Annotated in this window: 45 protein-coding genes and 1 pseudogene; 35 read left to right on the top strand and 11 right to left on the bottom strand. The window is 69.8% G+C overall.

Annotated features, from left to right (window positions below):
* Positions 1–300 precede the first annotated feature (300 nt).
* Positions 301–1785 (top strand): GGDEF domain-containing protein, encoded by a 1485-nt coding sequence (locus K7W41_RS17225; protein WP_224611187.1) that lies wholly within the window; start codon positions 301–303, stop codon positions 1783–1785.
* 449 nt (positions 1786–2234) lie between these two features.
* Positions 2235–2996 carry a M90 family metallopeptidase gene (locus K7W41_RS17220; RefSeq protein ID WP_224611177.1) on the top strand — a complete coding sequence of 254 codons (762 nt, stop codon included), beginning with the start codon at positions 2235–2237 and terminating at the stop codon, positions 2994–2996.
* Positions 2997–3105: 109 nt separating this feature from the next.
* Here K7W41_RS17220 and K7W41_RS23855 read toward each other — a convergent pair whose 3' ends face one another.
* Positions 3106–3234, bottom strand: a complete 129-nt coding sequence (locus K7W41_RS23855) for a hypothetical protein (protein WP_449508527.1) — start codon at positions 3232–3234, stop codon at positions 3106–3108.
* Entirely contained in the window at positions 3179–4021 is an 843-nt protein-coding gene (locus K7W41_RS17215) for an EamA family transporter (protein ID WP_380059132.1), read from the bottom strand. The genes K7W41_RS23855 and K7W41_RS17215 overlap by 56 nt, the downstream gene beginning before the upstream one ends.
* An 817-nt stretch (positions 4022–4838) precedes the next feature.
* On the opposite strand from K7W41_RS17215, the gene K7W41_RS17210 reads away from it, so the two are divergent.
* The 4 genes from K7W41_RS17210 (at position 4839) to K7W41_RS17195 (ending at position 11303) form a co-directional block, all read left to right on the top strand.
* Complete coding sequence (locus K7W41_RS17210; protein ID WP_224611175.1) at positions 4839–5735, top strand: hypothetical protein; 897 nt, start codon at positions 4839–4841, stop codon at positions 5733–5735.
* A 154-nt stretch (positions 5736–5889) separates the two neighbouring features.
* Positions 5890–6798 (top strand): MBL fold metallo-hydrolase, encoded by a 909-nt coding sequence (locus K7W41_RS17205; RefSeq protein WP_224611173.1) that lies wholly within the window; start codon positions 5890–5892, stop codon positions 6796–6798.
* 481 nt (positions 6799–7279) lie between these two features.
* Positions 7280–9097 carry an ABC transporter ATP-binding protein gene (locus tag K7W41_RS17200; protein WP_224611164.1) on the top strand — a complete coding sequence of 606 codons (1818 nt, stop codon included), beginning with the start codon at positions 7280–7282 and terminating at the stop codon, positions 9095–9097.
* 511 nt (positions 9098–9608) lie between these two features.
* Positions 9609–11303: an ABC transporter substrate-binding protein gene (locus K7W41_RS17195; RefSeq protein ID WP_224611161.1), complete on the top strand. Its 1695-nt coding sequence runs from the start codon at positions 9609–9611 to the stop codon at positions 11301–11303.
* Here K7W41_RS17195 and K7W41_RS17190 read toward each other — a convergent pair whose 3' ends face one another.
* On the bottom strand, positions 11304–11966 hold the full coding sequence (locus K7W41_RS17190; protein ID WP_224611151.1) for a hypothetical protein: 663 nt from the start codon (positions 11964–11966) through the stop codon (positions 11304–11306).
* A 493-nt stretch (positions 11967–12459) separates the two neighbouring features.
* Here K7W41_RS17190 and K7W41_RS17185 point away from each other — a divergent pair, with 493 nt between their 5' ends.
* Entirely contained in the window at positions 12460–12714 is a 255-nt protein-coding gene (locus K7W41_RS17185; RefSeq protein WP_224611149.1) for a hypothetical protein, read from the top strand.
* A 302-nt stretch (positions 12715–13016) separates the two neighbouring features.
* Positions 13017–15470 (top strand): hypothetical protein, encoded by a 2454-nt coding sequence (locus K7W41_RS17180; protein WP_224611147.1) that lies wholly within the window; start codon positions 13017–13019, stop codon positions 15468–15470.
* A gap of 273 nt (positions 15471–15743) precedes the next feature.
* Here K7W41_RS17180 and K7W41_RS17175 read toward each other — a convergent pair whose 3' ends face one another.
* The 3 genes from K7W41_RS17175 to K7W41_RS17165 are packed head-to-tail and all read right to left on the bottom strand — an operon-like array spanning position 15744 to position 18174.
* On the bottom strand, positions 15744–15896 hold the full coding sequence (locus K7W41_RS17175; RefSeq protein WP_224611145.1) for a hypothetical protein: 153 nt from the start codon (positions 15894–15896) through the stop codon (positions 15744–15746).
* Positions 15893–17218, bottom strand: coding sequence for a radical SAM/SPASM domain-containing protein (locus K7W41_RS17170; RefSeq protein ID WP_224611143.1), 1326 nt, complete (start codon positions 17216–17218; stop codon positions 15893–15895). Before K7W41_RS17170 ends, K7W41_RS17175 begins: the two co-directional genes overlap by 4 nt.
* Positions 17215–18174 (bottom strand): MsnO8 family LLM class oxidoreductase, encoded by a 960-nt coding sequence (locus tag K7W41_RS17165; protein WP_224611140.1) that lies wholly within the window; start codon positions 18172–18174, stop codon positions 17215–17217. The genes K7W41_RS17170 and K7W41_RS17165 overlap by 4 nt, the downstream gene beginning before the upstream one ends.
* A 119-nt stretch (positions 18175–18293) precedes the next feature.
* Here K7W41_RS17165 and K7W41_RS17160 point away from each other — a divergent pair, with 119 nt between their 5' ends.
* The 14 genes from K7W41_RS17160 to K7W41_RS17095 all read left to right on the top strand — a co-directional run bounded on the left by K7W41_RS17160 (position 18294) and on the right by K7W41_RS17095 (position 32797).
* Complete coding sequence (locus tag K7W41_RS17160) at positions 18294–18467, top strand: hypothetical protein (protein WP_224611138.1); 174 nt, start codon at positions 18294–18296, stop codon at positions 18465–18467.
* A gap of 50 nt (positions 18468–18517) precedes the next feature.
* Entirely contained in the window at positions 18518–18703 is a 186-nt protein-coding gene (locus K7W41_RS17155) for a hypothetical protein (protein ID WP_224611128.1), read from the top strand.
* A 250-nt stretch (positions 18704–18953) separates the two neighbouring features.
* Positions 18954–20201 carry a M16 family metallopeptidase gene (locus K7W41_RS17150; RefSeq protein ID WP_224611126.1) on the top strand — a complete coding sequence of 416 codons (1248 nt, stop codon included), beginning with the start codon at positions 18954–18956 and terminating at the stop codon, positions 20199–20201.
* A 5-nt stretch (positions 20202–20206) separates the two neighbouring features.
* A complete protein-coding gene (locus K7W41_RS17145; protein WP_224611124.1) occupies positions 20207–20674 on the top strand; it encodes a helix-turn-helix domain-containing protein in 468 nt (155 codons plus the stop codon).
* Between the two features lies 1 nt (position 20675).
* Complete coding sequence (locus tag K7W41_RS17140; RefSeq protein ID WP_224611122.1) at positions 20676–21920, top strand: MFS transporter; 1245 nt, start codon at positions 20676–20678, stop codon at positions 21918–21920.
* Positions 21921–22650: 730 nt separating this feature from the next.
* On the top strand, positions 22651–23082 hold the full coding sequence (locus K7W41_RS17135) for a hypothetical protein (protein ID WP_224611120.1): 432 nt from the start codon (positions 22651–22653) through the stop codon (positions 23080–23082).
* A 166-nt stretch (positions 23083–23248) separates the two neighbouring features.
* Positions 23249–24811: a malate synthase A gene (gene aceB, locus K7W41_RS17130; RefSeq protein ID WP_224611118.1), complete on the top strand. Its 1563-nt coding sequence runs from the start codon at positions 23249–23251 to the stop codon at positions 24809–24811.
* Positions 24812–24867: 56 nt separating this feature from the next.
* A complete protein-coding gene (locus K7W41_RS17125) occupies positions 24868–25629 on the top strand; it encodes an IclR family transcriptional regulator (protein WP_224611116.1) in 762 nt (253 codons plus the stop codon).
* Positions 25630–25665: 36 nt separating this feature from the next.
* The gene (locus K7W41_RS17120; RefSeq protein ID WP_224611114.1) at positions 25666–27075 is read left to right on the top strand and encodes an aldolase/citrate lyase/malate synthase family protein; all 1410 of its coding nucleotides are present in this window, start codon (positions 25666–25668) and stop codon (positions 27073–27075) included.
* Positions 27056–28336, top strand: a complete 1281-nt coding sequence (locus K7W41_RS17115) for an allantoate amidohydrolase (RefSeq protein ID WP_224611112.1) — start codon at positions 27056–27058, stop codon at positions 28334–28336. Before K7W41_RS17120 ends, K7W41_RS17115 begins: the two co-directional genes overlap by 20 nt.
* A complete protein-coding gene (locus tag K7W41_RS17110; RefSeq protein WP_224611103.1) occupies positions 28333–29724 on the top strand; it encodes an allantoinase in 1392 nt (463 codons plus the stop codon). Before K7W41_RS17115 ends, K7W41_RS17110 begins: the two co-directional genes overlap by 4 nt.
* Positions 29721–30482 (top strand): (S)-ureidoglycine aminohydrolase, encoded by a 762-nt coding sequence (gene allE, locus K7W41_RS17105; protein ID WP_224611101.1) that lies wholly within the window; start codon positions 29721–29723, stop codon positions 30480–30482. Before K7W41_RS17110 ends, allE begins: the two co-directional genes overlap by 4 nt.
* Complete coding sequence (locus tag K7W41_RS17100) at positions 30479–32224, top strand: NAD-dependent malic enzyme (protein WP_224611099.1); 1746 nt, start codon at positions 30479–30481, stop codon at positions 32222–32224. The genes allE and K7W41_RS17100 overlap by 4 nt, the downstream gene beginning before the upstream one ends.
* Positions 32225–32590: 366 nt before the next feature.
* The gene (locus K7W41_RS17095; RefSeq protein ID WP_224611098.1) at positions 32591–32797 is read left to right on the top strand and encodes a hypothetical protein; all 207 of its coding nucleotides are present in this window, start codon (positions 32591–32593) and stop codon (positions 32795–32797) included.
* Between the two features lie 255 nt (positions 32798–33052).
* Here K7W41_RS17095 and K7W41_RS17090 read toward each other — a convergent pair whose 3' ends face one another.
* Positions 33053–36124, bottom strand: a complete 3072-nt coding sequence (locus K7W41_RS17090) for an Ig-like domain-containing protein (RefSeq protein ID WP_224611096.1) — start codon at positions 36122–36124, stop codon at positions 33053–33055.
* 199 nt (positions 36125–36323) lie between these two features.
* Here K7W41_RS17090 and K7W41_RS17085 point away from each other — a divergent pair, with 199 nt between their 5' ends.
* A complete protein-coding gene (locus tag K7W41_RS17085; protein ID WP_224611094.1) occupies positions 36324–36569 on the top strand; it encodes a hypothetical protein in 246 nt (81 codons plus the stop codon).
* Between the two features lie 455 nt (positions 36570–37024).
* Here K7W41_RS17085 and K7W41_RS17080 read toward each other — a convergent pair whose 3' ends face one another.
* The 3 genes from K7W41_RS17080 to K7W41_RS17070 form a co-directional block, all read right to left on the bottom strand.
* Positions 37025–37786: a carboxypeptidase-like regulatory domain-containing protein gene (locus K7W41_RS17080; protein WP_224611092.1), complete on the bottom strand. Its 762-nt coding sequence runs from the start codon at positions 37784–37786 to the stop codon at positions 37025–37027.
* Positions 37787–37887: 101 nt separating this feature from the next.
* A complete protein-coding gene (locus tag K7W41_RS17075; protein WP_224611090.1) occupies positions 37888–38676 on the bottom strand; it encodes a carboxypeptidase-like regulatory domain-containing protein in 789 nt (262 codons plus the stop codon).
* A 49-nt stretch (positions 38677–38725) separates the two neighbouring features.
* Positions 38726–39520: a carboxypeptidase-like regulatory domain-containing protein gene (locus K7W41_RS17070; protein WP_224611088.1), complete on the bottom strand. Its 795-nt coding sequence runs from the start codon at positions 39518–39520 to the stop codon at positions 38726–38728.
* Positions 39521–40469: 949 nt separating this feature from the next.
* Here K7W41_RS17070 and K7W41_RS17065 point away from each other — a divergent pair.
* A complete protein-coding gene (locus tag K7W41_RS17065) occupies positions 40470–43538 on the top strand; it encodes a BTAD domain-containing putative transcriptional regulator (protein WP_224611086.1) in 3069 nt (1022 codons plus the stop codon).
* Between the two features lie 297 nt (positions 43539–43835).
* On the opposite strand, the gene nagA is transcribed toward K7W41_RS17065, so the two are convergent.
* A complete protein-coding gene (gene nagA / locus K7W41_RS17060) occupies positions 43836–44954 on the bottom strand; it encodes an N-acetylglucosamine-6-phosphate deacetylase (RefSeq protein ID WP_224611084.1) in 1119 nt (372 codons plus the stop codon).
* A gap of 444 nt (positions 44955–45398) precedes the next feature.
* On the opposite strand from nagA, the gene K7W41_RS17055 reads away from it, so the two are divergent.
* The 11 genes and pseudogenes from K7W41_RS17055 to K7W41_RS17005 all read left to right on the top strand — a co-directional run bounded on the left by K7W41_RS17055 (position 45399) and on the right by K7W41_RS17005 (position 57534).
* Positions 45399–46262 (top strand): DNA repair protein, encoded by an 864-nt coding sequence (locus K7W41_RS17055; RefSeq protein ID WP_224611073.1) that lies wholly within the window; start codon positions 45399–45401, stop codon positions 46260–46262.
* 255 nt (positions 46263–46517) lie between these two features.
* Entirely contained in the window at positions 46518–47288 is a 771-nt protein-coding gene (locus tag K7W41_RS17050) for a hypothetical protein (RefSeq protein WP_224611062.1), read from the top strand.
* A 460-nt stretch (positions 47289–47748) separates the two neighbouring features.
* Complete coding sequence (locus tag K7W41_RS17045; RefSeq protein WP_224611053.1) at positions 47749–48840, top strand: GGDEF domain-containing protein; 1092 nt, start codon at positions 47749–47751, stop codon at positions 48838–48840.
* A 44-nt stretch (positions 48841–48884) separates the two neighbouring features.
* A pseudogene (locus K7W41_RS17040) lies at positions 48885–49158 on the top strand (IS6 family transposase); the annotation flags it as partial.
* 334 nt (positions 49159–49492) lie between these two features.
* Complete coding sequence (locus K7W41_RS17035; RefSeq protein WP_224611052.1) at positions 49493–50581, top strand: C2 family cysteine protease; 1089 nt, start codon at positions 49493–49495, stop codon at positions 50579–50581.
* A 23-nt stretch (positions 50582–50604) separates the two neighbouring features.
* Complete coding sequence (locus K7W41_RS17030; protein ID WP_224611050.1) at positions 50605–50979, top strand: hypothetical protein; 375 nt, start codon at positions 50605–50607, stop codon at positions 50977–50979.
* Between the two features lie 940 nt (positions 50980–51919).
* On the top strand, positions 51920–52399 hold the full coding sequence (locus K7W41_RS17025) for a peroxiredoxin (protein ID WP_224611048.1): 480 nt from the start codon (positions 51920–51922) through the stop codon (positions 52397–52399).
* Between the two features lie 145 nt (positions 52400–52544).
* A complete protein-coding gene (locus K7W41_RS17020; RefSeq protein WP_224611046.1) occupies positions 52545–52838 on the top strand; it encodes a hypothetical protein in 294 nt (97 codons plus the stop codon).
* A gap of 52 nt (positions 52839–52890) precedes the next feature.
* Complete coding sequence (locus K7W41_RS17015) at positions 52891–54177, top strand: deoxyguanosinetriphosphate triphosphohydrolase family protein (RefSeq protein ID WP_224611044.1); 1287 nt, start codon at positions 52891–52893, stop codon at positions 54175–54177.
* A gap of 463 nt (positions 54178–54640) precedes the next feature.
* Positions 54641–56914 (top strand): heavy metal translocating P-type ATPase, encoded by a 2274-nt coding sequence (locus tag K7W41_RS17010; protein WP_224611042.1) that lies wholly within the window; start codon positions 54641–54643, stop codon positions 56912–56914.
* 206 nt (positions 56915–57120) lie between these two features.
* The gene (locus tag K7W41_RS17005; protein ID WP_224611040.1) at positions 57121–57534 is read left to right on the top strand and encodes a response regulator; all 414 of its coding nucleotides are present in this window, start codon (positions 57121–57123) and stop codon (positions 57532–57534) included.
* Positions 57535–57671 lie beyond the last annotated feature (137 nt).

Genomic DNA, 57671 nt, shown 5'->3' with positions numbered 1-57671 from the left:
TGGGCCTCGGCGCGGGGCCGGCGCCTGGGCACCGTGGCCCCGTTGATCCGGCGTGGGGCATCCGGACAAGGGCCACGGGGCAAACCATGGGCCGCACCCCTGGCGCCATGCCATGCTTGTTGCACCGCGCCGCCCTCCGTGTGGATCCACAGGCGCGGGGATGAACGCCGCGCCGCTGCCCATGGCCGGGGGGGGGCCGTCATTCTGGCAGGCGGGGCGGGCCCTGGACGGCGTCAGGGTTTTGTAGCAGCCCCTGCGGCAAGATGAGCGCCGTTATCTCAGCCCGTTCTCAGGAGAGCGATGCCCCGACCCAACGCCAGTTTGACCCGCATCTTCCTGCTGCTGCTCGTGGGCCTGCTGGCCCCGCTGCTGTGGCCCGGCGTCCTGCCCAACCTCTGGAGCACCCAGGGCTTTTCGGCCGATCACCACCACGACTGGGCGCCCTCGCTGGTTCTCCTGCACGTGGGCAGCGATCTGCTGATTGGTCTGGCGTATACCGTGATTGCCGGCCTGCTGGCCCTGATGGTCTCCCGCAACCGCGAACACCTGCCCTTTGACTGGGTGGTGCTGGCCTTTGGGCTGTTTATTGTGGCCTGCGGCCTGACGCATGTGATGCACGTGCTGGTGCGCATTTATCCGGCCTACTGGCTGGACGGGTACCTCCGGGCCATGACGGCTATCGTGAGCGTGGCCACCGCCGCTGCCCTGCCGCCCCTGATGCCGAAAGTCCGGGCGGCGCTGCAGGCCACGGCCGCCCTGCAGCGCAAGGAGCAGGAATTGCAGCAGGCCCTGACCCGCAACGTGGCCCTGCTGGAAATGGTGCAGCTGTCGGGGCAGCCAGGGGACGTGCTGGCCACCGCCGAGCAGGTGCTGCTGAAGTTCCGCGACGCCCTGGCCGCAGACTGGCTGGGCATTGCGGTGCAGGAGGGCGATCAGGCGCGGCTCACCCGTGTCTGGCATTCAGGGCGCGCCACCGGCGCCCTGACCCAGACGGAGCTGCCGCCCGTTCCCCGGGGGACAGGCCTGGCGTGGCTGGCCATTGAGGCGCAGGCCCCGGTGTACATCGCGGACTACGCCGCGCATCCGCGCGCCCACCCGATGTATGTCCAAGAAGGGTTATCGGCGGTGGCCCTTTTGCCGCTCTTTGACGCCACGACGGGCCAGACCACCGTTCTGATCGTCAGCAGGGTGCACGCGGTAGGCCCCTGGACGGCGGAGGAGCAGCAGCTGTTCGAGGCGGCGCGGGTGGCGCTGCTCGTGGCCATGGAACGCCAGCACCACCTGTACCGCCTGGAAACGGCGGCCCTGCAAGACGCGCTGACTGGACTGGGCAACCGCCGGGCCTTTGAACTGGACCTGAAAGCCGAGGTGGCCAGCGCCCGGCGCCACGGCTACGCCTTTGGCCTGATGATGATGGACCTCGACGGCCTGAAGACCGTCAACGACGAGTTGGGCCACGACGCGGGGGACCAGTTGCTGCGGCTGTTCGGGCAGGGCCTGCGCCAGCAGCAACGGGCCGAGGACCGCTGCTACCGCCTGGGGGGCGACGAGTTTGCCGTTCTGCTGCCCCACAGCCCGCCCAGCGCCGCCGCGCCCCTGCTGCGCCGCACGGAGCAGCTGATGGCCCACGTGCAGGCGCAGGGCTTCGCCGCCGCTGGCGTGAGCGTAGGCATTGCGTTTTTTCCAGACGAGCGCCTGGGCCCCGAGGACCTGATGCGCCTGGCCGATGAGCGGCTGTACGCCATGAAAGCCCAGCACCGCCGCGCCCGCACCGGGCAGGGGTAACACGGCTTTCGAAAACTTCCGTCACGCGTAACGGAAGTTTTCCGACCCGAGGAACTCGCAGAGCGGCAGTCTGCATGCGGGGCGCTCTGGTCGCACGACACCGCCAGCCGAGCAGGTGAGCCCACCAGGCCGGGCGGGCCCAGCGGATGGTCACGGCCGCCAGCAACAGGGCCGTGACAAGTCCTGCCCCTACGTGCCAGCGGCCGGCGCCAGGGGCAGGTGAAGGGTGGGGTGGTTCCGCCCAGGGGAGGAAAGCACCCCCTGGGCGTCACGCCAACCGCCCGCTGTGGCGGTCACTCGCGGCGCTCGCCACAGATGAGCTGAAGCGTTCACCTTCAGGTCATGGTGCGGGGGCCGCCCGGGGCTGGGCCCCCACCTGCCACACCCTTCCATGCTATGTTTTTTAAAGCAGTTTGCGAATTGGCACGCCTGTGCCTTGTGGAGGCCCTATGTTGACGTTCCTGCGCCGTCATGCGCTGCTCAAACACCCTTTTCCGGCCGCTTGGCTGGCGGTGCTGCGCCGCCTGCCCTGGTACGCCCGCCTGGACCCAGACCTGCAGCGGCGGCTGCAGGGCCGCATTCAGATTTTCCTGGCCGAAAAGACCTTCGAGGGCTGCGGCGGCCTGGACGTCACCGACGCCATGCGGGTCACGGTGGCGGCGCAGGCCTGCCGCCTGGAACTGCACCACGACCCCAGCCACTTTCCGCACTGCAGCACGGTTTATCTGTACCCGGATGCCTTTGTGTCCCCTGTGACCCAGGTGCTGCCCGGCGGCGTGATGGCGCAGGTGCCCACCGCGCGCATTGGGGAGTCGTGGCACCGGGGCGGCGTGGTGCTGGCCTGGAGCGCTGTGGAGGCCAGCACCTGGGCCGAATGGACTGGGCGCAACGTCGTGCTGCACGAATTTGCCCACCAGCTCGACAGTGGCAGCGGCGCGGTGGACGGCGCGCCGCTGCTGCGCAACCGTGCGGCCTACGCCCGCTGGGCGCAGGTGGTCAGCGGCGCCCTGACCCGGCTGCGTGCCCACCTCGCCTGGGGCGAAGCCCCCATTGATCCGTACGCGGCGCAGAGTCCGGCCGAGTTTTTTGCTGTGACCACAGAACTGTACTTTGAAGCCCCGCAGCTCCTGCATGCCTTCGACCCGGCGCTGCACCAGCTGCTGGAAGATTACTACGGCGCTTTTCCCGAAGCCGGGGCCCAGGCCGCCTGACCGAGCCCCAGCCGCTCCACCCGGCCCCGCAGCGGCTTCGCACGGGGCTGCGCGGCGTCCAGGCTTGATGGGGGCCGGCGCCCCAGGGATCACCGCACCGGGGCCCTGCCTAACGGCGCCACCACCGCCCGCCAAACACATGCAGCGCCAGCCCCGCAAAGACCAGGGCGGCGCCCAGGACCTTACCCGGCGGAAACGTTTCCTGGTAGGCCAGGGCGCTGGCCAGCAACCCAAACACGGGCACCAGCAGTGACAGAGGCGCCACGCGGGCCGCGCCGTGCCGCTGGATCAGCGCGGGCCGCGCCGTGCCGCTGGATCAGCGCGGCCCACACCCCGAAACCCAGCACAGTATTGCCCAGGCCCATGAACACCACCGCCGCCCAGAATCCGGCGCTGCTGTGGACCAAGGTGCGCGCCACCGCGTCCCAGCCGCTGGTGAGCCCAGCGAGCAGTGCCAGCGGCACCGGCGGAATCAGGGCGCTCCAGATCACCAGCGAGAACATGTTGACCCCGCCCGACGCCCGGACCAGCAGGTTGCTGACCGCCCAGCCCAGCGCGGCCAGCAGCGTCAGAAGCAGGCTGGGCACGGTGAGGTCCCCGCCGGACAGGGCCCCGATCACGCCCATACCGCTGAACGCCAGCAGGATGCCCAGCACCTGCCAGGGCTGCACCCGTTCGCCCAGCACCCAGGCCGCCAGCAGCGCCGTGAAGAATGCCTGCATCTGCATCAGCAGTGAGCCCAGGCCTGCACTCATGCCCAGCTGAATGGCGAGGTACAGCAGCCCAAATTGCACCACGCCCACCGCCAGGCCATAGCCCCACAGCAGGCGGGCGGGCAGGCGCGGGCGCGGCACGAACCACACCGCCGGCAGGGCGGCCACCAGAAAGCGCAGGGCGGCCACCAGCAGGGGCGGGGCGCCTGCGACACTCCACTTGATCACCACAAAATTCACGCCCCAGATGCCGGTGATCAGCAGGGCCAGCAGCAGCGCGCGGGTGTTCAGGGGAGCCGTCACACCCGTCATGCGCGGGAGTATAAGGTCCGCCGCTGGCGCGGCCCAGTGGTTGGGTAGAACAGGACCTGCGGCACGAAGGGCAACCGGCCCAGCAGCGCCGCTTCCGTGGCCCTGCCATGGCTCGCTCCAGTGCCACAGCAGACACATGGCGACGCCCCACCAACGCCCGGTGTGCAGGGGGTCCCACAGGCTGTGCAGCACGTCCCCCAGGGCCAGCGGCCACGGCCGCCACCACCGCGAGGCTGACCGCCAGCCATTCCACCGCCACGCGGCTGGGGAGCAGGGTAGCCGGGCAGCCGCTGCAGCCAGGGAATGACCGGTTGGGTGAGCGGCGCGCGGCTGCGGGGCAGATTGGGAATGACGATCACAGCAGCGGCCCACTCCACCCTGGGTCCGGACGGCCGCCCCTTCATGCCGGCCACAGAACGTGGGGTGGGCGGCACACCCTTCATTTGCCTTATAGCGGTCACCACATGATCTGAAGGTGAACCCTTCAGGTCATCTAGGGCGAGCAGAGCGAGTGACCGCGACAGACAGCGGTTGGCATGGCGTTGAGGACATCGTCAGCAGCGTGGACAGCAGGCCCACCAGCGCGCGCAGCGGCCAAATGCCCGGCACCTGCAGCGGCCCGCTGGGTGTGAGCACGTCGGCCAGGGCGGCCACGGGCCAGGGGATTTGAAGCGCAGGGGCTTGGCAGAAGTCACGCTGTACAGCTGTCCGCTTTTGCGTCTGGCGTGGACGGTGTGGGCCGGGGCCGCCCGTCTGGTCTGGCCCTTGAGCGGCCCCACAGGGCCAGCGGCAACACCGGGGGCCCTAGTATTGGCCCATGACCGGCCACCTCAGCCCCGATCATGACCAGACGCGGCGCCTGCTGCGCGCGCTGCGGGACTATGACCTGGACACGCTGCTGGGGGCGCTGGGGCCGCCTTCAGGCCACCCGCGCGCCGCCGCGCTGCGCTACGTGCGGCTGCTGCCTTTTTTTCAGCAGGCCCGGCGCGAGGGCCTGGACCTGCAGCGGCCTCCCGCGCAGTTTCACGACTGGGCCACTCGGGTGTCGTTCAGTCAGGATGGCCCGCCGGTCAAGCCCAACACGGCCCGCGCCCGCCTGAGCGCGCTGCACGGGCTGTATGAAGCCCTGCTGGACCACGGGGTTCTCAGCAGCAACCCGCTGCGCGGCCTGCGCCGCCCGCCCCAGGAGCGGCGTGATACCCCGCCCCCACCGCGCCAGACCATTGAGGCCCTGATTCGCGCCAGCCGCTCGAACGCGGCGCTGCACGCGGCGCTGACCCTGCTGTACCACCATGCCTTTCGCCTGGAGGAACTGCTGGCCTTAAAGTGGCAGGCGGTGCGCCTGAACCCCGGTGAGGTGCTGCGGGCCCACAGCATCACCCGGCTGGACGACGCCAGTGTGGCCAGCCTGCTGCGCTGGCAGGGCCAGCAGGGCGGAATATTCCACACCCCCCAGGCGCGGGTTTTTCCTTACCACACCCCCTACGAGCTGCGGCAGGCGGCGTATCTGGCCAGCCTGGATGCGGGTGTGCGGCTGATGCCGCTGCGCGAGCTGCGCCGGGCCTCGCTGCGCGACTTCGAGCACACCTCTGAATCGGCCGGGTATGCCGATGACCAGACTGGCTTTCAGAACGCGCTGGCCCTCGCGCGCGGGCTGGCCGACACCCTGCAGGGCCCCGGGTCAGACCCCGATGGGACCCAGGACGGCGCTTGATCTGTTCTTGAGGCTCATGAAGGCTGGGCGCCAGAATGGCTCAGGACAGCCTAGGCCCCGTCTCATCCCTCCACCCGTTACATCCCGACAGACTTGCCGGCAAGGAACGGGGTGCGCCCTGGTGCGCGCCGCTTCCGGCTTTAGGGAGGTGGCTATGAGCTCCATTCCGTCGGCGGTGGGCCAGCCCAGCTGGCTGCGGCCCGATGTGGCGCAGGTTCGCCTGCCCCTGGTGAACGTGTTTTTTCTGGGCCGCCCCGGCGAGGACTGGGTGCTGGTGGACGCCGGGCTCCCCGGCACGGCGGGGCTGATTCGGAAAGCGGCGCAGGCCGCCCACGGCGGGCGCCCGCCACGGGCCATTGTGCTGACGCACGGGCACCTGGACCATGTGGGGGCCCTGCGGGCCCTGCTGCGGCAATGGCCTGCGCCGGTCTACGTGCATGCCCTGGAGCGGCCCTTTGTGACGGGAGAAGCGCGCTATCCCTGGCCAGACCCGCTGGTGGGGGGCGGCATGAGCCTGCTGTCCCCTGCCTTCGTGCCGGGGCCCTTTGATTTTGGCCCGGCGGTGCAGACCCTGCCCGCAGGCGGCGACATTCCCGGGCTGGACGGCTGGCGCTGGCTGCACACCCCCGGCCACAGTGACGGCCACATCTCGCTGTGGCGCGCGGCCGACCACACGCTGATCGCGGGCGACGCGGTGGTCACCACCCACCAGGCCACGGTGCGCGGCGCGCTGACGCTGCGCCCGGTGTCCGTGCAGGGACCGCCCACGTACTACACACCCAACTGGGAGGCTGCCCACGCCTCGGTGCAGACCCTGGCGGACCTGGGCGCGGACCTGCTGGCCACTGGCCACGGCCACCCGGTCCAGGGGCCCCATGTGAGCGCTGACCTGACCCGGCTGGCCCGCACTTTTGAGGAACGCAGCCGCCCCTCGCACGGCTGGTACGCGCGCCGACCGGTGGCGGTGGGGGGCCCGGTGCCCCCAGGCCTGGGGCCCCTGGGCCGTCCCGTGGCCGCCCTGGGGGCCCTGGCCGCCGCGTGGTGGGTCACGGGCCGCCGCTAAGACAACACAAAGATGATGGTGGTGCTCGACCCTCACCCCTGGAGGGATTCGCAGCGCTGCTGAGCGGAGAGGGGCTTGCGCGGCGAGGGGTGAGGGGGTGCTTTGGTCAACGGCTCTAAGCACCCTGCCAGGGCTTGTGAACTCAAACAGGTTCCGGATCATCCTTTCCTCTGCCTGGGTGCCTCTCCGCCTCTCCATCACCAATCTGCCTTCTTTGCTGCGCAGGGCTGCGGGCCCCTCCCGTCGGGTTCACCGGTTCTTCCACAACGGATGAACTGGAATCCTTCTGATACGGATTCCGAAAAATTCCGTAACGGGTTATGGAATTTTTCCGACCGGAGGGAGAGGGAAAGGGTACGGATTTCCGGGAATTGGAGGAACATCCAGCTCTTTTCTGGATGTTACGGAAATGGACGGAATCCGTATGAGGGCGCGGCGCGTCACTGCGGGGCCAGTGCCAGTGCGGCATGCTGGGCCTCTGATGACCGCGCCGCGCCCCGCCTCACCCCTGCCCGCCGAAACCCTCACGCTGCGCGAGCGCCTGCACGACCTGCGCGCCACGCTGGGGCTGGTGTGGGCGGCCAGTCCACTGCACAGCCTGATCTACGCGGGCAGCAGCCTGGGCGGCAGCGCCCTGCCAGCCGCCAACCTGTACGTGAGCAAGCTGCTGCTGGACGAGGTGGCGCGCGCGGCCCAGGGCGGCGTGACCTACCGCGCCCTGCTGACCCTGCTGGCCACCCAGGTGGGCCTGGTGGTGCTGGGCAGCCTGCTGTCCACCCTGCAGAACACGGCCCAGCAACTGCTGGGCGACAGCCTGCAACACGCGGTCAGCCGCCGGATTCTTAGCAAGGCGGCGGGCCTCAGTGTGGAACGGTTTGAGCACGCCGAAACCTATGACCGCCTGCAGCAGGCCTACCGCGAGGTAGGGTCGCGCCCGCTGGGGGTGGCCACGCAACTGGTGTCGCTGGCGGCTGGGCTGGTCACGCTGGGTTCGGTGGGCGCCCTGATGACCACCCTGGGGCCCTGGGTGTTGCCGCTGGTGATTCTGGCCACCATCCCCGGCGTGATTGTGAACAACCGCTTTGGCGTGGAGGGCTACCGCATGCTGCGCCGCCAGACCCACGACGCGCGGGTGCAGAACTACCTGGGCAGCCTGCTGACCTCTGACGCCCACGTCAAGGAGGTGCGTCTCTTTGGCTTCGAGAACGAGCTGCTGTCGCGCTGGCGTGAGTATTACCTGGGTTTTCGCCGCCAGCTGGTGGCCCTGGTGCGGCGCCGCGCGGGGTGGGGCTTTGCGGCGGCGCTGCTGGGCGCGCTGCTGATCGGGCTGGCCAGCGCCCTGATTCTGCGCCGCGCGGCGGCCGGGCAGGTCAGCGCGGGGGAATTCAGTGTGTTCGTGCTGGGGATCGCCCAGGTACAGAGCACCGTCAGCGGCCTGTTGGGCGGCGGCAGCGCGGTGTACCAGAACCTGCTGTACATGCGGAACCTCTTTGCCTTTCTGGAGTTGCCCAGCCGCGACCTGGACGCGGGCGAGACCTGGGAAGGGCCCAATGACACCATTGAGTTCCGCAACGTGGGGTTCCGCTACCCCCTGACCGACCGCGACGTGCTGCAGAACGTGAGTTTCACGGTGCGCCGGGGGCAGGCGCTGGCCCTCGTGGGCGAGAACGGGGCGGGCAAGACCACTGTGGTCAAGCTGCTGACGCTGCTGTTCTCGCCCACCAGCGGCCAAATTCTGCTGAACGGCCAGGATGCGGCGCGCTTCAGCCCGCGCAGCGTGCAGCGGGAAATGAGCGTGATTTTTCAGGATTTCGGCCAGTACCAGCTGACCGCGCGGGCCAACGTGGCGCTGGCCACCACGCCGGCCGCCGGCCCCGACCACGCCGTGGCGCGGGCGGTGGAGCGGGCGGGCGCCGAGTTCGTGCAAACGCTGCCCGACGGCCTGGACACGCCGCTGGGCCGACTGTTTCAGGGGGGGCGCCAGCTCTCGGGCGGGCAGTGGCAGCGGCTGGCCCTGGCCCGGCTGTATTTCCGCGACGCCTCGGTGCTGGTGTTTGACGAGCCCACCGCGGCCCTGGACGCCCGCGCCGAGTTCGAGACCATTGAGGCGCTGCGCGAGGAAACCCGCGAGCGGATTACCCTGCTGATTTCACACCGCTTCTCCACGGTGCGCCTGGCCGATGTGATTCTGGTGCTTGCCGGCGGTGAGGTGGCAGAAACGGGCAGCCACCGCGAGCTGATGGCGCGCGGCGGGCGGTACGCGGCCCTGTACGACTTGCAGGCGCGCGGCTACGCCTGAGACGGAGTCCGGTTGGCCGGTGCCAAAAACGGTTCGATCCGGGCCGCGAGAGGAGAAAAATGGTGGCCTGGAAAGGCGTGACCCACTCGGCGGTGTCCCGATGCGATCACGGATTGAACGGAAACCGTATGAGCGATGGTGCGGACAGTTGCGAAAGTCTGTACGTCAGTGCTCCACAAACACGCTTTTTCGACCCCTCCCCCTTGTAAAGAGAAAGGCGGTCAGTGGGTGAAGCCTTTCAGACGACGTTTTCGCTCTTTCTGCCTCGTCGTGCCTGAACACTGTCCGCACCCTTGATGACGTGTCTTCATCAGTGGACCTCGCTCGGCAGCGTACGGCCGGGGGCGAGCCTGCGTCTCTTCTCTATCTCGCCCCGTTTTCGGGGGCAGGCCAGGACCACGCTGACGCCTACTTTCGGGGGACCCTGGTTCTGTCAGTAGCTTGCCGGGCACCATCGCAGGGTCTGCGTCCTGACTCTACCCTCAGCCGACGGGGACAGGAGACCAACCCTATGAAAAAACTTGTCGTCCTTGGTGCCTTTCTTGCTTCTGTGGCCAGCGCTTCCGTTCCCAAGGACACCCTGGTGTTCATGTCTGCTGGCGACATTTCGACCCTGGACCCTGGCGCGACCTATGACGTGTTCTCTTCGGGGCTGGTCGACCAGATGTACGAAACCCTGGTGACTTACCGCGGAACCAGCATCAGAGACCTGGAGCCCCTGCTGGCGACCAGGTGGACCATCAGCAACGGCGGCACGACCTACACCTTCGACCTGCGCAGGAACGTCAAGTTTCACAGCGGCGCCACCATGACCTGCGCCGACGCCGAGTACACCTTCGAGCGCAATCTGGTGACCAACAGCGGCGCCTCAGGGAACTGGTTTCTGTCGGAGGCGCTGCTGGGGAGCGGCGCCAATGCCAATGACGACAAAAGCGTGACCTGGGCCAGGATTGACCACTCGGTTGAGTGCAATGCCGCAGGGCAACTGGTCTTTACGCTGCCCAGGGTTGACCCCGCCTTTCTGGCGAAACTGGCCTATTCGGGCCAGGCCATCATTGAGAAGAACTACACGGCCGGTCTGGGAGAGTGGAGCGGCACCGAGCGTGACTGGAAAGCCTGGGTGGGCAAGGACCTCAGCGGCAGCAATCTCAGCAAGAAGCCCAACGGCACCGGGCCTTACCGGCTGGTGAAGGCCGAGCCCGACGTCCACCTGTTTGAGGCATCGAACGTGTATTGGGGCCCGGTGCCCGCCATCCGGCACGTGATCCGGCAGAGGGTGCCCGAACTGGCGGCCCGCCAGCAGGCCTTCTTACGGGGCGACGCCGACTTCATTGAGGGCGCCAGCCGCAGCGTGGACGAGGCGCAGGTGAGGGGCAAGCCGGGCGTGACCTGGGTGGACGAGCTGCCCAATGTGGGGGCCGCCGCCATTGTCATGAACCAGAACATTTCCGCCCCAAGCCTGCTGGGCAGCGGCAAGCTGGATGGCAAAGGCATTCCGGCCAACTTCTTCAGCGATGTCAACGTACGCCGTGCGTTCAACGCGGCGTTCAATGCCCAGCAGTTCATCCGGGAGGTGCAGGATGGCAAGGGCGCAGTCCGCACCATGCTGCTGCCAGATTCATTTCCAGGGTATGACGCCGGTGTGGGCACCTTCCGCTATGACGCCGCCGCTGCGGCGGCCTACTTCAAAAAAGCGTGGGGCGGCCAGGTCTGGAACAACGGGTTCACGTTGACCGCCAACTACCGTGCCGATACCCCCGCCGCGCAGGCCGCCATGGAACTGCTGAAGAAGAACGTGGAAGCGCTCAATCCCAAGTTCCGGATCAACCTGCTGCCCAAACCCTGGAGTGAACTGTTTGCCGCTTCCCTCCGGGGTGAGGAGGCCATGGTGCTGATCGGGTGGGCACCCGACTACGCCGACCCCGACAATTTCATGTCCACCTTCTATGCCAGTGACGGCTTTTATAGCCCCAGCAGTCACCTCAAGGACGCGCAGATGGACCAGTGGCTGAAGGCGGCGCGCGCCACGGTGAACACCGCCGAGCGCAACCGGCTTTACAGCCTGGTGGGCCGGCGGGCCTACGAGCAGGCGCCGTATATCGTTCTGCCCGCGCCGGTGGGCTACGCGTTTTACCGCAGCGAGGTGCAGGGATGGATGTTTAACCCCATGACGGCGCTGCAGTGGAAGCGGCTGAGCAAAGCCTGATCAGCCCAGCACACCTTCGGTGCTCCGGGTGGGGGTCAGGAAGAGCCCCAGCAGGTAGGTGCCAGCGCCGCCCGCCTGGTTGTGGCGCTCCACCAGGGCCTGCAACTCCTGGTTGAAGGCGCGCGCCTGGGCGTAATCCATTCGGATGGTCTGAAACAGGCTGATGACGGCCGGGACTGGCTGGTTGGGCGCGGGCCAGGGTTCCCGGTGCTGATCGGCAAAGGTGAAGAGAAAACCGCCCGGCAGTTCGCCCGTCAGCATGCCGGCCACAGGCTGCGGATCATGTTCCAGGGCGTACTGGAATTCGCTGCGGAAGGCCTGCATGAACGGCTCCAGGCCTTCCCAGAGATAGGCGTCAAGCGGCACCAGGGTCCGGGGAATGAAAAAGCGCCGCGCTGGACAGCGGTAGACCTGCACGCTGCGTCCTGGGCGGCGCACCTCGCGCAGGGGAAAGAGCAGTTGCAGGCGCAGCAGCCCCTTGACCCGGCGGTAGACGGTCTGAAGAGGCAGATTGAGCTGGCGGGCCGCTGCCGCGACGGTGTTGCCCTCCGGACCCATGAACAGCCTCAGCAGCTGCACCTGTTCCAGTTGTCCCAGGCAGCGCGCCACGTCCAACGAGGTGACCGTGATGACGTCGCTGGACGTGGGCAGCACAGAGGTCATGGCGCCATGTTACCCAGCGGGGGCTCAGACGAAGGACGAAGGTGAACGGGTGGGGCGTCAACCTCACCGCCGCCTGCCGTTGGACACAGCGCCGCCACTGGGTTTTGCTTTGAACGTTCCGCTCAAGGACCATAGTGTGCGGTGACTAACAGGCTGGGTCGGTGGCCCGGGTCCGCTGGTGAGGACAGAATGTTCGGGCAGCCGCGTGGGCGGCGCGGCCACGCCCAGTCGTGTGCCGGGCGAAATCAGTCCGCACCAGCGGTCGCCAGCGCCTTCCGGTATCTGGAGAGAGGGCTGGGCACGCCCGACGGGTTTGGCTGCCCCCATCCTGAAAGCGCCAGGCGTTCCTCACCCCGGCGGGCGCCGGGAACGCCGGCCAGGCTGTGGCCTGTGGGCATGGCCGCCGGGCAGCAGGATTGAGGGGCGCTGTCAGGGTACTTGCCGCCTGGCCCGCATCCTGCGAACACCAGGGTGATGAGCGTACAGTGAAGCCGTGCAGGATCGTCTGCAACTGCTCGGTCCACCCACCTGTGCGGGCCAGCCGCTGCCCCCGCACAAGCCGGTTGCGCTGCTGCTGCATCTGGCGTACACCGGCGACTGGGTGCGGCGTGAGGCCCTGGCCGCCCTCTTCTGGCCCGAGGACGCCGAGCGCCGCGCCCGCCACAACCTCCGGGGCTGCTGCTGCACCGGGCGAGCCAGGTCACCTGGGCAGGGGCGCTGGAGGTGGAACCCGGCCGCCTGCGGCTGACCATCCCCACCGACGTCACCGAATTCCGAACGCTGATCGGCCGCGGCGCCGCGTCCCTCCCGTCGGGGCGATCCGTTCTTGTGAACCGGAAGCCTTAGAACAGTTGGGCGAGGTGCTGCCGCCAGCCCTACACCCCCTCCTCATTCTGGCCGCGCCAAGAGGGGGTCGCGGGCGGGCACATCTGTCTTTTGGGCGCCACACCGCTGGCCATCCCCTGGTGCGCCAGGGCCGCTTTCAATCCTTCTGGTCAGCCAGTATTAATAGGGAACATGATCATTCAGCGACCTCAGTTCCAGCAGTGGATGATGGCTCGCAGTGACCCCTTCACGGCGCCCCTGTGCCTCTGGGACGACGGCCAGGCGGGCGCGCCGTTTTTTATTGACGCAGCGGGCACCCCGGCCCGCCCGCTGATCTGGCTGGAAGCCGCCCCCGGCGACGAGGCCCAGCCGCAGCTGCTGGGCAACAAACTGGCCGAGGCGGTGTACCGGGCGCTGGGCGCGCAGCTGTTTGGCTACGGCATGCCCTGGACCTACGGCGTGGAGGTGCTGCGCCGCTGCGTGGACCGGCTGGGCCCCTGGGTGCTGGCGCTGAGCGGCGCCCAGCATGCCCCCGCCCTGGCCCGCGCCCTGCTGGCGCTGCACGATGGACAGACCGTTACGGTATTGCAGGCCCCCGCCCCACTGGGCCCGGACGTGCTCTACCGCCACTGCGCCGTGCTGGGCGCCGCCGACCTGGCGGTGCGGCCCGGCGAACTGCGGTCCTGGTTTCCAGAAGCGGCCCTGAGTTGCGCCGCCCTGACCGAACTGCATGCGCAGTGCGCCGGCCAGGTGCGGCCCCTGCTGGCCGCGCTGGCCCGGCATCTGGGGGTGCCGGTGCCCCCTGAACCCTCGCCGGAAGGACCGCGCTTTGCGCCCGGCGAAGAGGCGCAGGTGGAACCGGACCGCCTGCTGGACGCCCTGATCCAGCGCGCCCGCTGGCAAGAAGCCCTGCCACTGGCGGTCCGCGTGCAGCCGCAGCGGGTGCCGGCGCTGCTGGCCCAGGCAGGCCCCTCGTACCACGAGCGCGGCCTGCACCACCGCCTCTTTGACCTGCTGGGCACCCTGCAGGGCGAGGTGGCCTGCACAGAGCCGGTGCTGCGCTGGCTGTATTCCGCCGCGCTGCGCACCGGCGCCGCCCGCACAGTGCTGCCGCGGGTGACCGCGCACCTCGCCGCGCACGAGGCCCCGGAGTTGCGGGCCCTGTACGCGGGCACCGCCCTGAAACTGGAGGCCCGGCAGCAAGAGGTGCAGCGCGCCGCGCAGGCCGCGCGCACGCCCCTGACCCTGTACTACCAGGGGCTGACCCTGGCCGAAACGCAGCCCCTGGGCGCCCTGCCGGTGCTGCGCGAGGCGGTGGACGGCGCCGAACTGGACGGCGCCCCCCACGAGATCGTGCGCAACGCGCAGGCGCTGGCCGCCACCTACACCCAGACCGGTCAGTATGTGCACGCCCTGCACTGGACGGGCTACGCGCTGCGCCAGTACGACAACAACCGCCTGGGCGACTGGCAGCGGCGGCTGGCGGTGCTGAATGAATGGATCTACACCAGCCTGCTCAGTGGGCGGCTCGATGGCCTGGGCGCCCTGCTCGCCGAGGCCGAGACGCAGCTGGCCACCGGGGCGCCACAGGTGTTTTCGCTGTTCACCACCACCCTGGCCGACCACGCGCTGGTCAGCGGCGACCCGCTGCGCGCCCTGCGCGCCTACGAGCGGGCCCGCCAGGGCCAGCCGCGCACGCACCAGGGCTGGTACAGCGTGCAGGTGGTGCGCGCCCTGCTGGAACTGGGCCGCCCCGACCAGGCCCTGCGCGAGGCCGAAGAAGCCTACGCCCTGACCCAGCACGAGGCGCGCACCTACGCCCGCTGGTCCACCCTGGCCCTGGGGATGGCGCAGGCCGACCTGGCCCCCTACCGGGCCGCGCCCCTGCTGGAAGACGCCCTGCAGGCCTTCGAGCAGCCCCTCAAGGCCGATAGCCTCGTGCGGGCGGCGGCTTACCTGGCCCACGCGCAGTTGCGCCTGCAGGCCCCGGAACAGGCCCGCGCCACCATGGCCCGCGCCGAGCCCCTCACCCGGGAACTGGGCGACTCGGGGCGGCTGCTGCTGGGTGGGCCCAGCCCCATGTTCGCGCCGGTGTGGCAGCTGCTGGCCCCGCCGCGCACGCTGCACCTGAAACTGCTGGGCGCCGCCGAGGTGCGCTGGGCCGACCAGGTGCTGAAGGTGCAGCCCCGCCACCTGGAAATGCTGGCGCTGCTCAGCCTGTCACCCGAGGGCCTGAGTGGCGAGCGCTTTGCCACGCTGCTGTACCGCGATGAAAGCGTGGCGCGCTCCTCGCTCAAAGCGGGCCTCTCGCGCCTGCGCGACCTGGTGCCGGTGGCGTCGCAGCCCTACCGGCTGCTGGCCCCGGTGGGCGCCGATTACCTGGAGGTGATGGCCCTGCTGCAAGCGGGCCGGGTGCCTGAGGCCCTGCGCCGCTACACTGGCCCGCTGCTGCCCGCCTCCGACGCCCCGGGGATCGTGGAGTACCGCGAACTGCTGCATGAATCGCTGCGCCAAGCAGTGCTGGGCTGGCGCGACCCCACGCTGCTGGACGAGCTGGCCGTCAAGCTGCACGACGACCTGGAGGTGTGGGAAGCGGCGCTGGCCCGGCTGGACGAGGCCCACCCCCGCTGGGCCCTGGCCGCCTCGCGCGTGCGCCAGCTGCGCGCCGCCTACGCCTGAGCAGGATTCCGGTTCATCCGTTATGGCAGACCTGAAGACCCCGACCAGAGGGGTTCGCAGAGCGGCGCCGCAGAGAAGGAAAACCGGGGACGCAGAGGCGTGGAGGCACCGCAGCGGAGGGGCAGCAACGGATGAACTGGAACCCTTATGAGCCCCGGCGCCGCGCCGTAGGCCCTCTGGGGGAACCCCGGTCGCCGCTGCAAGATCAACCCTGGCCTCCACGCCCCGAACAACCCGGGGGTGGAGGCGCGGCCTGCGTCTGCTGGGCCCTGGTCAGCGGCTGGGGCACACCAGCGGGGGCAGACACGGCGGGTTCAGGTCCAGGTGGGTGCCCCCGCCGGGCTGGCCAGCCCCGCCGCTTTCGGCCAGGCCGGTCGAGAGGCTCACGCACAGCAGGGCCAGCAGGGCACGCGCAACTCGTTTCATAGCAGCACCTCAAGGTGGGAGAAGTCGGGAAGGGGTTCGAGCATGAGGGGCAGGAATTTCTTGAAATTGCGCTTGACGTCGGGGCAGGGCTGATGGCCGTGGTCCATCTTTTCCAGTGGGCACGCGGCGCCGTGGCACGACGGGCGAATGGCGCAGGACTGGCAGGTGGCATCGGTCAGGGCATTGTCCTGCACCCAGGGGCGCAGGCGGGCCTGGTCAATCTGCAGCGTGCCGTCGGCATGCAGGTGGCCCACATGGTTGCGTTCGTCGTCCAGGGCCACAGTACATTTGACCACCTGCCCGGAGGTGCGAATGGCGAACGAATTGCCGCGCGCCGCGTAACACACGCTGCCAAACGGGTTGAGGTTGGCGTGGCGCATGCTCAGGCCGCAGGTGCGCGCGTGTTCGTACAGGGGAATGGCCAGGTCAAAGCCGTCGTCCTGGTCGTACACATTCAGCTGGTCGTCCTGTTCGCCGCCCCAGCGGCCCACCGGGTGCGTGTGCAGCTGAAAGCGCGGGTCGTGCCCGAAGGTGTCGCCCAGCAGGGTAATAAATTCGGGCGTCTGGGCGTAGTTGTCGGGGCTGAAGTTGATACGTAGGGTGCAGCTGAAGTCCAGCGCCGAGGCCTTGAGGAACTGCAGGTTGGCCCAGATGGTCTCGAAGGACCCGCCGCCGCCCTGAAGCTGCCGGGTGCGGTCATGGACCTCCTGCGGGCCGTCCAGCGTGATCTGAAAGTCGCGCAGGCCGTTGTCAATAAGCTGGGGCGCCAGTTCGGGGGTCAGGTAATAGCCGTTGGTGGTGGCGTGCGCCATGTACTTGAAGCCGTGCTCGGCGCTGAGGGCCGTGAAGTGCGCCGACAGCTCCTGCACCACGCCGTGGGCGTGCAGCGGTTCGCCGCCAAACCACGACACCGCCAGCAGTTTCAGCCCCGGCGCGCGGCGGCTGACGAGGTTCTTGACCCCCTCGCGCACTTCGGGGCGCATCTGGCCGTGCAGGAACTTCTCGTAGCAGTAGGTGCAGCGGAAATTGCACTGCTCGGTGGAGAACAGAATCAGGTGCAGCACGTCGTCGCGGAAAAAGTTGCTCAGCTGCTGGCGCTGGGCCAGGGCGAACTCGTCGGTGTCCAGGGCCACGAGGTGCCCGTCCTGGCGCAGGCGGACGGTCAGGGGGTCCGAGGGGTCAGGCTGCGAACGCCGCAGCAGGTCCAGCGCGCGCGCCGGGTACAGCGCGCCCTGGCCGGTGAAGGTGTTGTGCAGGTACACGCCGCTCTCTGTCCGGGACTGCAGCGTGTAGCGCGAGCGTTTCAGGACGGTGGCGGTCATGCGTAACCTCCGGGCTGCGGGGCCGGCGCGGGGCGGGGCAGCGGCTGGTGGGCAAAGGCGTCGGCCACCAGCTGGTACGAGCGGCGCCGGGCCGCCGCGCTGTGGGTGATGGTCAGCAGCACCAGCTCGTCGGCGGCGTAGCGGCGGGCCAGCGCGGTCAGCGCCGAGCGCACCGTAATGGGGTCGCCCACCACCAGGCTGGGATAGAGCGTCAGCGGGCCCGGCAGGGCCGGGGCCTCGGCGGGCGGCGGCACCGGCAGGCCGCCGGGCGCGAGGCCCTGTCCGGCCAGATACGCGCGGTGACTGGCGGCCAGCCGCAGGGCCTCGGCGGTGGTCTCGGCGCACACCACGGCCACCGCCAGCGCGGCCCACGGCCGGGCATGGCGCGCGCCGCTGTGCCCGGCGCGGTACTGGGCCAGCGCCCCAGGGTTGCCCACCACGTTGCCGCTGCCGTAGTGCCAGCCCAGCCCGGCCGCCTGCGCGGCGCTGCGGGCGCTGTTGCCCAGCACCCAGCCCTGCACGCCGGCACCCAGGGCGCGCAGGGCGCCGTCCAGTGCGGCCAGCCGTTCAGGTAGCGGCGTGCCGTCCCCGCCCAGCCGGGCCACTGTGGCCTCGTCGGCGCCCACGCCGCCTGCCACGCCCAGATCAATGCGGCCGGGGTACAGGGCGTCCAGGGTGGCAAAGGTTTCGGCCACGTGCCAGGGCGCGTGGTGGCGCAGCGCCACGCCCCCCGCCCCCACCCGCAGGCGCGTGGTGCTGGCCGCCACCGCCGAGATCAGCACGGCGGGCGCCGGGCAGGCGGCGGCGCCCGGCAGGTGGTGTTCGGCGTACCAGACCCGCCCGTAGCCGCACGCCTCGGCGCTCTGGGCCAGAAGCAGGGCGTCGTGAAGGGCGTCGTGTGGGCGCTGACCGGACACCAGGGGCACAGGGTCAAGAAGACTGAGTTGCACCGTCATGCGTCCCTCCTTGAGCCAGAGTTCACCTTGCCGGGGGTTGCCGGGGGGTTGTCAGGCGCCCGGCAACCCCCCGGCAACCTGCGGGGGGCTTCACTGGGCGCAGGAGGTGACGAAGACCCGTGAGTCAAGGACCCCGTAGGCCCAAACGCCCGGAGGAGCGGCGCCCAGCCGACCCCGAAGCCCCGCCGCCCACCCCGCCGCCCCAGGACGATGTCCTGCCGCCCGAGCTGGGCATTGTCGAGCCGGGACTTGATGAGGAAGGCATCCTGATCGACATCCTGTGCAGGGGCTAAAGTCAGCCCACGCCCCGCGTCCTCTTTCTCTTTTTCCCGAGGTGACCATCATGGCAAACGAAAGCAAGCAGGCGAAGCTGGACCTTCAGGCCCTGGAACTGACCAACGACGGCAAGGTCGTGATTGACGATCCCGAGCTGTTTGCCGCCCTGAGCGACATGAAGGCCAGTGGCGAACTGGACGAAGAGGGCCTGACGGACATCAACATCTACAAGTGCCACTCCAGCGCGCTGTAACAGCGCCCCTCTTTTTCAGCACAGGGAGGCTTCGCGGTCACGGCCGCGGAGCTTCTTTTTCGCCGCTGTCTTGTCGCCACTGTGGCTGCAGGGGGGCGCCCCGGCGGCTCTGGCCCCAACGGGCCAGCGTGGGCTGGCCGCTGCGCCGGTGTTCCTGGCCAGCTGTCATGGCCCAGCTGGGGGTGGCGCGGCGACAGGCCGCCGGGCGCCGCAACCTCTGCGCAACCCCCGCGCCGCAAGACTGAAGTGCATGGAACTCTACACGACGGGCTATCTGGACAATGGCCTGGGGTTTCTGATTGCGCCGCGTCCGGGCGCCCACCTGATTCATCTGGCCGCGTATCTGGACCACGGCGTCAAGGACGAGGACGAAGCCGAAAACGGCATCAGCCACCTGCTGGAGCACCTGCTGTTCAACCCGAATAACCTCACCGGCACGCAGGGCAAGCAGTGGGAAGCCCTGGCCAAGAGCGGCGCGCGCATGGAAGCCTGGACCGGCAAGGAACACACCCGCCTGGGCCTGTCGTGCCTGCCGCGCGACCTGCCCAAGGTGATGGCCTTTGTGGCCGACGTGCTGCGTAACCCCAAGGTGACCAAGCAGGCGCTGGAACACGAACGCAAGATCGTGCTGGACGAGATTCACCGCAAGCGCCACCGCCCGGAATTCCTGTGGACCCTGGTGGAAGAAGCGCTGTACGCCCCGCCCTACGGCATGTCCATTCTGGGCTCGCCGGACATCGTGTCTGGCCTGAACCTGAAACAGATGAAGCAGCGCGCCCTGGACGCCTGCACCCCCGAACGCACCCGGCTGGTCATTGCGGGCAAGGTGGACAGCGCAGCGGTGCGCCTGATTGAGGAGCATTTTGAAGACTGGTATGCGGCGCCGCTGCACCACGAGTATCGCCCGGTGGAGATTGTGCCCCGCCTGATCGGCGTGCCCAGCCGCAGCGAGCGCGTGACGCTGTACCTGTCCTTTCCGGGCCCCGCGCTGGGCGACCCGGACCGCCCCGCCACCGAGGTCTTTGCCGCACTGCTGGGCGGCGGGCTGCGCTCGCGGATGTTCCAGCGGCTGCGCGAGGAACACCAGCTGGTGTACGCGGCGCAGGGCGGCAGTTCGCACTGGCGGCGCAGCGGCTACCTGTTCATGGCGATGGACCTGGCCCGCGAGCGGGTGCAGGAAGCCTTTGGCCGCCTGACCGAGCTGATGCAGGAGTTGCAAACCGCGCCCCCCAGCCACGACGAGACCGACGAGACCCGCGAGTCGTTTGCGCTGCGGGCCCTGCAGGAATCCGAGGGGCCGGGGCTGGCCACCAAGCTGGCGCAGCACTGGTTAAACGACGAGGTGTATTTCCCCACCCGCGCCGCGCGCATGTACCGGCAGGTGAGCGCGCAGGACGTGCAGGCGGCTGCCGGTTACCTCAGCACGCAGCAGATGGCGGTGGTGGGCATCGGCATGGGCGAAGCAGAACTCGCAGAACTCCTGGAGGTGGTCGCGTGACAGGCATGACGGCAAGCGGACTTCAGATGGAAGAGGGCCTGTGGCGCACCTTTACCTCGCTGCTGGACGGGCCCAGCACCGCGCGGGCGGTGGCCACGCGGCTGGGGCGCCCGGTAGCGACCATCGTGCGCAACCTCAACCACCTGCAGGAACACGGTCTGGTGTGCGAAACCGGCACCGACCGCGTGGGGCAGCACATTGAGCGGGTCTACCGCCTGCCCGAAGGCGCGGTGCGGGTGCGCGACGAACGCGCCCTGAGCCTGGCCTTTCACGAGACCGAGCGCGGCCTGACGCTGGCGGCCTACAACGGGCTGCCCAGCGCGGCGGGCATGGTCAGCGTGTGCGTGCCGCGCGAACGCGCCGCCGAGATCATGGACCGGCTGCAGGCGCTGCGCGAGGACATCGAAGCCCTGCAGCAGGAGGGCGGCGACGTGAAACTCTCGTTTTTCCTGGCGGGCTGGACGGAGGACTGACATGACGGGCACCGCACACCCCCTGCGCAACGCGGCCTTTCGCGCCATTCTGCTGACCCGGCTGTTCTCCGCGCTAACCGGCGGCTTTTACAACGTGCCCATCATGTGGTGGGTGCTGGAACAGACCGGCTCGGGCAGCATGATCGCCTCGGTGGGGCTGGTCAGCGCCCTGGCCGGGCTGATCGCGGCGCCCATTGGCGGCGTGCTGGCCGACCGGGGCCATAAGCGGCTGCTGATTCAGGCCACCTACGTCATAGACGCGCTGCTGCTGGTGCTCATGGCCACCCTGGTGCTGGGCGGGCACATGCGCGTGGGCTACGTGTTCCCGCTGCTGGCCGTGACCAGCTTCGTGGCGGCGCTGCGCGGCCCGGCGTCCTCGGTGCTGGTGCCCATGACCATTCCGCGCGCGGTGTACCAGCAGGGCAACGCCATGATGAGCCTGACCGGCAGCCTCGCCAGCCTCAGCGGCTACGCGCTGGCCGGCGCCGCCACCGGGTTTGCGGGCGTTCACGGCGCCATGCTGATCGGCGCGGGGCTACTGGCGGCGGCCATTCTGACGCTGGCCACGGTGCCCGAGCCCACCCTTCCGGCCGCCAGTGCGGGCACAGACCCCGAACAGGCCGACCCGCCCAGCGAGGGCCTGCTGGCGGGCCTGGGGGTGATCTGGAGCAATCCGCTGCTGTTCTGGACCTTTGCGGTGAGCCTGCTGCTGAACTTCGTGCTGATTCCCCTGGAGGTCACGCTGGCGCCGTTTGCCCGGGAACTGGGGGCGGGCGCGCGGGAATTCGGCTTTCTCAGCGCCAGTATCTCGGTGGGGCAACTGCTGGGCATGCTGGCCCTCAGCACCTACCGGGTGCCGCGCCCCTGGCTGGCGCTGGTGGGGGGCACCTTTGGCATTGCGGCGGCCATTGCGGGCCTCAGTGTGGCGGCCACCCTGCCCCAGGCCCTGACCCTGCTGGCCCTGGGGGGCCTGAGCGCGGCCGTGATGAACGTGCAGCTGAGCGTGGTGGCGCAGCTGCATATTCCCCACGCCGTGATGGGCCGGGCCTACGGGGTGATGAATTCGGTGTCCAGCGCCGTGCAGCCGCTGGGGTACGCGGGCGCCGCCGCCTTGCTGGCGTGGCTGCCGCTGCACAGCATCTTCCTGCTGATCGGCACGCTGCTGGCGCTGGCCGCCGCCGCGTGGCTGCACCCCACCCTGAGAGTGGGCTTTGAAAAACCGATGGTCTCGCCCGCCACGGATTGAGGGGCCTTCCGGATCAGCTGTGATGGACGCACGGGAGAACCCGACTGCACGCACTCGCAGAGCGGTGTAAACGCACCAAAGCCAGGCGCAGGGGCCGCCATAAAGAATCTGGAAGCCGGATGAGGGGCAGTATCCGGGCGAAAAGGGGCGCCGGTGGGGGCCCCTTTGCCGCTGTGTGGGGGTCCAGCTTCGGCGAGGCGGCCACGCGCCCCGGTCCTGACCACGCGGCGCAATAGAGCCGTTGACCTCAAGATGATGATGGTGCTCGACCCTCTCCCCTCGTTGGGCCTCGCAGAGCTGCGCCGCAGAGAAGGGTGATACGGAGTCCGGATGATCCGTTCCAGCCCCTCCGCTCCGCTGCGGTGCTTCCTCTGCTCTCCGTCACCGTTTTTCCTTCTCCCTTCGGTCGGGTTCAGCAGCTATTGCATAACTGCTGAACCGGAATTCTTATGAGCAATGGTTCGGACAGGTTCGGCAGTCCACAGAGGAGAGCCGGACAAACACGCTGGTTTTCCCCTCCCCCCTCGTGGGGGACTCATACAGCTGCGCAGCAGAGGTCGGGAGGGGGGGGCGGCGAGTCAAGCGGCCCAGACGACGTTTCTTCCATGAGCGCCTCACCACGCTTGAAAACTGTCCGCACCATTGATGAGGGGGCTCGTTTGTCACCCCCTAAGGACAAGGCGCAGGCCGCTGGGGCCGGGCCGCCACCGACTTCCCGTAAGCTGCCCGCATGACCAACCACCCCCCACTGACCGCCGCGCAGGCCACGCGCCTCGTGCAGGCCCTGCTGCAGCTGATGGTTGAGCACGGCCTGGGCAGCCTCCAGGCCGGCCCTGCGGGCGGCCACCTGGGCCTGACCGCCCCTGGGCAATTTGTGACGAGCGACCTGACCTTCCACTTTCTGTCGCCCGCCGAGCACCGCGCGGCGGCGCAGGCCTACGGGGTTCCCGGCGCGCAGGCCCACTTCACGGACGGCCCCAAAACCAGCGAGGCCATTGAACCCTTCGTGCGGGCAGTGGGCGGCCTGTTCGACCTTCACGGGGTGCAGAGCCTGACCTTTGCGCCCGGGGGCCACCTGGGCTTCCGGGCCAGCGGCACCACGCGCGAATTCGTGCTGGAGGGCGTTTCGGTGCAGGCCCGGCCAGCGATGAATACGCTCTGATCCGGGGGAGGGCTTCTGGGAAAGGCCCCTCCGCCCTTCCCCAGAAGAGTCGGGGCCCTGTCCCCCCGGCAGGAACGCCCTGGCCCTGGTCACACGGCACCTCTTTTTCGTAGGCTGAAATCCGAAGTTCATCCTTTGAAAATCCCCGCGTGTCCCAGGAGCCCCCATGACCCAGACCCTGCCCGCCGGCCTGACCATCTCTGCCCCCCTGACTGACGCCCAGCGCGAGATCCTAACCCCCGAGGCCCTGGCGTTTGTGGCCGAACTGCACCGCCGCTTTGAGGGCCAGCGCCGCGCGCTGCTGGCCGGGCGCGAAGCCCGCCAGGCCCGGCTGGACGCGGGCGAGCTGCCCGACTTTCTACCCGACACCGCACACATCCGCGCCGGGGACTGGCAGGTGGCCCCGCTGCCCGCCGACCTGCAGGACCGCCGGGTGGAAATCACCGGCCCGGTGGACCGCAAGATGATCATCAACGCCCTGAACAGCGGCGCGCGGGTGTTCATGGCCGACTTTGAAGACGCCAGCAGCCCCACCTGGGAGAACGTGGTCAGTGGGCAAGTGAACCTGCGCGACGCGGTGCGCCGAACCATCAGCCTGGAGCAGAATGGCAAGAGCTACCGCCTGAACGACCGCACAGCGGTGCTGCTGGTGCGCCCGCGCGGCTGGCACCTGCCGGAAAAGCATGTGCAGGTGGACGGCGAGACGCTGTACGGCGCCTTCTTCGACTTCGGGCTGTACTTCTGGCACAACGCCAAGGAACTGCTTTCGCGCGGCAGCGGGCCGTACTTCTACCTGCCCAAGCTGGAAAGCCACCAGGAAGCCCGGCTGTGGAACGACGTGTTCCTGTACGCCCAGGAGGCCCTGGGCCTACCGCGCGGCACCATCCGGGCGACCGTGCTGATCGAGACGATCCTGGCCGCCTTCGAGATGGACGAGATTCTGTACGAACTGCGCGAGCACTCGGCCGGGCTGAACTGCGGGCGCTGGGACTACATCTTCAGCTACATCAAGAAGCTGCGTGCCCACCCGGACCGCATTCTGCCCGACCGCGCCAAGGTCACGATGGCGGTGCCCATGATGACCGCCTACAGCAAACTGGCCATTCAGACCTGCCACAAGCGCGGCGCCCCGGCCATTGGCGGCATGAGCGCTTTTATTCCGGTCAAGAACGACGAGGAGAAAAACCGTGCGGCCTTCGAGCAGGTGCGCACCGACAAGGAGCGCGAGGCCGTCAACGGCCACGACGGCACCTGGGTGGCGCACCCCGGCATGGTGGAACTGGCCACTGAGGTCTTTGACCGCCTGATGACCGGCCCCAACCAGATCAGCAGTGACAAGCAGCGGGCACTGGTGGTCACGGCCGCCGACCTGCTGACCCCCCCGGACGGCACCGTGACCGAAGCGGGCGTGCGCCTGAACGTGAACGTGGGCGTGCAGTACCTCGCCGCGTGGCTGCGCGGGGCGGGCGCGGTGCCCATTCATAACCTGATGGAAGACGCCGCCACCGCCGAGATTTCGCGGGCGCAGCTGTGGCAGTGGCGCCAGCACCGCGTGACCCTGGACGACGGCCGCGTGCTGACCGAGGAGTTATGGGACGCCCTGTACGACGACGAGGCCGCCCAGCTGGGCGCCGCCTTTGAGGACGCCGCGCGCCTATTCCGCGAGGCCGCCACCCGCACGCCGCTGGTGGAGTTCCTGACCCTGCCGGGCTACGAGGTGCTGCCCTGAGCGGCCCGGCGCGGCCCCGGGGCGGGCGGGCCCGGGGCGCCGGGGAAGGGCCGGGTGTGCGCACCCTGGAGCGCGGCCTGGGCGTGCTGTGGGCCCTGGCCCAGCTGGGCGAGGCCCCCCTCTCGGCGGTGGCCCGCGCCGCCGGGCTCTCGGCCAGCACCGCCTCGCGGCTGCTCGACACGCTGCGCCAGCAGGGCTACGCCGACTGGGATGAGGCCTCGGGGCTGTACCGGGTGGGGCTGCGCGCCTTTCAGGTGGGCTCGGCCTTTACCGCCGCCCGCTCGCTGGTGGGCGCCGCCGAGGCCGAGATGCGCGCGCTGGTTGCAGAGCTGAACGAGAGCGCCAACCTCGCGGTGCTGCGCCCGCTGGGCGGGGGACGCCTGGAAGCCGCTTACGTGCATCAGGTGCAGGGGCCGCAGCTGGTGCGCATGTTCACGCAGCCCGGCTCCGGGGCGCCGCTGCACGCCTCCGGGGTGGGCAAGGTGCTGCTGGCCTCGCGCCCCGACGACGAGGTGCGCGCCGCCCTGGGCACTGGTTCCCTGAGCGCCTACACGCCCCACACCCTGACCGACCCGGCCGCCGTGCTCGACGAACTGGAGAAGGTGCGCCGCGACGGCTACGCCCTGGACGAACAGGAGCGCGAACTGGGCGTGCGCTGCGTGGCGGTGCCGGTGTACGGGGCGGGCGGCGAGGTCTGGGCGGCCCTGAGTGTTTCCGCGCCCACCGCCCGCCTGAGCCCGGAGCAGTTGCCCGCCTTTCTGAACGCCACGCTGGCGGCGGCCGGGCGCATCGGGGCGCGCCTGGGCTGGACGGCCTAGCGCGCGCCCCAGCCCCCAGCACCTATGCTGCGGCCTATGCCCCTGCCTTCCGCCGCCCACGCCCTGGCCGCCCGGCTGCACGCGGCGCTGGCGGCGCACTGGCCTGCGGTGGACGCGGCGGCCCCGGCCACGCCGCCGTCCCCCCCACCCCCTTACCGCGCGGCCCCCGCGCCCCCGGAGCTAAAGGCCGGGCGCGCCGAACTGATCGTGGAGGCCAGCGACCACGCGGCCCTCGCCGCCGCCCTGGGCAGCGACGCCGACGCCGTGGTGCTGGATTTCGACGACACCTTTGCCCCCACCCCTACCAACGTGGCCGCCGCTTACGGGGCGCTGCCGGGGGCGCTGGCCTCGCCCGGGGCATGGCTGGCCCGGCCCCGGGCGCTGTATGCCCGGCAGCCGGGGCTGACGTTCGGTGGCATACCTGCCCGCGCGGCCCTGTGTGATCTGGCGGCGCTGCTGACGGCGCTTCCTGGCCGCTGGCCGCACCTGTACCTGCCCAAGCTGGAAACGGTGGCCCAGGCCCAGGCGTGGGCCCTGGCCCTGCGCACGGCCGAAGCGCACCTGGGCCTGGGACCCGGCACCCTGCGCGTGTGCCTGCAGATTGAAACGTGGCCGGGGCTGCTGGCCGCCGACCGCCTGCTCTTCGAACTGCGCGACTGGGCGTATGGCCTGAACGCCGGGCGCTGGGACTACGTGTTCAGCGTGGTGAAAACGGTGGGCCCCACCTGGGCGGGGCCGCTGCCGCCCCGCTCCGGGCTGGGCATGGACGTGGACGCCATGCGCGCCTATGCCGAGGCCCTGGTCGCCGTGTGCCGGGCGCGCGGCGCGCAGGCGGTGGGCGGCACGGCGGCGCTGAGCCCGGACCCCCACGACCCTGGCCCCGCCCTGGCCGCCGTGCAGGCCGACAAGGCGCGCGAAGCGGCCCAGGGCTTCGTGGGCGCGTGGGCCGGCCGCCCCGACCTGATTGGGGCCGTGCGCGCGGGGCTGGCGCTGGGGGCCCCGGCCTCATCCCCCGTCACTCCATCCCCCGTCACCCCAGCGCGCCTGCTGGCCCTGCCCGACCCTGGCCCGCTGGACCCCGCCGAGGTGGAGGACACGGCAGCCCTGGCCCTGGCGGTGTTCCGCGCGTGGTTCGCTGGGCAGGGGGTCGTGGAGCGCGCCGGGCGGCTGGAAGACACCGCCACCGCCGAACTGGCCCGCGCGCTGCTGGGGCAGTGGGTGCGGGTGCAGGCCCCGCTTCAGGACGGCCGCCCCCTGACCCCGGGCGCCTACCTCGCCCTGCGCCGCCGCCTGTGCCCGGACCTGTCCCCCGAAGCGCGCCTGCTGGACCATCTGGTGCTCTCGCCCACGCCCCCCGCCTACTTTCCCCACGAGGCCCAGGTGCTGGGCCTGTGTGGGCCGGGCCTGCGGGCCCCGGAGGCCCCCCTTGACCGCCCCCCATCCTGATCACCCGTCCCCTGTTGCCGACCTGGGTCCCCTGGCGCGCCGGGCGCTGGCCGCCTGCGCCGAACTGGCCCGGTTCACCGAAACCCCCGGCGAGATCACCCGCACCTTTCTGTGCCCCCAGAGCCGCGAGGTCACCGCGTACTTCAGCGCCTGGGCCCACGACCTGGGCCTGAACGTGCGCCTGGACGCCGCCGGCAACCTGCGCGCGCGCCGCGAGGGGCCGGCCCCGGAGTCACCCACCCTGTACCTGGGTTCGCATGTGGACACCGTGCCGAATGCCGGCGCCTACGACGGCGTGCTGGGCGTGACCCTGGCCTACGCGGTGGCCGAGGCCCTGCGCGCCGCGCCGCTGCCCTTTGCCCTGGAACTGCTGGCCTTTAGCGAAGAGGAGGGGGTGCGCTTCGGCGTGCCGTTCATTGGCAGCCGGGCCCTGGTGGGCACCCTGGATGAGGTGCTCGGCCGCCAGGACGCGCAGGGCATCAGCGTGCGCGGGGCCCTGGAGGCGTATGGCCTGACCCCCGCCGAGCTGCCAGAGGCCGAAGTGCGCGGGCCTTCAGTGGGCTTTCTGGAACTGCACATTGAGCAGGGGCCGGTGCTGCAGGCGGCAGGCGCGCCGCTGGGGGTGGTCACGGCGATTGCCGGGCAAAACCGCCTGCGGCTGGACTTCGCCGGGCAGGCCGCGCACGCGGGCACCACACCGATGGCGCACCGCCGGGACGCCCTGGCCGCCGCCGCGCGCTTTGTGGTGGCCGCCGAGGAGCTGGCGCGCGCCACACCGGGGCTGGTGGCCACCGTAGGGATGCTGAGCGCCCACCCCGGCGCCATCAACGTGATTCCGGGGGCGGCGCACGCCACCCTGGACATTCGCCATGAACAGGACGCCGCGCGCCAGGAGGCCCTGAAGACCCTGCTGGCCCAGGCCCACGCCCTGGCCGCCGAGCGCGGCGTAACCCTGACCGTCACGGAAACCATGACCCAGCCCGCCGTGCCCATGAACCCGGGGCTGCGCGCCGCCCTGCACCGCGCGGCGGCGGCCGAGGGCCTCAGCGCCCCGGACCTGCCCAGCGGCGCGGGTCACGACGCGATGGTGCTCGCCACGCGGATGCCCGCCGCCATGCTGTTCCTGCGCTCACCGAATGCCATGAGCCACCACCCGGACGAAACGGTGAACCCAGAGGACGTGGACGCCGCCCTGCGCGTGGCGGTGCGCGCGGTGCTGGCGCTGGCCGGGCAGGATGGGGCCGGGGAGCACGGCGCATGAGCCTGGACCTGCTGATCCGGGGCGGCACCCTGGTCACGCCCAGCGGCCCCATGCCGGCCGACCTGGGGGTGCAGGACGGCCAGATCGTGAGTCTGGCGCTGGAGGTCTACGCCCCGGCGCGCCAGGAGGTGGACGCCCGGGGCCTGCACGTCTTCCCCGGGGTGGTGGACGCCCATGTGCACCTGAACGAACCCGGGCGCACCCACTGGGAGGGCTTTGACACCGGCACCCGGGCGCTGGCGGCGGGCGGGGCCACCAGCTTTCTGGACATGCCGCTCAATTCCAGCCCGCCAGTGCTGAACCGCGCGGCCTTCCAGGCCAAGCGGGCGGCGGGCGAGGCGCACTCGCGGCTGGATTTTGGCCTGTGGGGGGGCCTGACCCCGCTGAACCTGAGCGAACTGGATGATCTGGCCGCGTGCGGCGTGGTGGGCTTCAAGGCATTCATGAGCCACAGCGGCCTGGACGAGTTCCCGGCCGCCGACGACGCCACGCTGTACGAGGGCATGCGTGCCGCTCGGCGCCTGGGCCGGGTGGTCGCCACCCACGCCGAGAGTGATCCCCTCACCCGCGCGCTGGCCCAGGCCGCGCAGGCGGCGGGCCACCACGGCGCGCGCGACTACCTTGCCTCGCGCCCACCGATCACCGAGGCCGAGGCGGTGTCGCGCGCCCTGCTGTTTGCCGAGGAAACGGGCGCGGCGCTGCATCTGGTGCACCTCAGCACGGCGCGCGCGGTGCTGCTGGCCGCCGAGGCGCGCGCCCGGGGCGTGGACGTGACGGCCGAAACCTGCCCCCACTACCTGCACTTCACGGACGAAGACGTGGAACGCGCCGGGCCACTGCTTAAGTGCGCGCCGCCGCTGCGCCCGGCCACCGAGCGCGAGGCCCTGTGGGCCGCCCTGAAGGCCGGGCAGATCGACACCGTGGGCTCGGACCACTCGCCGGCCCCCCCGGACCTGAAAACGGGCGACGACTTCTTCGCCCTGTGGGGCGGCATCAGCGGGGCGCAGTCCACCCTGAACGTGCTGCTTGAGGACGGCTACTGGCGACGTGGGGTGCCGCTGCCTCTGCTGGCGGCAGTCAGTGCGCTGCACCCGGCGCGGCGCTTCCGGCTGGCGCGCAAGGGCGCGCTGCGCGTGGGCCACGACGCCGACTTTGCGCTGGTGCGGCTGGATGAGCCCTTTACCTTGACCGACCTGCACGACCGCCACGGCGGCAACCCCTACCGGGGCGAGCGTTTCCGGGGCCGCGTGCAGGCCACCTATCTGCGCGGGCAGCCGGTCTACCGCCTGACCGACCAGGGGGCGTGGTTTGGCGACGGGCGCGGGCAACTGCTGACCCCGGCTCCACTGGACCCCGCCCCCGCTCTCCCCCCTCCCGGAGGCCCATGAAGCACCTTGGCGTGACCCGCTCGGCCCTGCACCCCTCACACGCGGTCCTGACCCCCGATACCTTCGTGCGCACCGCCCTGGCCGAGTGGCCGGGTTGCGCGCTCACCCTGCACATTGCCCCGGTGATGGGCCTGGGGGCGCGCTTCGTGCAGTTCTCCGCCGAGCTGCCAGCGGGCGCGCAGGCCCGGGAGAGCGAGCACGGCTTTCAGCGCTTTGTGTTCGTGCTGGAGGGGAGCCTGGACGTGCAGGTGGGGGGCGAGACGCGCACCCTGGGCCCCTCGGACCATGTGTTCTTGCCAGTGGGCGCGGCGCACACGCTGCGCGCCCAGACGCCCAGCCGCGTGGCGGTGTTCGAGAAGCCCTACGAATCGGCCCCCGGTACCCCGCCGCCCCCGGTGTGCTGGGGCAACGAGCAGGAGAACCCCGGCGCCCCCTTTGAGGGCGATGAGCGCCTGATCGCCCGCAAGCTGCTGCCCGACGACCCCCGCTTCGATTTCATGATGAGCACCATGTCCTTTGCGCCGGGGGCCACGCTGCCCTACACCGAGATGCACTACATGGAACACGGCCTGCTGATGCTGTCCGGCGAGGGGCTGTACAAGCTGCAGGACCACTACCACCCGGTGCAGGCCGGCGACGTGATCTGGATGGGCGCCCACTGCCCGCAGTGGTACGGCGCCCTGGGCCGCGAGTGGACCAAATACCTGCTGTACAAGGACATGAACCGCCACCCCCTGACCCTGGAGGCCCGCCCGTGACCCGCCCCCCCCTGCCCCTGACCGACCACTACGACGTGCGCCGCGACCCCGCCGGCGGGCGCTACCTGCGGCCCCTGGTGCGCGGGTTCTCGCTGCTGCGCTTTCCGCTGCTGAACAAGGGCACCGCCTTTACCGAAGCCGAGCGCCGCGCCCTGGGCTTAGACGGCCTGCTGGCCCCGCAGATCGACACGCTGGACGAACTGGTCGAGCGGCAGTACGCCGAGTACCGCGCTATCCCGGAGCCCCTGGACAAACATGTGTTTCTGCGCAACCTGCAGGACCGCAACGAGGTGCTGTTCTACGCGCTGCTCTCGCAGCATGTTGAGGAGATGCTGCCCATCGTGTACACGCCCACCGTGGGGCGGGCGGTGCAGGAATTCAGCCGCATCTACCGCTACCCGCGCGGCCTGACCCTGAGCACCCGGACCATTGACCGCGCGGCGCAGGCGCTGGCCAACGTGCCCCTGAACGACGTGCGGATCATCGTGGCGACCGATTCCAGCGCGATTCTGGGGATTGGCGACCAGGGCTTCGGCGGCATGGCGATTTCCATTGGCAAGCTCTCGCTGTACACGGTGGCGGGCGGGGTGGGGCCGGACAAGACCCTGCCGGTGGAACTGGACGTGGGCACCGCCCGCGCCGACCTGCGCGAGGACCCCGGCTACCTGGGCGTGAAGCACGAACGCCTGACCGGCGACGCGTACCTGAGCTTTCTGGACCGCTTCGTGGAGGCCACGCTGGAGCGCTACCCCAAGGCGATTATTCAGTGGGAGGACTTTGCCAAGGACGCGGCCTTTGAGGTGCTCGCGCGCTACCGGCGGGTGGTGCCCAGCTTCAACGACGATATTCAGGGCACGGGCGCGGTGGTGCTGGCCGGGGTGCTGGGGGCCTGCCGGGTCAGGGGCGAGCGGTTTGCCGATCAGGTGATGGTGGTGCACGGCGCCGGGGCCGGGGGCGCCGGGGTGGCCGCTGCCCTGCGCGACGGCCTGCGCCGCGAAGGCCTGAGCCCTGAAGAGATTGCCCGGCGCGTGTACGTGCTGGATTCCCGTGGGCTGCTGGTGGATGACCGCCCTATGGAACCCTACAAGCAGGCGCTGGCCACGCCCCGCGCGCAGGTGGCCGGGTGGGCGGGCCTGGGCCTGGAAACGGTGATCCGCGAGGCTGGGGCCACCGCACTGTTGGGGCTGTCGGGGCAGGCGGGGATTTTCAGCGAGGCCGTGGTGCGCGCGGCGCAGACCAACACGCCGCGCCCGCTGATCTTTCCGCTGTCCAACCCCACGGCCAACAGCGAGGCCCTGCCCGAAGACCTGCTGCGCTGGACCGGCGGGCAGGCGATGGTGGCGACCGGCAGCCCCTTTGCGCCGGTCACGCTGGACGGGGTCACGCACGAGATCGGGCAGGGCAACAACGCCTTTATCTTCCCGGGGCTGGGCTTTGGCGCCATTCTGGCCCGCGTGCGCGAAATCACCGACGACATGGTGGCTGCCGCTGCCTTCGCCCTGGCCGACTACACGGCGGCGCAGTGGCCGGGGCGCATTTATCCCCCGGTGTCGGACCTGCGCGGCGCCAGCCTGCAGGTGGCCGCCGCCGTGATCCAGCAGGCCCTGCGCGACGGCGTGGCCACCGAATTTGCCCTGCGCGGCCTGAACGACGACGCGCTGCGCTCGGCCGTGGAACGCGCTTTCTGGCAGCCCGACTACCTGCCCTTTCGCCTGGACGAAGGCGAGGCGGCGGGCGACTGAACAGGCTTCGGGTTGATCCGCTGCAGAACCCGACCAGAGGGACTCGCAGAGCGGCGCAGTAGAGCAGGAACAACGGGGACGGAGAGGCGTGAAAACACCGAAGCGGCGGGGTGGTCACGGATGATCCGGAATACGTTGTGGCATTGCTCCGACCGGAGGGACTCGCAGAGCGGCGGGGCAGCGCAGGAACAAAGCCGGCGTTCCGGGCATTGGACTGAAACTGCGCCCCAGGCAGGGAGCATCCGGCTCTGTTCTGGATGGTTCGGAAGTGGACAGCGGTCCGTGTGCACCGGCCTTCCCACCCCCTCTGCTCGCCTTTCCTGGGCGTCATCGGCCCACCATGCTGGCCCCGCTACGGTGGGGCGCATGGACGTTCTGATTGATCTTTGCCTGCGCGCCGCCGTGATGGCGCTCGCCTACCCCTTCACCCGGGGCCTGCTGCTGGTGCTGACCGGCTTGTACGCCCAGGGCAGTGGCTGGCCCCCGGCGGTCGGCGTCCTGTGCCTGGGCGCTGGCGTGGTGTGCTGGCTGCTGCCCCTGTGGGGACTGTGGCGGCGCTCCGCTGAAGGCTGAGGAACCATCAACGAAGGGCCGGGCGACACGAGTGCGCCCGGCCTTTCCCTGTTGATGTCACCCCGAAGCTGCCTTGCAGCGGCGCTGCTGGCCTCCAGCATCCAACCCCCAACAGAATGTGGGAGGAGCAGTGCCTTCCAGCAGCAGAATTGTCTCCCCTCTTTTGAGGAAGTCACGTCGCACCTGAAACCCGTAGAAACCCAGACATCAGCGGCCCTGAGGTACTCCCCAGGGCCGCGCGGTCTCTTCCAGCACTCAGGGCTCGTCGACCAGCTCCACGCGAATCACGATGGTGCCGCTCAGGCCGGCGTCATCCGGGGCGTAGCCCAGCTGGGCCGGGGTCACGCGCGCTTCCCAGTGGCGCTCGGTGCTAAAGGCACTCAGGGGCAGGCTCATGGTGGCTTCCTGGAGCGTGTCAGTCCCACTTAGAGGCACCGACGACAGGGGTGAACTCTCCACAGGCGCGCAAGCATTGGTGAACCAGGTGGGTGCCCGGCCCCAGCCGGTGTCCTGCTCGGTGACCTGCCCGGTGCGGGGCGACCGATCTTCCGGCAACCGCACGTCCAGGATCACCTCGCCGCCGGGTCCGGGGCGCAGCCGGTATTCCAGTAAAGCCGACGACCCGAAGTGCAGGGCCGAGCTTTCGGTGGTTCGCCGGGAGGTGCCGCCCCACGAGGTGGCGACGTAGCCTCTCGCCCCGGAAACTGGATCAATGGTATCAATGCATTCACCCGTACTGCTGGAGGTGGTGGCGCGCTCAGACATCAAGTCCACCTTGACCTCGCCGGTCACGGCCTCGAAGGGGCGCCACACGCTGTCCTGGACTATCTCGCCACCATGCGCGGTCAGGATGCCCTGCCACGAGCGGCGCAGCTTGTCCTGGGTGCTCATGGTGCTGCTGAGCGTTGGATACACAGGGGGGAAGGTGGACGTGGTGGTGACCACCGTGGCCGTCTGCGCGCCAAAGTTCAGGCTCACGCGCATGGCGGGAAGCTTGACGGTGTACTGCATCTCGGCCACCAGTTCACTGCCCTCGCCCACGAACGCGGCCACGGTATAGGTGCCGGGGCGGGCGCTGGCGGTCAGCACACCTTCCGGGCTCACAGTGCCTTCCTGCGGCAGCCAGCGCACCTCATCGCTATTCACCTGCTTGCCGTCCAGGATGGCGGCCAGCTCGCGCCGCTCGCCGGGGCGCAGGGTCAGTCCAGAAGGGCGCACCTCCAGGGTGCTCACCTTCACCTGCGCCGAGGCGCGCGCCGAACCGTCCCGCGCCGTGGCGGTCACGGTATAGGTGCCGGGCACACTGGCCTGAAACACGCCGTCCGGGCTGACCGTCCCGCCGCTGGCGCTCCAGGTTACGTCGGCGCGCTGGCCGCCTTCACCCTCTGCTTTCAGGGTCAGCGGGCGCCCGGCGCTCAGGTGGGTCTGTTCGGGCGTCACTTTAAGACTGCTGGGGCTTACGCCGCCCACCTCCAGCGGCAGAAAGGGCAGCAGCGAGGTGCGCACGAACAGGAACAGTTCGCCTTCCACCTGCCCCTCGGTGTCGGCCGTCCAGGCCAGGGCGAAGCGTTCCTGGTCGGTCGCTGCCGTCACCTCGGCCAGCTTGCGGGCCGTGCGCGCGCCGCTCTCGGAGCGCTCCAGGCGGTACAGTTCGACCGCCCGCACGTTGTAGATCCCCAGGAAATGGGTGTTGGCAGCGTCCAGGTTGGCCTTGACGAACACCACGTCGCCTTTCTGGTAGCGGCGCGTGTCCGCCTGCGCGCCCCCACTGGGCGACACGCTGAGGGGCACTTCGACGGTCAGGGCGAGGCTGGATTCCTTGATCTCCTCGCTGACCCCCTTGACCAGCGCCTTGATCAGGTCTGCCACCGCCGAGCCGGGTTCCACCTTGGCCTGCAGGCGCAGGTTGTACCCCGAGCTGTACGTGGCGTCGGCCACCTGCAGGTCGGTGCCGGCCAGGTCGGCTTCCAGCACCGGGCCCACGCTCAGGGTCAGCAGTTCGGCGGTGGCCAGCGCGTTGCCCACGGCCAGCGAGGCGGTGGGGCCCGCAAACAGCTCGGCCTTGAAGGTGGCCTCGGGGCTGCCGGTGTAGGCCAGCCGGGGGATGAGGTCGGCGCTGCCGCCCGCCGTGGACAGGTTGGTCAGGCCCTTGCCTTCCAGGTATTCAAAGCCCAGGTCCACGTTCGCCTTGGCGGCCCCCTGAAAGCCCAGGTCGGCGGCCCCCACCGCAAAGGCCCCGCCCGCACTGACGGTCAGGCCCAGGTTCACCACCGGGCTGATAAAAAAGCCGATGGGCCCGCTGACCGGAATGGGCACCGCCACCAGATCGGCCTTTTTGCACTCCACCTTGCCGGTGAAATTCGCGCCGATCTTCAGCGCGCCGGAGAGGGTGGCGCTCACCTGCCCCGAGGTCTTGACCCGCAGCCGGCCCTGACCGGCCTGGTCGTCGCGCAGCACCAGATCAAAGTCCAGCACGTTCTGAAATTTGACTTCCAGGGTGGACGGGTTAATCACCATATCCGTGGACGCCACGCAGGTCAGCGGGCCCAGGGGGAACTCTTCCTGCGCCAGAGCCAGGGTGCGCGGCACGGCGTACTTCAGAGGGCTGAGGGTGCCCTGGGCATTCTCGCTGCTCAGGTGCCCGGCGGCGCGGAAATCGTAGGCCGAGAACACCTCGCCCGGCGAGACGCGCGCCAGGGTGACGCGCACGCTGGCCCCCTGGGGCGAGACCGCCTGCACGCGCCCGGCGAAAAAGGCGCCGTCGGTCTGCACCACCAGCGCGCCCACGGCGGGCGCCGCACTGGCCTTGAGGTCCACCGTGAACAGCGCCCCGGGCAGCGGCAGAGCGCGCGGATTCACCGCCTCCGGGGCCGAGAGCGCGGCCCCAGCCGGCAGCGCCTGGGCGCCGGGCGTCAGCGCCGCCACCGTGACGGGCAGGCTCAGGCGCTGCTCGCCCGCCTGAAAGACCACGCGCGTGGTGCCCAGCGTGTGGGCGCGCACCCGGCCGCTGCCGTCCACGCTGGCAACCGCCGGGTTCTCGCTGCGCCACGTCCCGCTGGGCGCGGGGCTGGGCTGGCCGCCCGCGTCCGTGGCGCTCAGGCGCAGGGCGTGTTCGGCGCCGGGGGCCAGCACCAGTTCGGTGCTCGACAGGTTCAGGGCGCCCGCCGGGCCGGGGGTGGGCGGCGTGGGGCTCGGCGTAGGGCTCGGCGTGGGCGCGGGGCCGGGCTGCGGCGCGGGCGTGGGCGACGTGGGGGCCGGCGGCGGCGCACAGGCTGAAAGCAGCGTGAAGGTGGTCAGCAGGGGCAGCAGGGCAGACAGGGTACGCATGGGGCCTCCTTGTGGCTTGGCGCCACCGTAGGCCCCGGCGGATGATGAGCGGATGGTGGGCCCGGCCGGGGGGGGGCACCCAGACCCCGCCGGGCAGCGCTGGGAGGGCCACAAGCCACGCCACGTCAGTTCACGCGGCGGCCCCGTCATCGGCCCATCATGCGGCGGTCCCTACAGTGCCCGCACAAGGAGACCTGTCATGGACCACGACCCACCCGCGCCTGCCCTTTCCGCTCTGCTCCCCTCTTCCGCCCTGCCTGTTGCCTCTGCTTTGCCCGCCCCGGGCCGCGTGTATGTGCTGCGCATCTGGCACGAAAGCGGCGAGCAGCCCACCGGCCCCGTGTGGCGGGCCATGATCCGCGAGGGCACCCTGGGCGAGCGCCGGTACTTTGCCCGTGTGGACGAGTGCCTGGACCACCTGTACAGCGAACTCGTGCGGCGCTAGGGGGGGCGTGGTCGGGGGGCAACCCTGCCCCTCCCCACCTGCCGCGCTGCGCTGGAAGTGGCTGAAAAGACCCTCTGAACTCTGGACAAGACCTGCAGGTGGCAGATGCGAAATCGCCGGCCACTTCTACTTGATGCTACGGGGGCGAGAGGGTGATAGCCCAAGTCATGGCTTGTGACAGCCACGGCCTGTCTGGCGCCTCCACTCCTGGATACAGGCTGAGCAGCGACAGGGCAGCGCATGAAAGGGCCCGCGTGTGGCCACCGCCCGTCTTCTCGCTCCGCTCCACAGCGTCATGGGGCACGGCAGAAAAAACGATGCTCCTTCAGGTGGCTGCCGCGCCTCCACCCCAATTCACCCAGCGAACAGAGGCGGCCGGGCTTGGCGGTTTAGCCCCAAACCGACAAACACGCCGCCCGGGTGAGGGGCGGCGCGCTGGGCGAGGCCGGTGGCCCTTAGTCCTGGGGCCAGAAGCGCAGGGTCAGGGCGTGCTCGCCCTGATACAGGTTAGAAAACTGCGCCTCAACCGCGAAGGCCGGGGTGGGGTTCAGGGTCGAACTGACGAGCAGCGGCACGGTCTGACCGTCCACCGTCTGCACCGCACTCACGCGGTACCAGCCCAGCGGCACGGTGCGCGCGGCCCGGTCCAGGCTGGCCCTGGGGCGAAGGATGAGGGGCGCCGTGTGACCCAGCGCATTGGGCACGACCGGGGTCAGGGTGAGTTCCAGGCTGTCGTCCAGCACGAGGTCAGAGCGGGCAATCCCCACATCCACGGTGCCGTAAACGCGGTGGCCGTTGGTGTACACGAAGTTCCGCACGGCCCCGTCGGCAGCCAGGAAGGGATCAGGATTGTCGTCCGGCCCCCACGGGTACAGGTCCAGCTCGCCGCCCCCACTGACCGCGTAGATCACCTTGACCTCCCAGGGGCCGGGCCGGTTGGGCACGGCGATGGCGTACCGGCCCTGGGCGTCGGTGCGGGCCGTGACTGTCGCGCCGCTGGCCTCGTGGATTGCCACCACCTCCCGGTTCACGAAGGGTTCGCCCAGGACGTTCAGCACGCGGCCAGACACCACGAAGGGCACGGCCTCTCCCCTGGGGCCCGGCGTGGGCGCACTGGGACCGGCGGGCGGCGCTGGGGGGGGGCCTGGGGCGGCCCCGCCACAGGCAGACAGGGTGGTCAGGGTAAGGGCCAGCAGCAGTCGTCGGGACACGGGCATGGGGAGACCTCTTGGGGGTGCGGTGACCGGACGCCACGGGCGCGGCCGGGAGGGCGCGTGAGGGTGGCCCCAGCGCCCTAGAGGCGCCGGAGCACAGGCATTCAGGGGTTTTTCCAGAACAGTTCCAGCGTGGGGCCGTAGTGGCTGTCCGGCAGAAAGCAGCCTCGGACGCGGGGCGCGTAGGTGGGGTTGTCGCGCGTTTTGATCAGCAGCCCCTCTTTCTGGCCGCCGCGCTGATGGCTGGCCGTGACGAAATACGCCCCCAGGGGCATGTCCGGCAGGCCATAGCCGAAGGGATACTTGACGGTGAAGGCCTCGGTGCTTCCCGCCGCATTCGGGCCGTCGGGCGTGAAGGTCACTTCCAGGGTGCTGTAGTCAATCTCCACATCCGAGTTGTCGATGTAGTCGTACACCTTGCCCCTGGGCGCGTTCTCTTTGCGGTACACGAAGTCCCGAACCGCCCCCTGGGCACCCGCAAAGGGCGTGTCCACCTCGGGCGCTAAGCGCACCTCGAAGGTTTGCCCGCAGGCGGTCAAGGCCCTGTAGGCCACCACGTCCCACGACCCCAGCTGCTGAGGCAGCGCGATGGTGTAGCGCCCCTGGGCATCGGTTTTCGCCGTGCCGTAGGTGTACGAGACCGTGTGCGTGGCTGTCACCTCGACGCCGGCCAGCGGCTGCCCGCTTTCCGTGAGGATGCGGCCGGTGACGGTGTATGCGCCGGGGGCCGGCGCCGGGGTGGGGTTGGGCGTGGGGGTGGGCATGGGCGCGGGCTGTGCGGGGCCGGGCACTGATGGAGCGGGGGGCGTGGGCGAAGTCTGGCCGGTGCCCCCTCCGCAGGCAGCGAGGGTCGAAACGGTCAGGGCAAGCAGCAGCAGTCGGGACATAGGCATGGTGGGTTCTCCAGCGTGGGTGAGGGTGGGTGTGGGGGCCGGACCTGTGCTATGGCCGGGGGTGAATCATGTCCACTTCGAGGGTCATGCCGGTGCCGGCCCAGTACTGCATGTCCACGGTTGCGCTCGGCGCGTACTGGCCGCCCCGTGGCTTCAGCCAGATAGCCCCCTGACCGGACAGAGAGCGGGCCGTCACCGTGTACCGCCCCTGCGGCACCTCGAAAGGGGTCTGGTCGTCGTGCAGCACGATGGGTTGACCCTTGGTGCCGTCAATCAGCGGGCCAGAGGGGGTCAGGGTGAGTTCCACGTCACCGAAGGTGGGCACCTCGCCAGCTGACGAGAAGCCGGCGCTGGCGTAGAACAGTGCGCCGTAAAACCCGCCGTTGGGTGATTTGCCCACGAGCTTGAGGGTAAAGTTGCGCACTGCGCCGTCTTGGCCCACGAAGGGCGCGGTGCTGTCGAGTTCGGGCGTCAGGGTGTACGCTTTGCCGTTGTAGTCCACGTCCAGGTGGGCCACGGCGGTCCATGAATTCAGAATCGGCATCTTCGACAGGTCAAGGTCGTAGCGGCCCTGCGCGTCGGTGGTCGTCCAGACCTCCGAGCCGTCAAGCACCGTGTTGTCGGCGCCAACGCGCACGCCGGCCAGCGCGGTTCCCTGAGAATTTCTGACCACCCCAACCATGTGGAAAGGACGGGCCGCACCGGGATTGGGGGTGCTGGGCGGGGTGGGCGAGGGCACCCCGGGGGCCGGCGTGGTGGGTGCGGGCTGTGCCGAGTGGGCACCCCCACAAGCCGAGAGGGTCGAAACGGTCAGGGCAAGCAGCAGCAGTCGGGTCGGGTTCATGGTGGTCCTCCTGGTGGGCGGTGTCGGGTACGCCGCCCTGAGTGACCAGAGCTTAGAAAGGGGTGGATGATGGCCGGATGGTGGGCGCCCGAACCGCCGCTGGGCGAGCCAGACGTTCGGCGTGTTTCGCCGCTGGAATAAAGGAATTCCTGCTGAGGCCCAAGGAAGGCCCGAGCTGTACCCAGGGCCAATGGCCCCATCAGCGCCGCGCAGGTCGCTGCCCTTCTGCGGTGCCCGCCGAGCCGGTGCCACCATCCACCTATCACCGCTGGGCCGGCACCCTGGGCTATGCACCGCGTCCCACGGCGGGCACCGCAGCCCACCCCCCGGCGGCCCGCCCTGGCCCTGCTCCCCCTCTCTGCCGCCCACGCTGCGCCCACCAATCGGAGCAGCGGCTCGTGGGGGGGCGTCTCAACAGACTTCACCCGCTCGAAACCAGCCTGACCCTCAAGGGCAACACAGCATGGGCGGCACCACGTTCACCAAGATCAGGCTTCCGTTCACGGGCACCTTCGATGCAGGGAAAAAACCTCATAAGGCAGAGACGAATGCCGCGTACTCGGCGGTGGAGGTGGCCTACGACACCCTGGTCTTCACCCCCGACGGCCCAAACACCGCCAGGAGCACCGCGCCCCTGACATGGCGCTCTACGGCGGGCTTTGGCATGCCCCGTATTCCCCTGGCCCGCAACCGGATCAGGGCCCCGCAGGGGCTGAATGGGGGGAGGGGCAAGCCGCAGCCCAGGCTGAGTTTGCGCCAGCCACCGCTGGAGGCCGCAAGTGTTCTGGCCGCCTTCACCAACGACAGGCACGGTGGGGACCAACCCTGGACCTGTTTCTGAACAACTCCCCGTCCTCCTACCATAGCCGGACACCAAACTGGGCCGGGCCTCGGGCCAAGGTTCAACCCGGCCCTTTCACCTGGGGGCTGCTTGCTACCATAAGGAATCATGAAGAGCGCGCCCTGGCAGCTGCTGGCCTTTGGCAAACCGCGCCTGCTGGACCCCGCCGGGCAGGCGGTGCGCTGCGAGGCCCGCACCCTGGCCCTGCTGAGTTACCTGGCCCTGGAAGGCCCCACTCCACGCTCGCGGCTGGCCGGGTTGCTGTGGCCCGAAACCGCTGAAAGTGCGGCGCGCAACAACCTCGTGCACCTGTTGCGCCGCATGGCCAAAAGCCACCACCCGGACCTGATTCAGGCGGGCGAGGCGGTGGCCCTGGGCACGGCCCTGGACTCGGACCTGCGGGGCTGGACCGAGGGCAGCCACACCGCCAGCGCCGAGGTGCCGGGCGGCGCCCTGCTGGACGGCCTGAGTTTCGACGAACAGCCAGACCTGGCCGAGTGGCTGCTGGCCCAGCGCGAGCGCCTGGACGCCGCGCGGGTGGGGCGGCTGGCCGCCGCTGCCGCCAGCGCCGAGGACGCGGGCGACCTGGAGGGCGCCGTCGCCTTGGCCCGGCGCCTGCTGGACCTGGACCCGCTGTCCGAGGACGGCTGGCGGCGCCTGATGCGGCTGCACTACCTTTCCGGGGATCGCCCCGCCGCGCTGCGGGCTTACCACCGCTGCCAGGAGGTGCTGGCGCGCGAACTGGGCGTGGACCCGCTGCCCGAAACGCGCGAGCTGGCCCGCCTGATTGACCAGGGCGCGGTGCAGGGGCCCGCCCGGCCCGCCGCGCCGCGCATTCCGCTGGCGGTGCGCCGCCCGCCCGTGCTGGTGGGCCGCGCCGACGCCTGGGCCCAGATGGACGCCGCCTGGGCGCGGGGCCAGGGCGTGATCCTGATGGGTGAACCGGGCGTGGGCAAAACGCGCCTCGCCCTGGATTTTCTGGCCGAACACGGCGGCGGCATGCGCTTCGAGGGCCGCCCCGGCGACGCCGGTCTACTGTACGCCACCCACGCCCGCACCTACGGCCAGGTGCTCGCCGCCTACCCCGATCTGGAGCTGCCCGACTGGGTGCGCGGGGAACTGTCGCGCATTCTGCCCGCCCTGGGGGGCAGCCCCGAAGCCATCACCTCGGAAGCCCAGAAACTGCGCTTCTGGCAGGCCAAGGTGGAGGTGCTGGGCCGGGCCCTGGCGCGCGGGCTGCGCCACATGGTCTTTGACGACGTGCAGTACATGGACGAAGCCAGCGTGGAGGCGGGGGGCTTCGTGTTCGCCCAGCTGGGCTGGGGCCAGCCGGACGCCCCGTACCGCACCATCCATACGGTGCGCAAGGGCGAACTGACGCCCTTTCAGGAGGGGATGCTGCAGACCCTGGTGGGCGCCGGGCTGGTGGTCCTGATTGAGCTGGAGCCCCTGGGCGACGAGGCGGTGGGGGACCTGGTGGCGCAGCTGGAACTGCCCGGCGGCGAGCAGCTGGCCGGGCGACTGGCGCGCTTTACCGGGGGCAACCCGCTGCTGCTGCTGGAAACCGCGCGCAGCCTGCACGAGGCCCAGGCCCGCACCGGCACCCTCCCCGGCACCCTGCCGCTGCCCGAAAAGGCCAGCGCCGTGATTTCCTCGCGCCTCTCGCGCCTTTCTGGTCCGGCGCTGCACGCGGCGCGGGCGGCAGCGGTGCTGCAAAGCGACTTTGATCTGGAAACGGTGGCCGAGGTGCTGCGCGCCCCACTGCTGGAGGTGGCCGCTGCCTGGGAAGAACTGGAAGCCGCGCAGATTGTGCAGGGCGAGGGCTTTGCCCACGACCTCGTCGCCGAAACGCTGCGCCAGGACACCCCCCAGGGGGTGCGCCGGCTGCTGCACCGCGCGGCGGCCCGCACCCTGAGCACCCAGACCCGCGCCGCGCCGGCCCGGGTGGCCGAACACTGGCTGGCGGGCGGCGACCCGGGGCAGGCCGCGCCGTGGCTGCGCCGGGCCGCCCAGGCCGCGTGGCAAACCGGGCGCCAGGCCGAAGCCGCCCACCTGTTTGCCCAGGCCGCCGAGCACTTTGGCCCCGTGGACCGCGAGGCTGCCTTTGAGGCGCTGGCCCTGCGCGCCGAGGTGCTGGCGAATATGGACGACGACGCGCACGCGCAGGCCCGGCGCACCCTGCACGAACAGGCCGTGACCCCGCTGGAGCGCGCCACCGCCTTTATGCAGGATTACCGCGCGCTGGAAGGCGGCATGGACCCCGCCCAGATTGAGCCGGTGGTGCATTCGGGCCTGGCGGCCCTGCGCGCCGCCGAGCCGAACCCAGCCGCGTGGCTGGTGGAAGCCCAGCTGACCGAGGGGCTGGCCCTGCTGGCGTTTATGCGCGGCCAGCACGAGGACACCCTGACCCACCTGCGCCGGATGGCCGACCTGGGGGCGCAGGCGGGTTCGCTGGAGTGGCAGGCCAAGGCCGAAGAGGGCCTGGGGCTGGCCCTGAGTGCGGGCGCCCCGCGTGAGGCCCGGACGCACCTGGAACGGGCCGAGGCCCTGCACCTGCGCCGGGGCGACCTGTTGCGGGCCGGGTCCAGCCTCGCCAAGCTGGCGCGGGTGCTGTGCGAACTGGGTGAGTTCGGGACCGCCCAGGAGCTGGTGGCCCGGGGCGCGGCGCACCTGGACCGCCTGGATGCCAACCACGGCGAGCGGGTGTCCCTGCGCTTTGCGCAGGTGATGGTGGCGCAGGGCCTGGGCGATCTGGCGCTGGCCGGGGCCCTGTACGCGCAGGCCACGCGCGAGCACGCCGCCCAGCACACAGCGCTGCTGGGCGCCTTTCCGGTGCTGCAGGCCCGCACCCTGCGGCTGGGCGGGCAGCCCCAGGCCGCCTGGGCCGAGGTCGCGCTCGCGCGGGACGGGCGCCCCTTCCCCCCTCACCTGGGCGCGCTCCGGGCCCTGGAAGAGGCCGCCATCCTGCACGCCCTGGGCCAGAGCCCCCAGGCCGACGCCGCCCTGACAGAAGCCGAGCGCCACCTGCACGCCGCGCCGAACGTGGCGTGGCAGGCCCGTCTGCACGACCTGCGCGCCGCCCACCTGGGCGCCGAGGCCGGACATCCCCACCGCGCAGCGGCCCAGGCCCTGCGTGCCGCCCACGGCCTGCCGGAGCGGCACTGGAGCGCGCTGTAGAAGCGGCTGGGCTGCTGAGCTTACAGCGGCCCCAGAGAGCTGGGCGTGGCGGGCTGGCGCACAACGCCCAGCCGCCCCTTGACGGCCAGCATCGCCGCATCGTCGCTGGCGGTGCCGGTCACGATGCGCGCAGCGCCCAGGCCGCGCCACAGTCGGGTCAGGCCGGCAAAGGGGAAGCCTTTTTCTGGCCGCCGCGTGCAGCAAAGCGAAGGGGTTCGGTCAACCTCTCCGCCCGCGCGCCCTCCACGGCAAGCTCTGGCTCTCCGCCAGACGCGTCGGTGCTGGGCGACTGGGAGTTCAGCCCACCGCCATGCCCCCCACATAGGTGGCCTGCACCTGCAAATCCGCGTTCAGCACCACCAGATCCGCGCGCAGGCCCGTTCTCAGTTCGCCCCGGTCATGCAGGCCCACCGAGCGGGCGGGGGTCAGGCTCAGCATGCGGCTCAATTCGGGCAGGGGCACACCCAGGGCGGCGGCGCGGCGCAGGGCCGCGTCCAGGGTAAGGACACTGCCGGCCAGGGTGCCGTCGGCCAGGGTGGCCTTGCCGCCCTGCACCGTCACGGGCTGCCCGCCCAGTTCGCTGGGGCCGTCGCCCAGGCCAGCGGCGCGCATGGCGTCCGTGATCAGCATGACCCGCTCAGGCGCCGCCGCGCGGGCCAGCAGAAACGACGTGGGGTGCACATGCAAGCCGTCCAGAATGACTTCCAGGGTGGCGTGGGGGTCGGCGATCAGGGCGCCGGGGGGTCCGGGCACGCGGCCCTCAATGCCGCCCATCGCGTTAAAGAGGTGGGTCGCGCAACTCTGGCCGCCGGCCTGGTGGACGGCCGCCAGGGCGACCTGCACGGTCTCGGCGTCGGCGCGGGTGTGGCCGATGCCCACGCGCACGCCAGCCCGCGCAAAGGTGCGCGCGGCGTCCAGGGCCCCCGGCAGCTCCGGAGCCAGGGTCACGGCGCGCACGGCCCCCGTAGCCAGCACCTCGGCCACGCGCTCGGGGGTGGGGTCCACGGCGCAGGGCGGCTGCGCGCCCAGCCGCCCGGGGCTGATGAAGGGGCCTTCCAGGTGCGCGCCGGGCAGGTCGGCGCCGCCAGGGGCCCCGCCCTCCTGGATCACCTGCGCCACGGCCCGCAGCGCGCGCAGCACCTCCGGCCAGGGGTTGGTGATGGTGGTGGGCAGCAGCGTGGTGGTGCCGTGCCGGGCGTGCAGCCGCGCCAGGGTGCGAATGCCCTCCGGGCCGTCCATCGTGTCGCCCCCCGCGCCGCCGTGCACATGTGTATCCACGAAGCCGGGGAGGATCAGAACTGTAGGGTCAGCGCTGGGCAGGGGCTCCAGCTGCGCAATCCGGCCCTCCTGCACTGTCAGGCGCCCGCTTTGCAGGCCGCTGGGCAGCAGCAACTGCCCGCTGAGGGTGATGGTCATGGGCGGAAACACTCCGGGCAGGCAGCAGGGCGCACAGTGCCCCGCAGCTTACCCGAGCCGGGGCCGCGCGCCCGCCCACCTGTGTGGAGGTGTGCCGGGTAGGGGAGGCCTTCATCAACGCTCTGGACAGTTTCTGCAGTCTGTGGAGATGAGCCCGATGAACGCGCAGTCTTTCCCCCGACCTTTGCGCCCGATACAGAGAGGCGCGAGCAACATAGTCGTTCCAGACGACGTTTCTCCTATGCCCTGCTCGCCTCGCCTGAACACGGTCCGCGACAGTGCTCAGGCGACTTCCGAAGCATGCCATCACCCCTTTCGGCATTTTTCCGACTGGCGGGATTCGCAGACCTGCAGAGCCGGAAATCCGTATCGGCCCGCACCCAGCGCCCATAAGGTGCCGACCCGACACACAAGACGCTCTGTTCAGGGCAGAATAGAGGGGCTATGGCACGAGTGAAAACAAAAGACGAGCGGCAGACCACCTCCCCCTTCGAGGCCTTTGATGCCCTGATGGCCACCGCCGCCGTGGACAGTGGCGTGCGTGCCCTGCAGGGCAGCGGCGCCGACCCCGACACCATGAACGCCGCGCTGACGGGCGCCCTGACACAGGCGCTGCGCCGCTGGGGCCTGGGCCTGCACCACCTGCGCTTTGAAGCCCGCCTCGCTGAAGGCGGCCAGGACATCGCCATTCTGGAAGGGGGCCGCCCGGTGGCCCTGGTCAGCGAAGGCCCAGCGGCCCTGGCGCGCGCGCTGGAGAGCATGGGCGCCGCCGACGAACGCGGCCTGAGCCTGTGGGGCGTGCTGGGCGACGGCCACCGCGTGCCCGGCGACGCGCCCCTGGCCCGCCTGCGCGTGCTGATCGAGGACGCCCGCGACTTTGAAACCGAGTGGTCCCCGGCCCGCGCAGGCGCCTTTACCCGCACCTGGCGCGCGGGCGACACCCTGTTCGTGGAGGTGGCCCGCCCCGCCTCGCCGCAGGCCGCCCTGTCCGACGCCGCCTGGGACGTGATCACCAGCATCAAGGACCGCACCTTTCAGCGCGAACTGATGCAGCGCAGCGAGGAAGCCGGCATGCTGGGCGCGCTGCTGGGTGCCCGCCACGCCAGCGCCCGCGCCAATCTGGCCGCCCTGCCCGACGCCCACTTCACGGTGCAGGCCACCGTGCACACCCTGCAGGGCCCGCAGGCCCGCAACGCCGATGAGTACCGCACCGCCGTGCGCCAGGCCACCGAGGAACTTGACGCCCTGCAGGGGCAGGTCACCCGCCAGCTGGCCGAGGTGCTGCGCCACGGCCTGAAGGGCAACTGAGGCGACCGCCGGGCCTCTGTGCGCTGCCAGGGTAACCCGCCTGCCGCCCCATGCCACGCGGCATGGGGTGTGCTGTTGTGGGGGCCGGGCAGGCAGATGCGCTCACAGCGGGGCCCAGAGACGTTAATCTAAGGGCCATCCACAGCCTTGCAAGACGCCGCTCTGTAGGCTCCGCTCACCATGACGGTCTCCTTTTTCTTTCGTCGCCCCCGGGACTTGTCGTTGACCTCTGCCTTGCCCCAGGAGCCGCCCGGCATGCCCCACAATCCCTTTCGACATCTGCTCAATGACCTGAGCGCTCAGCCCGGCCCCTACCGCCTCAGCACCCCGGCGGGCCCGCTGCCTTCCCAGGTGGCCCCCGACACGCTGGGGCGCGTGGACACCTTTACCCTCAGCGGGCCAGCGGGCCAGGAGACCTTTGTGATTCACGGGCCGCGCGCCTTTGGCCGGGGCGGGAGCTTTAACCTGCTGACGCCAGACCACCGCTACCTGCTGCGCCAGACGGTGACCCACACCACCCTCAGCCCCGATGAGCACCTGGGGCTGCACACGGCCCTGAACCGCGCAGGGTTTGCCCTGACCCGGGGCCAGACCCTGCAGACCGAGGTGGAACACCTGACCCCGCTGTGTGCCCGGCACCCCGACGGCCGGGTGCTGTGGTTTCACGAACTGCTGCGCCAGCCGTTTGGCCTGCCGTTGGAACATTACGTGTTTTACGGGGCCGTGCGCCTGGCCGCCCTGCGCCACCACGAACCGGCCAGCACGGTGCGCCTGATGGCCCAGAGTGACGAGGCCCTGCGCGCCCAGGGGGTGCGGCCGGACACGCTGCCGTCCCTGCTGCTCATCAGTGCGTGGCTGCTGCGCGCCGAGGCGCTGGACGCCGTGCTGGACGGCGAGATGCCCGAGCCCCAGCTGCTGCCCCCCACCGATTTCGAGTGGCACCCCACCGCCTACCAGCAGCTGCACCTGAGCCTGACCCGCAGCGACCTGCGCGGCGCCCCGCTGCCCCTGCTGCAGCCAGCCTGAGCCCCTTCGCAGTCAAGCGGCTTTACTCGGCTGGCCTACTGGCATGGCTGTCGAGGCTTGGCCTGAAACGGTCAGCGCCGGCCTGGTGGGTCGGCGCAACCGGCAACCCTCGCCGCGGGCAAGCTGCGGCCACGGTGACAACGCACTTGTTCGCCATGAACTGTGGGATAAGACTGGCCGGCGAAATCAGCAACCGAAGTGGCGTTGAGTGACTTCCTGGACCCGGTGCGAGCCCAGCGCAGCGGCCTGGCCTGCCCCTGGCCCCAGCAGTGTCACCCTCCGTTGGGGTGGCGGCCCGCGAAGGCCCAGCCAACCTGACGCATTCCTAAAATCAGCCTTGGCCAAGCCACCACCTTGCTATCAGGGCGCGCCGCCACACTGGGGCCATCAGGTTATCCGTCACGCCGCCGGGCCCTTGCCCGCTGTGTGGGGGAACTTCTTCTCAATCAACATCTCCCACATGCCTGGGCCCCCGCGCCAGGGCTGTGTTTCAGCTGCCCATCCCTCCCCTCTTCCCGCGCTGTTCGAGGCCACCATGTCGCTGCCCACCCGCTCGCCGCGCCACCAACTTCAACGGGCGCTCTGCCCGCTCCTGACCGCCCTGCCGCTGGCCACCCTGCTGCTGGGGCTGGTGGGCGGGGCGGCCACCAACGTCGCCCAGGCGGGCGCCTTTCTGGCGCTGCTGGGGCTCACGGCGCTGCTGAATCACCGCTGGTGCGGCTGGGGCAGCGCCCTGTTTTTGCTGGTGATGCCGCTGTGGCTGGTGTGGTTTGTGCAGGCGCCGGGCTTCGGCGCCACCTTTCTGCCGGGCGTGACTGGCTACGGCGCGGTGCTGATCCTGCTCAGCGCGTTTTGCGCGGTGTGGTTTCCGGTCCGGGGCGTGGCCGTCTTTGTGCTGTATGGCGCGGCGGTCGCCGCCCTGGGCTTTCCCCGCAGTCCCCTGGACTGGCTGGGCATGGTGTGGTTCTTGCTGGTGGCGCTGCTGGTGGGCTTTGCCCTGGCGTGGCTGCTGGGCTGCGCCGACCAGATGGTGCGTCAGCTGGGCAGCGCGGCCCGGCGCGACCCCCTGACGGGCCTGGGCAACCGCCGCGCCTTTGAAGAAGCCCTGCGCGCCGCCTGGACCCGCCACCCCGGCACCCTGGCCCTGGCCCTGATTGATGTGGACGGCCTGAAAACGGTCAACGACGAGCGTGGCCACGCGGCCGGCGATCAGGTGCTGCAGCTGTTTGCCCAGGGCCTGCAGACGCACCTGCCCGCCACCCACGGCCTGTACCGCATCGGCGGCGACGAGTACGTGGCGCTGTGCACCCGGCGCGGGGTGGACGCCCTGCACCGCGCCATCGAGGCGGCCACCGCCCAGGTGCGCCAGCAGGGTTTCCCGCTGGTGGGCGCCAGCGTGGGCGTGGCCTGCAGCACCGAAACGGCCGCGCCCGAAACCCTGCTGACCCTGGCCGACGGGCGCATGTACCGGGACAAGCACCGCAAGTACCCTGCCCGCAGCCGCCCCCGCACCCGCGGTCCCTGGGAGGAACAGGCCGCCACCCTGGGGTAAGGGCGAAGGGTTCAAGCAACTGAAGCTCGGTAGGCTGGTGGGCCGTGACGCACTGGAGGCCCTCCTGCCGCCGTTCTCCCCTCAGCATGGTCGGTGACGCGCTCCGGCTCTGCCACCACTTCGCGCTTGGCCAGCGAGACGTGCAGGAACCGCTCCACGACCGCGGCAGCCAGGTCAGCCACGAAACCCTGCGCCAGCGGAACATTCTGTTTGCTCCGCTGCTGACCGAAGCGCTGCGTCACCGCTTCGCGGTGGTGTTTGGACGAGGTGTGCGCTGAAGTCGGTGGAGAGCAGCACGGGCTCCAGAGCCCCGTCGATGCGCACGACGCTGTCTTCGCTGGCGAGAGGCGATGCAGCAGACCGGGTTGAGCATCGGGCCGCCTGCTGCGCGGTTCCGGCCCCTCTGAGGTGAAGTGGCCAGAACCGCCTGGCCACTGGACTGCCGCCCATCAAACAGAGAGGTGCGGGACGCCACAAGGCCCGTGGCTAGACCTGAAGTGCATGGAGGCGCGGCAAAAACTCTGGTGCCAGAATCCCGCCGCCCATTCGGCGGGGCTTGCCAGCACTTGAGGCGGCGGACGGTCGGCCTTCCTTCTATGCTGATGACCAGTGGTCGCCCGGGCTGCACCGGCTGCTTTTCACGTGGAGAACCATGTTTGATCCTCAGAAGAAACGTTCAACAGCAGTGGCGAAGTCGCCCACCTCAGAAAAACCCGCCTCCACTGCGGGCACGGCGCGGCCTGCGCATCCGCAACCCTCCGCTGCCGCGCGCAAGACCCCGGCACGCCCGGCACCTCCCACAGCCGGTGCGGCCAGCACCATGCCATTCCGGGCGCGGCGGCGTGATCAGTCCGCGCACCCTGCAACCTCCGCAGAGGTGCTCACAGACCTGGCCACGCTGCCCACCCCAGAACACTTGGCACCGGAACGGGTCCAGCAGAGCTTGCAAGCGGGCACGCCCACGTTGCAGTTCAAGAAGATCTCAGGCCAGCTGTACGTGAAAAAGCCGGGTGAGTCGTCGGGTATCGCGCCGGGCGACATCATGCAGGGCTCGCTGGGCAACTGTTACCTGCTCGCCGGCATGGCCGCCCTGGCCAAAACGAACCCGGAGATGATCAAACAGATGATCACGCAGAACAAGGACGGCTCGATCACGGTCCGCTTCAGCTCACAGAAGCCGGTGGTGGGCAAGACCTATTCGAGTATCAATGATGTGCCGCGCAAGGACCGGTTCGTGACCATCCAGAACAACTTCGCCTTCCTCAAGGGCAGCCCGGATCCGGTCGGCGCCGTGAAAGTCAACGACCTCTGGCCCCTGATCATCGAGAAGGCCTTCATCAAGGAGGTGGGGGGCGCGGACACGGCGGGGCAGGGTGGCTTCTCCACGAAAGTGATGGAGAACTACTTCGGCATTGCGATGATGACGCAGGGGTCGCTCCCACAAGTGCCGAAGGCGGAACTGCTCACCTACCTGCAGGCAGCCGATGAAAAGCCGACCATTGCCAGTACCGGCGAGCTGACCGAGAAGCAGAACGCCATCGCCTCGAAATATAAGAATATTGTCTCGAGTCATGCGTACGCGGTGCTGGGCACCACGCAGCAGACGGTGAAGGGCAAGGAGACGACCATGGTCATTCTCTTCAATCCCTGGGGCGAGAAGGTCAGTGTGACGCTGAGCGACTTCCAGCAGCTGTTCTCCAGGATCGAACAGAGTCTGGATGAGCCGAGCCGGAGCAAATGATGGGGGCCAGTGTCTCGAGCGTCATGTCGCGGGCGGCCTTGGCCCGCCGCGTGCTGGCCCTCGGGGTCACCTCGCTCAGCCTGAGCGTCACAGCAACAGGCGGCGCGGCACCCCAATCCACCTGGACCCTGCCGTGCAACGGGGCGGTGCAGACCCTGCGCCTGCCGTCCCAGGTCACCGTCACGGCCGCCATTCTGTACATGTCGGCGCCCACCTCGGCGCCGCGGGCCAGCCTGAGTGTGATGGACGCCCGCCGCCAGGGGGCGCAGCGTGTGAATGTGCAGGCGGGCATGCGCTTCGTGGCCCACGGGCAAGGGTTCCGGGTGGTGCAGGTGCGCAACGGGCCGTGGCGCTCGCCGCAGTGTGCCGTGACCCTTCAGTGGCTGCAGGGTCCTTGAAGCGCCCATGGGGCCGCTGCAGGATGTCAGGGCCGCCCCTGGAGAGGGTGCGCGCTGGCCCAGCCGAAAGCCCGCCTGCATTTCAGGAACACGCCGCATCTGTCCCTCCCCGAGCCACCAAGAAACGGTGCTGGCAACTTGAGCTCGGTAGGCTGGCGGGCTGTGACGGACCGGAAGACCTACCGCTGGTTCTGGGCACTTCACCTCATACGGCTTCCGGATCATCCGTTGCGGCCCCTCCGCTTCGCTGCGGTGCCTCTACGCCTCTCCGTCCCCGCTTTTCCTTCTCTGCTGCGCAGCTCTGTGAGTCCCTCTGGTCGGGTCCATCAGTTATGGAACAACTGATGAACTGGAATCCTTTCCTGCACGTCTCGCTGGCCAAGCGCGAAGTGGTGGCAGAGCCGGAGCGCGTCACCGATCACACTGAGGGGAGAACGGCGGCAGGAGGGCCTCCAGTGCGTCACGGCCCACCAACCTACCGGGCTCCAGTTGCCAGAACTCTGGAAGAACACAAAAGGGCTTCCATCCTCCAAAGGGACAAGCGCACTGCCGCTCTGCACCACCACTCCTCTGCCCCGAGACAGTTCGCCGTGGGTGCAGATTGTGGCGCCTCAACCTCCACGCAGCACCGCGCAGCACGAGTGAATCCAACTTGCGGAGGCCAGCAGAAACATCCCGAAGACCACTAACGGTTTCCGCCCTGCACGGCCTAAACTCTTCCTCCTGCCCCCTCCAGCGCCGTGCAGGGCGGCGCCCCCCTGGCCGCTCCCATTGCCCCGCTCTGCGACGCAGCCGTTCCAAACCTCTTGGTCGATCTGCAGATCAACAGCGAGCGACGTAGCACGGCTCAACCCATCTGCCCCGTACGCCCCCAAACTCTGAGGAAAGCTCTACAGACCCTCTAACCGTGCGGCCCACCGCAGGCCGCTAGGCTGGGCCCATGACCCTTTCCGTTGGTGACCGTGTTCCGGAACTGAAGGCCACGCAGGACAATGGGCGGCCTTATGTGGCGGCGCCCGGCCGCTGGCAGGTGCTGTTCTTTTTTCCGAAAACAGCCACCACCCATTGCCAGTTGCAGGCCCGGCGCTACCAGGCCCTGTGGAGTGAGTTTCAGGCACTGGGCGTGGACATTGTGGGCATCAACGGCGACGCCACCCAGGAGCAGGCGCGCTTTCGGGACCTGTGCAAGCTGGATTACCCCCTGATCAATGACCGCGCCCAGGCGTTAAGTGGGACGTTTGGGGTGCTGGACGAGCCCTGGCCCGGCGAAGACGTGCGGCGCCCACGGCGGGAAACCTTCCTGGTGGCCCCCGACGGCGTGATCACCGACCACTGGACCGACGTGAGCCCCGGTGAGGACGCCGCCACGGTGCTTGACCGCGCCCGCGAGCGGCTGGACGCGCCTCTGGCCCACTCCTGAAGGCCACCCCGCCCCCACCCCCCCATTCCCGCGGGCAACCGCCGTTCCTGGGGGGTGGGGGCGCTGCTACTGTAGGGTCATGGCCATCCGCGCGCTGCTCAGGTGCAGCCTCACCGCGGCCGGGCAGACCCTTGTCCTGACCGCCATGAACATGTCTGAAGAGCACATCCGGGTGCTGCGCGGCGCCCGGCTGCAGTTGCCGGATGGCCGCACGCTGGAGCTGCCCCTGGACCCGGCCGGCGGCGTGCAGAGCACCCGGGGGTTTCCGGCTGTGCTGCACCCCGGCGACCGCGTGGCCCTAACCCTGGCCGGCAGCGCCCTGCACGCCCAGCTGACCCTCCATGCCGTGCAGGCACCCGTGACCCTGGTGGCCTGTTTTGTGGATATGACGGGCGTGGAGTACCTCAGTGCGGCGGACACCCTGCCCGCTGGTTCATAAACTACGCCGTCGCCACAGCCCACCCCAGCCCTTCCAGAAAGGACCCCCAAGCATGCAGACCCACGATTTCGAGCGGCAGTACGGCAGCCCCGACCCCAGCGACCAGCGGTCCCCGGCGCAGCGGGACCGGGACCGGGTGCTGTATGCCGAAGAGTTCCGGCGGCTGGCCGGGGTGACCCAGGTGCTCAGCGGCGCGGGGCACGCCTTTCACAACCGCCTGACCCACACGCTGGAAACGGCGCAGATCAGCCGCCGCATGGCCGAGCGCCTGCGTGAGCGCGCCCTGGCGCTCGGCCAGCCTGAACGCGCCGCCCAGATTGACCCCGACGTGGTGGAAACCGCCGCCCTGATTCATGACCTGGGCCACCCCATCTTCGGGCACCTGGGGGAACACGAGCTGGACGTGCTGGCGCGTGCGGCGGGCGATCCGGACGGCTTTGAGGGCAACGCCCAGTCGTTCCGGATTGTGACCCGTCTGGCCATGCAAAGTGGCGCCTATCCGGGGCTGAACCTCACCCGGCGCACGCTGCGGGCCAGCCTGAAATACCCCAACCTGCGGGCGCCGGCGCCGGTGGGCGGCCAGCCGCCCAGCAAGGCCCACCTGAAGTTTGGGGCCTACCGGGACGACGCCGCGAGCTTCCACTTTGCGCGCGAAGGCGCCGAGCACCTGGGGCCTTCCCTGGAAGCGCAGCTCATGGACTACGCCGACGACATCGCCTACAGCATGAGCGACTTGATGGACTTCTACAAAGCCGGGATGCTGCCGCTGGCCGACCTCGGTGATCCCCAGGCCTTCGAGGCGTTCTTCACCCAGCACCGGGACGAGATCGTGTGCGGCCTGGTGCTGGCCGACGAGCAGCAGACGCGCGCGCAGTTGCGCCAGACCCTGGCCACCTTTGACCCCACCCCTGGCTTTGACGGCAGCCGCGCCGACGTGCTGAACCTGCGCGCCCGCATCAGTGGGTGCATTGGCCGCTTTCTGCAGGTCAGTGTGGACTGGGACGATCCCTGCGGCCCGCAGCTGGTTGTCCCCGAGGCCACCCGGCTGGAGATCAATCTGTTCAAACGCATCATCTGGGAATACGTCATCAGCCACCAGAGCATTCACACCCAGCGCGAAGCCCACACGCAGGTGGTGCGCACGGTGTTCGGCGCGGTGCTGCAGGCGGTCCAACACGGCCCGGACGGCGTGAAGGACGCGCAGCTGCGGGCATTTCTTCCGCCGTGGCACCTGGACGGCACCCACGCCAGCCACCCGGTGCGGCTGGCGCTGGATATCGTGGCGGGCATGAGCGAGGCCCAGGCCGAAGCCTTCGCCACGCGGCTGACCACGGGCTAATAGGGCTTCCAAAACATTCCGTAACGGGTTATGGAATGTTTCCCACCGAAGGGAAAGGGTACGGATTTCCGGGCATTGGGCTGGGATAGCGCCGAAGGCAGGGAACAGCCAGCTCTTTTCTGGATGTGACGGAAATGGACGGCAGGCCGTATGAGCACTGGTGCGGACAGTGTTCAAGCGTGGCAAATGGCCCTTGGAAGAAAGGTCGTCGGGCACGCCCCACTCGCCGCCCCCCTCTGCTGCGCAGCTTTTCAAGCCCCAGCCTCTTCTGCGCAGCTCTACGAGTCCTCCACGAGGGGGAGGGGAAGAACAGCGTGTTTATCAGGCTCTCCTCTGTGGACTGCTGAAACTGTCCGCACCATGGATAAGTGGCACTTTCAGACCGCCGTTCCTCAATGTGGCCCCTTGATGGCCCTCCCCTCTTCCTCCAACATCTGAACACCTACTCAGGTATACTGGACCCATGACGCCCCCCCGCGTGGCCGATCCCTCTGTGCACAACGCGCCTTCTCTGACCTACTTCGTGGAGGGCATGGACTGCGCCAGTTGCGTGCAGAAGGTCGAGCGCATGGTGGCCGGCCTACCGGGCACAGGCGAAGTCAGCACCAGTTTCACGCGTCAGACCCTGTCGCTGCAGCTGAATGAGGCGCAGACGCCGCGCCGCACCCTGGAGGGCCACCTGCGCTCCCTGGGCTACCAGCCGGCGCTGCTGTCGGCTGGCCCGCACCCGGCCGCGGCGGGCGACCATGCGGGCCACCCCCATGGCCACAGCCATGACCACGGCCACCACGTAACCCCCGCAGGCACGCCCTGGTACCGCACTGGTCAGGGGCGGCTGGTGGTGCTGTCCGGCACCCTGCTGCTGCTGGCGTGGCTGTTCGGGCGCTTTGAGCCGGCCCTGGCCACGGCCGGTTATGTGGCGGCCACCCTGCTGGGGGTCTGGCCGCTGGCCCGCAAAGCGGCTGCCAGCCTGCGCCTGGGCGATCCATTCAGTATCAACCTGCTGGTGAGCCTGGCGGCCATCGGGGCCGTGGCCATCGGGGAGGCGGCGGAGGGGGCAGTCGTGGTGTTCTTCTTTGCCGTGGGCGAACTGCTTGAAGGGGTGGCGGCCGGGCGGGCGCGCGCCGGCATTCAGGCGCTGGCCGCGCTCACCCCCAAAACGGCCCTGCTGGTCGAGGGCCAGGGCACCCGGGAAGTGGCCGCCGAGCAGGTGCAGGTGGGCCAGACGGTGCAGGTCAACCCCGGTGGCCGCGTGCCAGCCGACGGCGTCATTCTGAGTGGCACCTCCAGCCTTGATGACAGCCCGGTGACAGGCGAAAGCGTGCCTGTGGCCAAAGGCCCCGGAGACGCGGTGTATGCCGGGAGCATCAACACTGACGGGACCCTGCGCCTGCGGGTGGACCGGGCCGCCGCCGACAACACCATTGCCCGCATCATCCATCTGGTGGAGGCGGCCGAGAGCAGCAAGGCGCCCACGGCGCGGTTTATTGACCGCTTCAGCCGCTGGTACACCCCGGGCGTGGTGCTGGTGTCGGCGCTGGTGGCGGCGGTGCCGCCCCTGATGCTGGGCGGCGTCTGGCACGACTGGCTGTACAAGGGCATCAGCCTGCTGCTGATCGGCTGCCCGTGTGCCCTGGTCCTGAGTGTGCCGGCCGCCATCACCAGCGCCATCAGCGCGGGCACCCGGCGCGGCCTGCTGATCAAGGGCGGCGCCGCCCTGGAAACCATTGGCCGGGTGAGGACCGTGGCGTTCGACAAAACCGGCACCCTGACTGCCGGACGCCCCCAGGTCACCGACGTCGTGGGCCTGACCGTGCCCCGCGAAGAGGTGCTGCGTCTGGCGGCCTCGGTTGAATCGGGCAGCAGCCACCCCCTGGCGAGGGCCATCACGCAGGCGGCGCAGCAGGCCGGGCTTGCCCCCGCGCCCGCCACCGCCGCCCAGGCCCTCCCCGGCCGGGGCGCCGTGGCCACCGTGGAGGGCCGCGCGCTGGGCGTGGTGGCGCCCCGCCACGCGCTCAGCGTGGGGACGCTGGCCCCAGAGGTGCAGCGCACCGTCACGGCCCTGGAAGAGCAGGGGCGCACCGTTACTGTGCTGCTGGACGGCGCAACGCCCCTGGGCCTGCTGGCCATGCGCGACGAACCCCGGCCCGACGCCCGCGCCGCCCTGGCGCAGTTGCGGGCGCTGGGCCTGAACACCGTGATGCTGACCGGCGACAATGCCCGCACCGCCCAGGCCATTGCCCAGGACCTGGGCCTGAGCGTGCAGGCCGAACTGCTGCCAGACGACAAACTGCGCCAGATCGCGGCCCTGCGGGCCCAGGGCGGGGTGGCGATGGTGGGCGACGGCATCAACGACGCGCCCGCGCTGGCTCAGAGTGACGTCGGGATCGCCATGGGCAGCGGCACCGACGTGGCGCTGGAAACCGCCGACGCCGCCCTGCTGCAGGAGCGGGTGGGCGGCGTGGCGGAGCTGGTGGAACTCTCGCGGGCCACCATGACCAACATCAAGCTGAATCTGGCGTTTGCCCTGGGGCTCAAGGCCCTGTTTCTGATCACCACCCTGCTGGGCTTTACGAACCTGTGGATGGCCATTCTGGCCGATACCGGCGCCACGGCCCTGGTGACCGCCAATGCGCTGCGCCTGCTGCGCTGGACCCCCCGGGGTCTGAGCACCAGCCACCTGAAAGTCACCCAGACCAAACGCGCGCCAGTCTCCTCCGGCCGCACCCCCGTCTGAAGAGCGTCTACCAGATGACCTTGGCCGGAGGGGCGGCGACCCCTCTCGCCTGCTCTGTTGTCGCCCAGCGTTCTTCAGGGTTCGCGTTCTGGGGAACCACGACGGGCCTTTCATTCTGAGAAACCGGCGCTGTGATGGCAGCCCAAGCTCAACAGGAATTGTGAGCATCCCTCATTTAATCTTTATTCGATCTTTACGATATCGCTATGGCCGCGCCGCAGCACTTTTTGTTGATCGACGACAACCCGCATGACCAGCTGCTGGCGCTCGAAGCATTCAGCGAACTTTGCCCGGATTGCCACCTGACGGTGGCGAGCACCGGCACCGAAGCGCTGGCCCTGCTGCGGGCGGCCACCGAACTGCCCGATGTGGTGCTGCTGGACGTGAACATGCCCGGCATGAATGGCTTTGAGGTGTTGCGGGCCCTCAAGGCCGATGCCCGAATTGCGCATATCCCGGTGGTCATGCTCACCACGTCTGGCGCGCGCGACGACGTGCAGATGGCCTACACGCTGTACGCCAGTTCCTATCTGGTGAAGGCGGCCTCCTTTAGCGATTTCCTGCAGCAGATTGAAGCCTTCTTGCGCTACTGGCAGCACGCCCGGGTGGCCCACGCCTGATAAGGATTCCGGTTCATCAGTTGTGAAACAACTGGTTAACCCGACCGGAGGGAGCAGGAAAAGCGGTGACGGAGAGCAGTGGAAGCACCGGAGCCGAAGCGGAGGGGCTGAAACAGATCATCCGGAATCCGTATGAG

The sequence above is a fragment of the Deinococcus multiflagellatus genome (assembly GCF_020166415.1).
GTDB lineage: Bacteria > Deinococcota > Deinococci > Deinococcales > Deinococcaceae > Deinococcus > Deinococcus multiflagellatus.
This window is presented reverse-complemented; position numbering and strand designations above follow the sequence as displayed.

Bases quoted from the DNA above. Each gene is read 5' to 3' on its own strand.
- K7W41_RS17225 (WP_224611187.1), top strand. From the start codon at position 301: ATGCCCCGACCCAACGCCAGTTTGACCCGCATCTTCCTGCTGCTGCTC.
- K7W41_RS17220 (WP_224611177.1), top strand. From the start codon at position 2,235: ATGTTGACGTTCCTGCGCCGTCATGCGCTGCTCAAACACCCTTTTCCG.
- K7W41_RS17215 (WP_380059132.1), bottom strand. From the start codon at position 4,021: ATGACGGGTGTGACGGCTCCCCTGAACACCCGCGCGCTGCTGCTGGCC.
- K7W41_RS17210 (WP_224611175.1), top strand. From the start codon at position 4,839: ATGACCGGCCACCTCAGCCCCGATCATGACCAGACGCGGCGCCTGCTG.
- K7W41_RS17205 (WP_224611173.1), top strand. From the start codon at position 5,890: ATGAGCTCCATTCCGTCGGCGGTGGGCCAGCCCAGCTGGCTGCGGCCC.
- K7W41_RS17200 (WP_224611164.1), top strand. From the start codon at position 7,280: ATGACCGCGCCGCGCCCCGCCTCACCCCTGCCCGCCGAAACCCTCACG.
- K7W41_RS17195 (WP_224611161.1), top strand. From the start codon at position 9,609: ATGAAAAAACTTGTCGTCCTTGGTGCCTTTCTTGCTTCTGTGGCCAGC.
- K7W41_RS17190 (WP_224611151.1), bottom strand. From the start codon at position 11,966: ATGACCTCTGTGCTGCCCACGTCCAGCGACGTCATCACGGTCACCTCG.
- K7W41_RS17180 (WP_224611147.1), top strand. From the start codon at position 13,017: ATGATGGCTCGCAGTGACCCCTTCACGGCGCCCCTGTGCCTCTGGGAC.
- K7W41_RS17175 (WP_224611145.1), bottom strand. From the start codon at position 15,896: ATGAAACGAGTTGCGCGTGCCCTGCTGGCCCTGCTGTGCGTGAGCCTC.
- K7W41_RS17170 (WP_224611143.1), bottom strand. From the start codon at position 17,218: ATGACCGCCACCGTCCTGAAACGCTCGCGCTACACGCTGCAGTCCCGG.
- K7W41_RS17165 (WP_224611140.1), bottom strand. From the start codon at position 18,174: ATGACGGTGCAACTCAGTCTTCTTGACCCTGTGCCCCTGGTGTCCGGT.
- K7W41_RS17155 (WP_224611128.1), top strand. From the start codon at position 18,518: ATGGCAAACGAAAGCAAGCAGGCGAAGCTGGACCTTCAGGCCCTGGAA.
- K7W41_RS17150 (WP_224611126.1), top strand. From the start codon at position 18,954: ATGGAACTCTACACGACGGGCTATCTGGACAATGGCCTGGGGTTTCTG.
- K7W41_RS17145 (WP_224611124.1), top strand. From the start codon at position 20,207: ATGACGGCAAGCGGACTTCAGATGGAAGAGGGCCTGTGGCGCACCTTT.
- K7W41_RS17140 (WP_224611122.1), top strand. From the start codon at position 20,676: ATGACGGGCACCGCACACCCCCTGCGCAACGCGGCCTTTCGCGCCATT.
- K7W41_RS17135 (WP_224611120.1), top strand. From the start codon at position 22,651: ATGACCAACCACCCCCCACTGACCGCCGCGCAGGCCACGCGCCTCGTG.
- aceB (WP_224611118.1), top strand. From the start codon at position 23,249: ATGACCCAGACCCTGCCCGCCGGCCTGACCATCTCTGCCCCCCTGACT.
- K7W41_RS17120 (WP_224611114.1), top strand. From the start codon at position 25,666: ATGCCCCTGCCTTCCGCCGCCCACGCCCTGGCCGCCCGGCTGCACGCG.
- K7W41_RS17110 (WP_224611103.1), top strand. From the start codon at position 28,333: ATGAGCCTGGACCTGCTGATCCGGGGCGGCACCCTGGTCACGCCCAGC.
- allE (WP_224611101.1), top strand. From the start codon at position 29,721: ATGAAGCACCTTGGCGTGACCCGCTCGGCCCTGCACCCCTCACACGCG.
- K7W41_RS17095 (WP_224611098.1), top strand. From the start codon at position 32,591: ATGGACGTTCTGATTGATCTTTGCCTGCGCGCCGCCGTGATGGCGCTC.
- K7W41_RS17090 (WP_224611096.1), bottom strand. From the start codon at position 36,124: ATGCGTACCCTGTCTGCCCTGCTGCCCCTGCTGACCACCTTCACGCTG.
- K7W41_RS17085 (WP_224611094.1), top strand. From the start codon at position 36,324: ATGGACCACGACCCACCCGCGCCTGCCCTTTCCGCTCTGCTCCCCTCT.
- K7W41_RS17080 (WP_224611092.1), bottom strand. From the start codon at position 37,786: ATGCCCGTGTCCCGACGACTGCTGCTGGCCCTTACCCTGACCACCCTG.
- K7W41_RS17075 (WP_224611090.1), bottom strand. From the start codon at position 38,676: ATGCCTATGTCCCGACTGCTGCTGCTTGCCCTGACCGTTTCGACCCTC.
- K7W41_RS17070 (WP_224611088.1), bottom strand. From the start codon at position 39,520: ATGAACCCGACCCGACTGCTGCTGCTTGCCCTGACCGTTTCGACCCTC.
- K7W41_RS17065 (WP_224611086.1), top strand. From the start codon at position 40,470: ATGAAGAGCGCGCCCTGGCAGCTGCTGGCCTTTGGCAAACCGCGCCTG.
- nagA (WP_224611084.1), bottom strand. From the start codon at position 44,954: ATGACCATCACCCTCAGCGGGCAGTTGCTGCTGCCCAGCGGCCTGCAA.
- K7W41_RS17055 (WP_224611073.1), top strand. From the start codon at position 45,399: ATGGCACGAGTGAAAACAAAAGACGAGCGGCAGACCACCTCCCCCTTC.
- K7W41_RS17050 (WP_224611062.1), top strand. From the start codon at position 46,518: ATGCCCCACAATCCCTTTCGACATCTGCTCAATGACCTGAGCGCTCAG.
- K7W41_RS17045 (WP_224611053.1), top strand. From the start codon at position 47,749: ATGCCTGGGCCCCCGCGCCAGGGCTGTGTTTCAGCTGCCCATCCCTCC.
- K7W41_RS17035 (WP_224611052.1), top strand. From the start codon at position 49,493: ATGTTTGATCCTCAGAAGAAACGTTCAACAGCAGTGGCGAAGTCGCCC.
- K7W41_RS17030 (WP_224611050.1), top strand. From the start codon at position 50,605: ATGTCGCGGGCGGCCTTGGCCCGCCGCGTGCTGGCCCTCGGGGTCACC.
- K7W41_RS17025 (WP_224611048.1), top strand. From the start codon at position 51,920: ATGACCCTTTCCGTTGGTGACCGTGTTCCGGAACTGAAGGCCACGCAG.
- K7W41_RS17020 (WP_224611046.1), top strand. From the start codon at position 52,545: ATGAACATGTCTGAAGAGCACATCCGGGTGCTGCGCGGCGCCCGGCTG.
- K7W41_RS17015 (WP_224611044.1), top strand. From the start codon at position 52,891: ATGCAGACCCACGATTTCGAGCGGCAGTACGGCAGCCCCGACCCCAGC.
- K7W41_RS17010 (WP_224611042.1), top strand. From the start codon at position 54,641: ATGACGCCCCCCCGCGTGGCCGATCCCTCTGTGCACAACGCGCCTTCT.
- K7W41_RS17005 (WP_224611040.1), top strand. From the start codon at position 57,121: ATGGCCGCGCCGCAGCACTTTTTGTTGATCGACGACAACCCGCATGAC.